This is a genomic window from Pseudomonas sp. PK-RTE-24 (assembly GCF_054052265.1).
Map to the genome: position 1 here is coordinate 113,130 of NZ_CM133224.1, position 56,157 is coordinate 169,286.

At 60.8% G+C, this 56,157-nt stretch carries 53 protein-coding genes and 1 pseudogene (2 of these 54 running past the window's edge); 25 read left to right on the forward strand and 29 right to left on the reverse strand.

Annotated elements, in window-relative coordinates; genetic code table 11:
• On the forward strand, positions 1-342 hold the end of the coding sequence (locus ACV8MC_RS00535) for a methyltransferase domain-containing protein (RefSeq protein ID WP_150636444.1). The gene continues 465 nt to the left of window position 1, outside the view; the window shows 342 of its 807 coding nt (coding positions 466-807); the start codon falls outside the window, past its left edge; its stop codon occupies positions 340-342.
• 103 nt (positions 343-445) lie between these two features.
• Here ACV8MC_RS00535 and pcaC read toward each other — a convergent pair whose 3' ends face one another.
• From pcaC to pcaR, 11 genes are all read right to left on the reverse strand, one after another.
• Positions 446-838 carry a 4-carboxymuconolactone decarboxylase gene (gene pcaC, locus ACV8MC_RS00540; protein WP_457264136.1) on the reverse strand — a complete coding sequence of 131 codons (393 nt, stop codon included), beginning with the start codon at positions 836-838 and terminating at the stop codon, positions 446-448.
• A gap of 10 nt (positions 839-848) precedes the next feature.
• The gene (gene pcaD, locus ACV8MC_RS00545) at positions 849-1,640 is read right to left on the reverse strand and encodes a 3-oxoadipate enol-lactonase (RefSeq protein WP_150636442.1); all 792 of its coding nucleotides are present in this window, start codon (positions 1,638-1,640) and stop codon (positions 849-851) included.
• Between the two features lie 11 nt (positions 1,641-1,651).
• Positions 1,652-3,016, reverse strand: coding sequence for a 3-carboxy-cis,cis-muconate cycloisomerase (locus ACV8MC_RS00550; protein WP_457264138.1), 1,365 nt, complete (start codon positions 3,014-3,016; stop codon positions 1,652-1,654).
• 45 nt (positions 3,017-3,061) lie between these two features.
• Positions 3,062-4,357 (reverse strand): MFS family transporter, encoded by a 1,296-nt coding sequence (locus tag ACV8MC_RS00555; RefSeq protein ID WP_041478914.1) that lies wholly within the window; start codon positions 4,355-4,357, stop codon positions 3,062-3,064.
• A gap of 262 nt (positions 4,358-4,619) precedes the next feature.
• Positions 4,620-5,186, reverse strand: a complete 567-nt coding sequence (gene pcaG, locus ACV8MC_RS00560) for a protocatechuate 3,4-dioxygenase subunit alpha (protein WP_056783404.1) — start codon at positions 5,184-5,186, stop codon at positions 4,620-4,622.
• A gap of 1 nt (position 5,187) precedes the next feature.
• The gene (pcaH, locus tag ACV8MC_RS00565; RefSeq protein ID WP_041478916.1) at positions 5,188-5,892 is read right to left on the reverse strand and encodes a protocatechuate 3,4-dioxygenase subunit beta; all 705 of its coding nucleotides are present in this window, start codon (positions 5,890-5,892) and stop codon (positions 5,188-5,190) included.
• A 36-nt stretch (positions 5,893-5,928) separates the two neighbouring features.
• Positions 5,929-7,134 (reverse strand): 3-oxoadipyl-CoA thiolase, encoded by a 1,206-nt coding sequence (pcaF, locus tag ACV8MC_RS00570; protein WP_191622378.1) that lies wholly within the window; start codon positions 7,132-7,134, stop codon positions 5,929-5,931.
• Entirely contained in the window at positions 7,131-7,910 is a 780-nt protein-coding gene (locus tag ACV8MC_RS00575; RefSeq protein ID WP_041478918.1) for a CoA-transferase subunit beta, read from the reverse strand. The genes pcaF and ACV8MC_RS00575 overlap by 4 nt, the downstream gene beginning before the upstream one ends.
• Entirely contained in the window at positions 7,910-8,767 is an 858-nt protein-coding gene (locus ACV8MC_RS00580) for a CoA transferase subunit A (RefSeq protein ID WP_073475850.1), read from the reverse strand. The genes ACV8MC_RS00575 and ACV8MC_RS00580 overlap by 1 nt, the downstream gene beginning before the upstream one ends.
• 269 nt (positions 8,768-9,036) lie before the next feature.
• Complete coding sequence (locus tag ACV8MC_RS00585; protein ID WP_041478919.1) at positions 9,037-10,383, reverse strand: MFS transporter; 1,347 nt, start codon at positions 10,381-10,383, stop codon at positions 9,037-9,039.
• Between the two features lie 292 nt (positions 10,384-10,675).
• The gene (gene pcaR, locus ACV8MC_RS00590) at positions 10,676-11,518 is read right to left on the reverse strand and encodes a pca regulon transcriptional regulator PcaR (protein WP_016771343.1); all 843 of its coding nucleotides are present in this window, start codon (positions 11,516-11,518) and stop codon (positions 10,676-10,678) included.
• A 631-nt stretch (positions 11,519-12,149) separates the two neighbouring features.
• Between pcaR and ACV8MC_RS00595 the strand changes: the two genes are divergently transcribed.
• Both ACV8MC_RS00595 and ACV8MC_RS00600 read left to right on the forward strand, forming a co-directional pair.
• Positions 12,150-12,350 (forward strand): hypothetical protein, encoded by a 201-nt coding sequence (locus tag ACV8MC_RS00595; RefSeq protein ID WP_008080067.1) that lies wholly within the window; start codon positions 12,150-12,152, stop codon positions 12,348-12,350.
• Positions 12,351-12,720: 370 nt separating this feature from the next.
• Entirely contained in the window at positions 12,721-14,196 is a 1,476-nt protein-coding gene (locus tag ACV8MC_RS00600; protein WP_016771345.1) for an inorganic phosphate transporter, read from the forward strand.
• A 984-nt stretch (positions 14,197-15,180) separates the two neighbouring features.
• Here the strand turns inward: ACV8MC_RS00600 and ccoM are convergent.
• The 3 genes from ccoM to ACV8MC_RS00615 form a co-directional block, all read right to left on the reverse strand.
• Positions 15,181-15,294 carry a cytochrome c oxidase subunit CcoM gene (ccoM, locus tag ACV8MC_RS00605; RefSeq protein WP_016771346.1) on the reverse strand — a complete coding sequence of 38 codons (114 nt, stop codon included), beginning with the start codon at positions 15,292-15,294 and terminating at the stop codon, positions 15,181-15,183.
• Positions 15,295-15,443: 149 nt separating this feature from the next.
• A complete protein-coding gene (locus ACV8MC_RS00610) occupies positions 15,444-15,605 on the reverse strand; it encodes a hypothetical protein (protein ID WP_016771347.1) in 162 nt (53 codons plus the stop codon).
• 94 nt (positions 15,606-15,699) lie between these two features.
• The gene (locus ACV8MC_RS00615) at positions 15,700-16,041 is read right to left on the reverse strand and encodes a hypothetical protein (RefSeq protein ID WP_024011931.1); all 342 of its coding nucleotides are present in this window, start codon (positions 16,039-16,041) and stop codon (positions 15,700-15,702) included.
• Between the two features lie 251 nt (positions 16,042-16,292).
• On the opposite strand from ACV8MC_RS00615, the gene rapA reads away from it, so the two are divergent.
• Positions 16,293-19,139, forward strand: a complete 2,847-nt coding sequence (gene rapA / locus ACV8MC_RS00620) for an RNA polymerase-associated protein RapA (protein WP_252868915.1) — start codon at positions 16,293-16,295, stop codon at positions 19,137-19,139.
• Between the two features lie 110 nt (positions 19,140-19,249).
• On the opposite strand, the gene ACV8MC_RS00625 is transcribed toward rapA, so the two are convergent.
• Positions 19,250-20,599 (reverse strand): spinster family MFS transporter, encoded by a 1,350-nt coding sequence (locus tag ACV8MC_RS00625; protein ID WP_217864180.1) that lies wholly within the window; start codon positions 20,597-20,599, stop codon positions 19,250-19,252.
• A 301-nt stretch (positions 20,600-20,900) separates the two neighbouring features.
• On the opposite strand from ACV8MC_RS00625, the gene ACV8MC_RS00630 reads away from it, so the two are divergent.
• Together ACV8MC_RS00630 and ACV8MC_RS00635 are read left to right on the forward strand one after the other, a co-directional pair.
• Complete coding sequence (locus tag ACV8MC_RS00630; RefSeq protein ID WP_256810546.1) at positions 20,901-21,269, forward strand: YkgJ family cysteine cluster protein; 369 nt, start codon at positions 20,901-20,903, stop codon at positions 21,267-21,269.
• 150 nt (positions 21,270-21,419) lie between these two features.
• Positions 21,420-23,702 (forward strand): putative bifunctional diguanylate cyclase/phosphodiesterase, encoded by a 2,283-nt coding sequence (locus tag ACV8MC_RS00635; protein WP_236168010.1) that lies wholly within the window; start codon positions 21,420-21,422, stop codon positions 23,700-23,702.
• On the opposite strand, the gene ACV8MC_RS00640 is transcribed toward ACV8MC_RS00635, so the two are convergent.
• Positions 23,593-24,489 (reverse strand): NAD(P)-dependent oxidoreductase, encoded by an 897-nt coding sequence (locus ACV8MC_RS00640; protein ID WP_236168011.1) that lies wholly within the window; start codon positions 24,487-24,489, stop codon positions 23,593-23,595. The genes ACV8MC_RS00635 and ACV8MC_RS00640 overlap by 110 nt on opposite strands.
• Positions 24,490-24,685: 196 nt before the next feature.
• On the opposite strand from ACV8MC_RS00640, the gene ACV8MC_RS00645 reads away from it, so the two are divergent.
• On the forward strand, positions 24,686-26,884 hold the full coding sequence (locus ACV8MC_RS00645; protein WP_236168012.1) for a hypothetical protein: 2,199 nt from the start codon (positions 24,686-24,688) through the stop codon (positions 26,882-26,884).
• A gap of 284 nt (positions 26,885-27,168) precedes the next feature.
• Here the strand turns inward: ACV8MC_RS00645 and ACV8MC_RS00650 are convergent, their stop codons facing one another.
• The gene (locus ACV8MC_RS00650) at positions 27,169-27,474 is read right to left on the reverse strand and encodes a DUF2288 domain-containing protein (RefSeq protein ID WP_236168013.1); all 306 of its coding nucleotides are present in this window, start codon (positions 27,472-27,474) and stop codon (positions 27,169-27,171) included.
• A 351-nt stretch (positions 27,475-27,825) separates the two neighbouring features.
• On the opposite strand from ACV8MC_RS00650, the gene ACV8MC_RS00655 reads away from it, so the two are divergent.
• The 9 genes from ACV8MC_RS00655 (at position 27,826) to ACV8MC_RS00695 (ending at position 35,563) form a co-directional block, all read left to right on the forward strand.
• Positions 27,826-28,953, forward strand: coding sequence for a branched-chain amino acid ABC transporter substrate-binding protein (locus ACV8MC_RS00655; RefSeq protein ID WP_016771354.1), 1,128 nt, complete (start codon positions 27,826-27,828; stop codon positions 28,951-28,953).
• Between the two features lie 229 nt (positions 28,954-29,182).
• Positions 29,183-30,106, forward strand: a complete 924-nt coding sequence (gene livH / locus ACV8MC_RS00660; protein WP_016771355.1) for a high-affinity branched-chain amino acid ABC transporter permease LivH — start codon at positions 29,183-29,185, stop codon at positions 30,104-30,106.
• Positions 30,103-31,359: a high-affinity branched-chain amino acid ABC transporter permease LivM gene (locus tag ACV8MC_RS00665; protein ID WP_016771356.1), complete on the forward strand. Its 1,257-nt coding sequence runs from the start codon at positions 30,103-30,105 to the stop codon at positions 31,357-31,359. Before livH ends, ACV8MC_RS00665 begins: the two co-directional genes overlap by 4 nt.
• On the forward strand, positions 31,356-32,123 hold the full coding sequence (livG, locus tag ACV8MC_RS00670) for a high-affinity branched-chain amino acid ABC transporter ATP-binding protein LivG (RefSeq protein ID WP_016771357.1): 768 nt from the start codon (positions 31,356-31,358) through the stop codon (positions 32,121-32,123). Before ACV8MC_RS00665 ends, livG begins: the two co-directional genes overlap by 4 nt.
• Positions 32,124-32,825 carry an ABC transporter ATP-binding protein gene (locus tag ACV8MC_RS00675; RefSeq protein ID WP_003222380.1) on the forward strand — a complete coding sequence of 234 codons (702 nt, stop codon included), beginning with the start codon at positions 32,124-32,126 and terminating at the stop codon, positions 32,823-32,825.
• 291 nt (positions 32,826-33,116) lie between these two features.
• Complete coding sequence (locus ACV8MC_RS00680) at positions 33,117-33,422, forward strand: BufA1 family periplasmic bufferin-type metallophore (protein WP_041478029.1); 306 nt, start codon at positions 33,117-33,119, stop codon at positions 33,420-33,422.
• Positions 33,423-33,447: 25 nt separating this feature from the next.
• Positions 33,448-34,335 carry an MNIO family bufferin maturase gene (gene bufB / locus ACV8MC_RS00685; protein WP_236168014.1) on the forward strand — a complete coding sequence of 296 codons (888 nt, stop codon included), beginning with the start codon at positions 33,448-33,450 and terminating at the stop codon, positions 34,333-34,335.
• Positions 34,332-35,090 (forward strand): HvfC/BufC N-terminal domain-containing protein, encoded by a 759-nt coding sequence (locus ACV8MC_RS00690; protein ID WP_236168015.1) that lies wholly within the window; start codon positions 34,332-34,334, stop codon positions 35,088-35,090. The genes bufB and ACV8MC_RS00690 overlap by 4 nt, the downstream gene beginning before the upstream one ends.
• Entirely contained in the window at positions 35,087-35,563 is a 477-nt protein-coding gene (locus ACV8MC_RS00695) for a DoxX family protein (protein WP_457264149.1), read from the forward strand. The genes ACV8MC_RS00690 and ACV8MC_RS00695 overlap by 4 nt, the downstream gene beginning before the upstream one ends.
• A 110-nt stretch (positions 35,564-35,673) precedes the next feature.
• Here ACV8MC_RS00695 and ACV8MC_RS00700 read toward each other — a convergent pair whose 3' ends face one another.
• Entirely contained in the window at positions 35,674-36,588 is a 915-nt protein-coding gene (locus tag ACV8MC_RS00700) for a LysR family transcriptional regulator (protein ID WP_136492099.1), read from the reverse strand.
• A gap of 104 nt (positions 36,589-36,692) precedes the next feature.
• On the opposite strand from ACV8MC_RS00700, the gene ACV8MC_RS00705 reads away from it, so the two are divergent.
• Complete coding sequence (locus ACV8MC_RS00705) at positions 36,693-37,292, forward strand: short chain dehydrogenase (protein WP_150743365.1); 600 nt, start codon at positions 36,693-36,695, stop codon at positions 37,290-37,292.
• Positions 37,293-37,296: 4 nt separating this feature from the next.
• On the opposite strand, the gene ACV8MC_RS00710 is transcribed toward ACV8MC_RS00705, so the two are convergent.
• A complete protein-coding gene (locus tag ACV8MC_RS00710) occupies positions 37,297-37,644 on the reverse strand; it encodes a hypothetical protein (protein WP_095180553.1) in 348 nt (115 codons plus the stop codon).
• 137 nt (positions 37,645-37,781) lie between these two features.
• Here ACV8MC_RS00710 and ACV8MC_RS00715 point away from each other — a divergent pair, with 137 nt between their 5' ends.
• Together ACV8MC_RS00715 and ACV8MC_RS00720 are read left to right on the forward strand one after the other, a co-directional pair.
• Positions 37,782-38,435, forward strand: a complete 654-nt coding sequence (locus ACV8MC_RS00715) for a COG3650 family protein (RefSeq protein ID WP_095180552.1) — start codon at positions 37,782-37,784, stop codon at positions 38,433-38,435.
• 96 nt (positions 38,436-38,531) lie between these two features.
• A complete protein-coding gene (locus ACV8MC_RS00720) occupies positions 38,532-40,145 on the forward strand; it encodes an NAD(P)/FAD-dependent oxidoreductase (protein WP_095180551.1) in 1,614 nt (537 codons plus the stop codon).
• A 138-nt stretch (positions 40,146-40,283) separates the two neighbouring features.
• Here the strand turns inward: ACV8MC_RS00720 and ACV8MC_RS00725 are convergent, their stop codons facing one another.
• Positions 40,284-41,378 carry a PLP-dependent cysteine synthase family protein gene (locus ACV8MC_RS00725; RefSeq protein WP_095180550.1) on the reverse strand — a complete coding sequence of 365 codons (1,095 nt, stop codon included), beginning with the start codon at positions 41,376-41,378 and terminating at the stop codon, positions 40,284-40,286.
• 251 nt (positions 41,379-41,629) lie between these two features.
• Here ACV8MC_RS00725 and nhaA point away from each other — a divergent pair, with 251 nt between their 5' ends.
• The 5 genes and pseudogenes from nhaA to ACV8MC_RS00750 all read left to right on the forward strand — a co-directional run bounded on the left by nhaA (position 41,630) and on the right by ACV8MC_RS00750 (position 44,981).
• Positions 41,630-42,814 carry a Na+/H+ antiporter NhaA gene (nhaA, locus tag ACV8MC_RS00730; protein ID WP_041478038.1) on the forward strand — a complete coding sequence of 395 codons (1,185 nt, stop codon included), beginning with the start codon at positions 41,630-41,632 and terminating at the stop codon, positions 42,812-42,814.
• Between the two features lie 171 nt (positions 42,815-42,985).
• Positions 42,986-44,202 (forward strand): annotated as a pseudogene (locus ACV8MC_RS00735) (S-type pyocin domain-containing protein).
• Between the two features lie 7 nt (positions 44,203-44,209).
• Positions 44,210-44,461 (forward strand): colicin E3-like toxin immunity protein, encoded by a 252-nt coding sequence (locus tag ACV8MC_RS00740; protein ID WP_252879551.1) that lies wholly within the window; start codon positions 44,210-44,212, stop codon positions 44,459-44,461.
• Entirely contained in the window at positions 44,462-44,707 is a 246-nt protein-coding gene (locus ACV8MC_RS00745) for a colicin E3-like toxin immunity protein (protein ID WP_457264153.1), read from the forward strand.
• Between the two features lie 22 nt (positions 44,708-44,729).
• Positions 44,730-44,981, forward strand: a complete 252-nt coding sequence (locus tag ACV8MC_RS00750) for a pyocin S6 family toxin immunity protein (protein WP_122705009.1) — start codon at positions 44,730-44,732, stop codon at positions 44,979-44,981.
• 73 nt (positions 44,982-45,054) lie between these two features.
• On the opposite strand, the gene ACV8MC_RS00755 is transcribed toward ACV8MC_RS00750, so the two are convergent.
• From ACV8MC_RS00755 to dinG, 6 genes are all read right to left on the reverse strand, one after another.
• On the reverse strand, positions 45,055-45,519 hold the full coding sequence (locus tag ACV8MC_RS00755; protein WP_016771369.1) for an outer membrane lipoprotein: 465 nt from the start codon (positions 45,517-45,519) through the stop codon (positions 45,055-45,057).
• Positions 45,520-45,699: 180 nt separating this feature from the next.
• Positions 45,700-46,347 carry a pyridoxamine 5'-phosphate oxidase gene (gene pdxH, locus ACV8MC_RS00760; protein ID WP_457264156.1) on the reverse strand — a complete coding sequence of 216 codons (648 nt, stop codon included), beginning with the start codon at positions 46,345-46,347 and terminating at the stop codon, positions 45,700-45,702.
• A gap of 24 nt (positions 46,348-46,371) precedes the next feature.
• Positions 46,372-47,475, reverse strand: coding sequence for an OmpA family protein (locus ACV8MC_RS00765; protein WP_041478044.1), 1,104 nt, complete (start codon positions 47,473-47,475; stop codon positions 46,372-46,374).
• A gap of 113 nt (positions 47,476-47,588) precedes the next feature.
• Positions 47,589-48,734, reverse strand: coding sequence for a serine hydrolase domain-containing protein (locus tag ACV8MC_RS00770; RefSeq protein ID WP_252877604.1), 1,146 nt, complete (start codon positions 48,732-48,734; stop codon positions 47,589-47,591).
• Positions 48,735-48,944: 210 nt separating this feature from the next.
• A complete protein-coding gene (locus tag ACV8MC_RS00775) occupies positions 48,945-51,413 on the reverse strand; it encodes a beta-galactosidase (protein ID WP_457264158.1) in 2,469 nt (822 codons plus the stop codon).
• 95 nt (positions 51,414-51,508) lie between these two features.
• Positions 51,509-53,653: an ATP-dependent DNA helicase DinG gene (gene dinG, locus ACV8MC_RS00780; protein ID WP_024011911.1), complete on the reverse strand. Its 2,145-nt coding sequence runs from the start codon at positions 53,651-53,653 to the stop codon at positions 51,509-51,511.
• Between the two features lie 97 nt (positions 53,654-53,750).
• Between dinG and ACV8MC_RS00785 the strand changes: the two genes are divergently transcribed.
• Positions 53,751-54,215 (forward strand): CopD family protein, encoded by a 465-nt coding sequence (locus ACV8MC_RS00785; RefSeq protein WP_016771373.1) that lies wholly within the window; start codon positions 53,751-53,753, stop codon positions 54,213-54,215.
• Positions 54,216-54,415: 200 nt separating this feature from the next.
• Here the strand turns inward: ACV8MC_RS00785 and ACV8MC_RS00790 are convergent, their stop codons facing one another.
• The 3 genes from ACV8MC_RS00790 to ACV8MC_RS00800 all read right to left on the reverse strand — a co-directional run.
• Positions 54,416-55,174 carry a collagen-like triple helix repeat-containing protein gene (locus tag ACV8MC_RS00790; protein WP_150636396.1) on the reverse strand — a complete coding sequence of 253 codons (759 nt, stop codon included), beginning with the start codon at positions 55,172-55,174 and terminating at the stop codon, positions 54,416-54,418.
• Complete coding sequence (locus ACV8MC_RS00795; RefSeq protein WP_016771375.1) at positions 55,167-55,448, reverse strand: DUF1145 domain-containing protein; 282 nt, start codon at positions 55,446-55,448, stop codon at positions 55,167-55,169. The genes ACV8MC_RS00790 and ACV8MC_RS00795 overlap by 8 nt, the downstream gene beginning before the upstream one ends.
• A gap of 160 nt (positions 55,449-55,608) precedes the next feature.
• Positions 55,609-56,157, reverse strand: partial view of an OmpA family protein gene (locus tag ACV8MC_RS00800; protein WP_056783354.1) — the 3' portion only. The gene runs 174 nt beyond the window's last position; only the last 549 of its 723 coding nucleotides appear in the window; the start codon falls outside the window, past its right edge — the gene reads right to left on this strand; it ends in the stop codon at positions 55,609-55,611.

Genomic DNA, 56,157 nt, shown 5'->3' on the forward strand with positions numbered 1-56,157 from the left:
GGCGGCCCCGGTGGCACACCACTGGGCACGCCTGAACTGCGCCAGCGCATGGCGGCGCGGCCGTTATTGGCACTGGAGGATTACTATCGGTTGCTCGCGCCCATGACTACGTCGCTGGATATCTGGGAGACCGAGCAGTTGCAGGTGGTTGACGGCAAGTCGCCGGTGTATGACTGGGTGAAGGTCTCGGCGCTGCGGCCGGTGATGCAGGCGTTGAGTTCAGCGGAACAGGCGCGGTTTATCTATCACTACCTGATGCGGGTGCATGAGCATTATCCGCAAGAGGGGGATGGGCATACGTTGTTTGCATTCAAGCGAATATTTATTGTCGCCAGGGTGTGATTCGTTACGGCCGCTACCGCTTTCGCGAGCAGGCTCGCTCCCACAGGGAAATGCATTCCAATGTGGGAGCGAGCCTGCTCGCGAAGGCGTCAGTGCAACAACCTCACTCGCGGGATTCAACCCCGAGTTCATCCCACACCGATTCGGCCAAATGAAACGTCGCGTTCGCCGCCGGTATGCCGCAGTAGATTGCGCTCTGCATGATCACTTCCTTGATCTCGCCACGGCTCACACCATTATTGGCCGCCGCACGCAGGTGCAGTTTCAGTTCGCCCTCGCGGTTCATGCCGATCAGCATGGCGATGGTGGTCAGGCTGCGGGTATGGCGGGGCAGGCCCGGGCGGGTCCAGATGTCGCCCCATGCGTGGCGGGTGATCATCTCCTGGAATTCCGAGTTGAACTCGGTCAGCGTGGTCAGGCTGCGATCAACGTGGGCATCGCCCAGCACCGCGCGGCGGACTTGCATGCCTTCGTCGTAACGTTGTTTCTCGTCCACAAAATCTTCCTCACTGAGCCTGCAAAAACGCCAGCACACGGTCGCTGAAATCGGCGCCGGCCTGCACGTTGGACAAATGCGCCGCATGGAACTCGGCGTACTCGGCGTCGCGCACATGGTCGCGAATGAAGTGCCCGCCGGACGGCGGCGTCACCGCATCTTCGCTGCCGGCAATCACCAGCAACGGCACGTTGATCGAAACCAGTTGCTCGCGGAAATCCGCATCACGCACCGCTGCGCAGTTAGCCGCATAACCTTGCGGCGAGGTGGCCGCGAGCATGTCGGTAATCTGCTTGGCCGCTGCCGGATGAGCAGCCGAAAAGTCCGGGGTGAACCAGCGGGCAATCGATGCATCACGCAGGGCCACCATCGCTGCCGCACCGTCACGCAGCACGGTTTCGATGCGTGGATTCCACACCGACGGATCACCGATTTTTGCCGCGGTATTGCAGACGATCAGCTTATGCAGCCGATGCCCGGCATTGATCCCCAGCCACTGGCCGATCAGGCCTCCCATCGACAGCCCACAAAAATGCGCACGCTCAATGTGCAGTGCATCCAGCAAACCGAGCACGTCATGACCGAGTTGCTCGATGCTGTAAGGACCCGGCGTCACCAGCGATTCGCCGTGGCCACGGGTATCGAAACGCAGCACGCGGAAATGCTCGGTGAACGCCGGCATCTGCGCGTCCCACATGTGCAGGTCGGTGCCCAGCGAGTTGGACAGCACCAGCACCGGCGCAGCGGCCGGGCCTTCTATTTGATAGTGCAGTTCGCCATCGGCGAGTTGAACGAAAGCCACAGCCCTCTCCTTCAGACATTCAAAGCGTTGTGTTCAGCCACCGCGCGCTCGACCCAGGCTTGCGCCTGGCCAAGGTAATGCGCGGGGTTCAGAAGATCATCGAGTTCAGCGCCACTGAGTTCGGCGGTGACTTGCGGCTCGTCAGCGAGCACCGCACGCAGATGGCGCTGCTCGGCCACCGCGCGTTTGCAGCACTGTTCGAGCAGATGATGCGCGGTGTCGCGGCCGACGCGTTGGGCGAGGACGATGCTCACCGCTTCGGCCAGCACCAGGCCTTGGGTCAGTTCGAGGTTGCGGGCCATGCGCGCCGCGTCGACTTCCAGACCGTCGGCCAGCAAACGCGCCTGTTGCAGCGAACCGGACACCAGGCAGCAGATCTCCGGCAAGGTTTCCCATTCGGCGTGCCACAAACCGAGGCTGCGTTCGTGTTCCTGCGGCATCGCGCTGAACAGCGTCGACACCAGCCCCGGCACCCGCGTGGCCGCGCCGATCAGCACCGCCGCGCCGACTGGATTGCGTTTGTGCGGCATGGTCGACGAACCACCCTTGCCCGGTGCGGCGGGCTCGAACACTTCCGCCGCTTCGGTCTGCATCAACAGGCTGATGTCGCGGCCGAATTTGCCGAGGCTGCCGGCGATCAGGCCAAGCACGGCGCCGAACTCGACGATGCGATCACGCTGGGTATGCCACGGTTGCTCGGGCAGGGTCAGTTGCAGCTCTTCGGCCAAGGCCTCAGCGATTGGCAACGCCTGTGCCCCCAGCGCCGCGAGCGTGCCGGAGGCGCCACCGAATTGCAGCACCAGCAGCCGTGGCTTCAGTTGTTGCAGACGCTGACGGCTGCGCGTCAAAGCGCCCAACCAACCGGCGATTTTCATGCCGAGGGTCACTGGCGTCGCGTGTTGCAGCCAGGTGCGCCCGGCCAGTGGCGTGGTGGCGAAACGTTGTGCCTGAGTGGCGAGCGAGTCGGCCAGTTGTGCCAGTTGGTTTTCGATCAGCGCCAGCGCCTGGCGTAATTGCAGGACCAGCCCGGAATCCATCACGTCCTGACTTGTCGCGCCCAGATGCACATAGCGCTCGGCTTCGGCATCGCTCGAGGCGATCTGCTTGCCCAAGGCCTTGACCAGCGGAATCGCTGAATTGCCGGCCGTGGCAATCGCCTCGCCCAGCGCCGCAAAGTCATACAGGCCCGCCTCGCACGCTGCGGCAATCGGTGCCACGGCCGATGAAGGAATCAGCCCGACCCGCGCTTCGGCCCGGGCCAGCGCCGCTTCGAAATCGAGCATCGCCTGCACCCGGCCCTGATCGCAGAACACTTCGCGCATATCGCGGGCGGTGAAGTAGGCATCGAACAATTGATTGCCCGGTCGCTGAGTCATAAACAGTCCTTGCCGGCGCGGGCCTCGCAGCCCGCGCACATGGGTTTACAGATCGTGGTGCAAATACTTCGCCTGCTTGGGCAAACGCAGGCTGAACAGGAAAGCCACCGCCATCATCGCCGTGACGTACCAGTAGAAGGCGTTTTCCATGCCGCCAGCCTTGAGGCTCAAGGCAACGAATTCCGCCGAACCGCCGAAGATTGCATTGGCCACCGCGTAAGCCAGGCCGACACCAAGCGCGCGCACTTCCGGCGGGAACATCTCGGCCTTCACCAGACCGCTGATCGAGGTGTAGAAACTGACGATTGCCAGCGCCAGGGTGATCAGCACGAAGGCGAGGAACGGGCTGCTGATACTTTTCAGGCTGAGCAGAATCGGCACGGTGAACAGCGTGCCAAGCGCGCCGAACCAGAGCATCGAATTACGCCGGCCGATCTTGTCGGCGAGCATGCCGAACAACGGCTGCATGCACATATACAGGAACAGCGCGCCGGTCATGATGTAGCTGGCGGTCTTGGCGTGCATCCCGGCGGTGTTCACCAGGTATTTCTGCATGTAGGTGGTGAAGGTGTAGAAAATCAGCGAGCCGCCAGCGGTGTAGCCGAGCACGGTGATGAACGCCGCTTTGTGATCGCGGAACAGTGCAGTGATGCTGCCGGCGTCTTTGTGCGCGCGGGTTTCTTTGTTGGTGGTTTCCTTCAGCGAACGACGCAGGAACAGCGAAATCAGCGCCGCCACCGCACCGACCACGAATGGAATCCGCCAGCCGTAGGCACGCAGGTCTTCTTCAGTGAGGAACTGTTGCAGCACCACCACCAGCGACACCGCCAGCAATTGCCCGCCAATCAGCGTCACGTACTGGAACGAGGCGAAGAATCCGCGCTGGCCCTTGAGCGCGACTTCGCTCATGTAAGTCGCGGTGGTGCCGTACTCGCCGCCGACCGACAGACCTTGCAGCAAACGCGCAAACAGCAACAGCACCGGTGCCCAGACGCCGATGTCCTTGTAGGTCGGCAAACAGGCGATCAGCAACGAGCCGAAGCACATCATCAGAATCGAGATGAGCATCGAGTTCTTGCGCCCGTGCTTGTCAGCGACCCGGCCGAAAATCCAGCCACCAATCGGACGCATCAGGAACCCGGCAGCGAACACGCCAGCGGTGTTGACCAGTTGCACGGTGGGGTTATCGGAGGGGAAAAACGCCGGGGCAAAATAGATCGCGCAGAAGGCGTAGACGTAGAAGTCGAACCATTCGACGAGGTTGCCGGACGAAGCGCCGACGATAGCGAAGATGCGCTTGCTGCGCTCTTCGCCGGTGTAGTGGGAGGTGGTGGTTGTCATTGTTTTTTCACTCGATAGGGACAGTCACAGTCTAGACATACTTTGCAACAGTCCCGTTCCACATCGGATCATCACCCACGTCTGGATCAGCCTTTGTGGCGAGGGGATTTATCCCCGCTCGAGTGCGAAGCACTCGCAAATCAGATACACGCGGTTCATCTGAATACCGCGCCGACTGGTTTTTGGGGCTGCTTCGCAGCCCAGCGGGGATAAATCCCCTCACCACAGGGACTCTGTCCTACAGGGGATTTGGGGTGTTCTCTCAATAATCGAAGAACACCGTCTCGGCATCAGTGCCCTGCAGAACTACATTCCACTGGTAAACACCCGAAGCATCCTGCTTGGCCAGCAACGTCTGGCGACGCTCCGCCGGCACGCACTCGAGCAACGGGTCAGCAACGTTTGCCGGTTCGCCTTCAAAATAAATCCGCGTCAGCAAATGCTTGACCAGACCACGGGCAAACACCAGCACCACCAGATGCGGCGCTTGGGTCGAGCCTTTCAACCCCGGCACGGTGCCCGGTTTGATCGTGGTGAAACGGAAGCGCCCTTCAGCGTCCACCGGTACCCGGCCAAAGCCTTCGAAATTCGGGTCGAGCGGTTTGTCCTGCTGATCTTCCGGGTGGTCGTACTTGCCGGCGGCGTTGGCCTGCCAGACTTCGAGCATGGCATCGTTGACGACATCGCCGTTGCCGTCGACCACCTGGCCGGTGATCGCCACGCGCTCGCCGAGGGTCAGCTCGTTGGCCAGGGTTTCGCGGTTCAGCCAGGTCAGGCCGATGTGGTAATACGGCCCGACGGTGTGGGACGTGGTCGCATAGAGCGTCATCTTATTTCTCCATCGGCGTGGCTTCACGGCCGCGCAGCACGATGTCCCAGCGGTAACCGAGGGCGTAGGACGGAATGGTTTTTTCCAGATCGAAACTGGCGATCAGGCGTTCCTTGGCCGAAGTGTCCGGCACGCAGTTGTAGATCGGGTCATACGCCAGCAGCGGATCACCGGGGAAGTACATCTGCGTGACCAGACGCGTAAGAATGCTCGGCCCAAACAGGGAAAAGTGGATGTGCGCCGGGCGCCAGGCGTTGTGGTGGTTGCCCCACGGATAGGCGCCGGGCTTGATGGTCTGGAACTGGTACCAGCCATCGGCATCGGTGACGGTGCGGCCGGTGCCGGTGAAGTTCGGGTCCAGCGGCGCGTCGTGCAGGTCGCGGGCATGGTTGTAGCGGCCGGCGGCATTGGCCTGCCAGATCTCCACCAGAATCCCCGGCACCGGCAGGCCGTCTTCGTCGAGCACGCGGCCGTGAATGATGATGCGCTCGCCCAATGGCTCGCCGTCGTGCTGGGCGGTCAGGTCATTGTCCTTCTCGGCAACGTGTTCGGCACCGATGGTCGGCCCGGTGATTTCCGACAGCGAGTGCGGCAGGTGCACCAACGGCTTGGACGGCGAGCGCAGGTTGGTGGATTGATACGTCGGGTGCAGGTAGTCAGGCTGAGTGCCTGCCTGTGGGCGACGGTAACCAGGCTTGTCAGTCATTTCGCTTTCCTCAGTTCTTGTAAGTGCCGCAGCGCGTCAGACACGTTCGATGGCCAGGGCCAGACCCTGGCCAACACCGACGCACATGGTCGCCAGACCTTTCTTGCCGCCAGTCTTTTCCAGATGATGCAGGGCGGTCAGCACCAGCCGCGCACCGCTCATGCCCAACGGGTGACCGAGGGCAATCGCGCCGCCATTCGGGTTGACCTGCGGCGCATCGTCGGCCAGACCCAACTCGCGCAATACCGCGAGGCCCTGGCTGGCGAACGCTTCGTTGAGCTCGATCACGTCGAAATCGCTGACCGCGACGCCAAGGCGCTCGGCGAGTTTGCGCACCGCCGGCACCGGGCCGATGCCCATCACCCGTGGTGCGACGCCGGCGCTGGCCATGCCGAGCACTTTTGCGCGAGCAGTCAGGCCGTGTTTTTTCACCGCTTCGGCTGACGCCAGAATCAGCGCAGCAGCACCATCATTGACCCCGGAGGCATTGCCGGCGGTGACGGTTTTGTCCGCGCCGTTGACCGGTTTCAACTTGGTCAACGCTTCAATCGTGGTATCGGCGCGCGGATGTTCGTCCTGGCTGACCACGGTTTCGCCCTTCTTGTGGGCAATCCGTACTTCAACAATTTCTTCGGCGAAGTAACCGGCGGCCTGCGCGGCGGCGGTACGTTGCTGACTGCGCAAGGCAAAGGCGTCCTGATCTGCGCGCGAAACCTTGTAGTCGTCGGCGACGTTGTCAGCGGTCTGCGGCATGGCATCTACGCCGTACTGCGCCTTCATCAGCGGGTTGATGAAACGCCAGCCGATGGTGGTGTCTTCCAGTTTCATGTTGCGCGAGAACGCCGCGTCGGCCTTGCCCATCACGAATGGCGCGCGGGACATCGACTCAACGCCACCGGCAATTGCCAACTCCATCTCGCCACTGGCGATGGCGCGGAATGCCGTACCGATCGCGTCCATGCCCGAAGCGCAGAGGCGATTGAGCGTAACGCCGGGCACGCTGTCCGGCAGACCCGCCAGCAGCAGCGCCATGCGCGCAACGTTGCGGTTGTCTTCGCCGGCCTGGTTGGCGCAGCCGAGGAACACCTCATCGACGGCATTCCAGTCCACCGATGGATTGCGCTCCATCAGGGCCTTGATCGGCACGGCGGCCAGGTCGTCGGCGCGCACGGCGGACAATGCGCCACCGAAGCGGCCAATGGGGGTGCGAATCGCGTCGCAGATATACACGTCACGCATCATGCTTCTCCCGGTGCCTGACCGTGGGCGGCAGCGGTGCGCGCTTCAAGATCACGCAGCGCCGTCAGCTCGACTTCGGTCGGCTCAGCGGTGGTTTCAACAGAGGCGGCAAAACGGATCGCCCAACCGGTGGCGGCGACCACTTGCTCGCGGGTCACGCCCGGATGCAACGCGGTGACCACAAATTCGTGGGTGCCCTCCTCCGGTTCCATGATGCACAGGTCGGTGATGATGCCCACCGGCCCGGCGCCCGGCAGGCCCAGCCGTTTACGCGAATCGCCACCTTCGCCGTGACCGACCGAGGTGATGAAATCGAGCTTGTCGACAAACGAACGCGCCGACTGTTTAAGGATGATCAGCACGCTTTTCGCCGAACCGGCAATCTCCGGCGCGCCACCGGCACCCGGCAGGCGCACTTTCGGCGCGTGGTAGTCGCCGACCACGGTGGTGTTGATGTTGCCGAAACGGTCGACCTGCGCGGCGCCGAGGAAGCCAACGTCGATGCGCCCGCCCTGCAACCAATAGCGAAAAATCTCACCGGTCGGCACCACGGTGTCGGCGGTCTCGGCCAGCTCACCGTCACCGATGGACAGCGGCAGTACGCTCGGCTTAGCGCCAATCGGGCCGGATTCGTAAATCAGCACCACGTCCGGCGATGAAGTCAGGCGCGCGAGGTTGGCGGCTTTCGATGGCAGGCCGATGCCGACGAAGCATACCGAGCCGTTCTTCAGGCGCCGGGCCGCCGCGACGGTCATCATTTCATTGGTGGTGTAAGTCATTACTTGGCCTCCGAAGCAGCGGCCAATTTGGCCTGGAATTCGCTGAAGTCAGCGCAGCCATGGATGTATTCGTTGATCCACGCGGTAAACGTCTCACGGTCGCGAGCGATCGGGTCCCACGCCTGATAGAAACGATTGTCACGCTCGGTGTAACCGTGGGCGTAGGACGGATGCGCGCCGCCCGGCACGTGACAGACCGCACTCAAGGCCCAGGTCGGCAGTACGCAAGCGTTCATCGGTGCGTTGAGGTCGTCGACGATTTCTTCCACGGTGACGATGCAGCGTTTGGCGGCCAGCGCGGCTTCTTTCTGCACACCGAGAATGCCCCAGAGCAACACGTTGCCCTTGCGGTCGGCTTTCTGCGCGTGAATCACGGTGACGTCCGGGCGCACCGATGGCACTGCCGCCAGCACTTCGCCGGTGAACGGACAGGTCACGGTTTTGATCAGCGGATTGACCTTCGGCAGGTCGGAGCCGGCGTAGGCACGCAGCACCGCGAAGGGCAGGCCGGACGCGCCGGCGACGTAGGCGTTGGCGAGGTCGGCGTGGCTGTGCTCTTCGATTTCCAGCGGATGCGGCCATTGTTTCTCGACCGCGTCACGCAGACGGTGCAGCGAGCCCACGCCCGGGTTGCCGCCCCAGGAGAAAATCAGTTTGCGCGCGCAACCGGCGCCGATCAGTTGGTCGTAGATCAGATCAGGCGTCATCCGCACCAGCGTCAGATCTTTCTTGCCTTGACGAATGATTTCATGACCCGCTGCCGTAGGGATCAGGTGAGTGAAGCCTTCGAGGGCGACGGTATCGCCGTCGTTGACGAATTGCTTCACCGCGTCGTGCAGCGAAAGGATCTCAGCCATGGAGCGGGCTCCTGTTCTTGTAAGGAATCGCCAGTGATAAAAAGGCGCGAGGTTCAGCGCCGGAGTCACTGAAGATTAAGCTCGGGAAATTCGCCAAACAATCCGATAATCGACTGAGTGTTCGTTTATCGAACGGATTGTTGTTCAGCTAACAATCAGATCAAAAGCTTCGCGAGCAGGCTCGCTCCCACCTTGGAATGCATTCCAGAATGTGGGAGCGAGCCTGCTCGCGAAGGGGCCAGCCTGTTCAATAACGATCTGCGCCCGATTCAGGTCGCATCCGCATGACTGACCATGCCCTTGATCAACACCGCCGCCGTCGCCAACCCCGCCGGGATCACCAGCGCGGTCAGCACTTGCTCGAAATTCCAGCCCAGGCCGAGCAAGGTTGCGCCCATCCACGCGCCAAGAATCGCGCCGAAGCGGCCGATGCCGAGCATCCACGACACCCCGGTCGCGCGGCCTTGCGTCGGGTAGAAGCGTGCTGCCAATGACGGCATCGCCGATTGCGCGCCGTTGACGCACATGCCTGCCACCAGCACCAGCGTCGCCAGCAAGGTGATGTTGCCCAGGCTTTGCCCTACCGCGTAGGCAAACACCCCGGCCAGCAGGTAGAAAATGCCGATGACCTTGTGCGGATTGAAGCGGTCCATCGCCCAGCCCACCCCGACCGCGCTCAACACGCCGCCAAACTGGAACAACGCACCGATGAACGCGGCCTGTTCCATGCTCGCGCCGCTGTCGCGCATCAGCGTCGGCAGCCAACTGGTCAGCAGGTAGACGATCACCAGGCCCATGAAATAGGTCAGCCACAACAGCAGCGTGCCGGTGCTGTAAGTGCCGGAGAAAATCACTGCGAAAACGTTACGCGCCTTGACGGTTTTCTGTTCCGGCACGCTGAAGCTCGCAGCCTGGGCGACGGTAATTGGATCGATCGGTGCCAAGGTCTTGCGAACTTTGTCGGTGCCGCGGTTGCGTACCACCAGGTAGCGCGCCGACTCCGGCAGCCAGAACACCAATACCACGGCGAGGATCAGCGGCAGGATCCCGCCGATCATCAACAGCGCGTGCCAGCCGAACGCCGGGATCAGTTTTGCCGAGATGAAACCGCCGCCGGCCATGCCGAGGTTGAAGCCGCAGAACATGCTGGTCACCAGCAGCGACTTCTTGCGCTCCGGGGTGTATTCCGAGAGCAGCGTCGTGGCGTTGGGCATGCCCGCGCCGAGACCGAGGCCGGTGAGGAAGCGCAACACCAGCAGTTGTTCAACGTTGGTGCTGTAAGCCGAGGCCAGGCTGAAGCCGCCGAACAGAATCACCGCGCCGACGAGTACGACTTTGCGCCCGAAGCGGTCAGCCAGAGGGCCGGAGCCGAGTGCACCGAAGACCATGCCGATCAGCGCGGCACTCATCACCGGGCCGAGGCTGGCGCGGTCGATGCCCCAGTCTTGCGACAGCGCCGGGGCGATGAAGCCCATGGCGGCGGTGTCGAGGCCGTCGAGAAATACGATCAGGAAACACAGGATCACCACTCGCCACTGGTAGCGCGAGATCGGTTGGGCGTTGATAAAGGTCTGCACATCGAGGCAGTTACCCACAGCGGACTGAGGCTGGTTCATTATTTTTATTCCACGCAAAAAACGCAGTCGAACGGCGGCCGGCCAAAGGAAGGCACGGTCACAAGAATAGAAGGTTGTTATCAGGCGTTGCGGTGAACCCGGCAACAACGGGTGGGATACGGACAGTCGGGGAGCGAGCGCATGGTGAGTTGCCTCTTGTCATTATTATGGGGTCGACAGTCCGGCGAGCTCATTCACATCAGGCCGGATGACGCTGCCGCGACATTAATGATCCGAGGGTTTTAGCGTCAATTCGATAAACGCAACACTGTGCGTTTATCGAACAGCTTCCTCAGGCGAACAACTGCGCACTGAGGTCGCGACTGGCGCTGAGCAGGCCGGGCAGGAAGCGCTGCTCCAGCTCGGCGCGACTGACCCGCCCGGCGTGGGTGCTGACATTCAGCGCGGCGACCACTTGCCCGGAGGCGTCGTACACCGGCACGGCGATCGAACGCAGACCCTGTTCCAGTTCCTGATCGACAATGCACCAGCCCTGCTGCCGCACCTGTTGCAAACATTCAAGCAACGCGTCGGGCGTATGAATGGTGCGGCTGGTCTTGGCCACCAGTTCGGCATGGTCGAGGTATTCGCCCAGGGAGGTGTCGTCCAGCGCCGCCAACAGAATGCGTCCCATCGACGTGCAATAGGCAGGGAGACGCCCGCCGACGGAAAGGTCGACCGAGATCAATCGCTGAGTGGTCGCCGAACGCGCGATATAGAGAATGTCATCGCCCTCCAGCGTCGCCATGTTGCAGGCTTCGTGCAGCTGCTCGCTCATACGGTCCAGATACGGTTGGGCGGATACTGCCAGCGGTGTCGAGGACAAATAGGCATGGCCGAGGGTCAGCACTTTCGGCAGCAGCGAATAGGTGCGCCCGTCGGTGGTGGCGTAGCCGAGTTTGATCAGCGTGTGCAGGCAACGGCGCACGGCGGCGCGGGGAATTTCCGTGCGATGACTGATCTGCGCGATGGTCAGGTGGCGTTTACGTTCCTGAAACGCCTGCACCACCGCCAGACCACGGGCCAGGGAGGTCATGAAATCCGGATCACCGGTCAGCGCCTGAATGCGCTTGGCCGGCGAAGCGACGATGGGCGGCGCCACCGACGTGAAGGAGTTGCGCATTTGATCGTTCATTTCTTGTCCTTGTCCGGCACGCATCGATGCCTAGTCAAACGGCTCGCCGCGCGATGCACAAGCATCGCGGCGCCAACATTGGGCGATTATCGAACCGCCGACCGATAATCGCAATCCAGCCGCCCGCCCTCCTCTTCATCCTTGAGGCAGCTTTAGCGATTCTGCTCGCAACTTAGTTGTTCCAGTTAATGGCGCCAAAAACAGAACGCCTGTTCTATAACGCGGTCTTTACACTTAACTAGCGGTAAAAGTTGCCGGTAACAAAACCCTCACACATTCAGAACCGTTTTTAACTTGGCAAAGATAGTCATTCCCGAATCGGCCGCTATAATGCACCCTAGTCGCGGCGCTTTAATCAAAAGCCCGCGACTTGCTGAAACGAGGTCCTTCGTCTCAGCTCCGGCCAGCGCCCGGCGCCCATCACACATGCAACGCCAGCGCTCGCTGAAACAGGAAACTGATGCTGCGTCAGTTTTTATCTGGTGCCGTAGCCGCCTGTAACACGGAAGTCTTGATCGCCTCTGCAATGTCTCCGCGCCTGATCGGGCTGTGGATGACTGGCGGGTTCGCTCAATTGACTCGTTGCAGTGTGTTTCACCGGATATTCAATTCAACTCATACAGGTAGCACCGTGACAAAAGACGAACTGCGCGCGGAACTAGAGCGCCAGGAACAACGTTACAAGGAAGTTTACGGCGGGGAAGTCACCACCTACGCCGCTCAGCCGGAACCGGAACGCAAGGCATGGCGCAAGCGCCCTACTGTTCAGGATCAGGTGTTCAAGCAGGAAATCGAAAAGATCGAAAAGGAACTCAAAGCCGAAGAGCCATGAGCCACGGCGGTTGAGCATTCGAAAGTCGGCGTCCGCCTGAGCCACAGCGCGGTGGAAGACGACACCTCGCGCGCCCGCTATCTGCGGGCAGCGGCTGCATCGCTGTTCTGGGGCTTATGAACGAGCGTCCCACAGGTTTCAGAGATATTTCAGACAAGCGTTTGAGCCTTTGCGATGTCTGAAAAAACGCCTCGAAAATATAGTTTATTCAATAAAATCAAGTAGTTGAAAAACCCTGCGTGCTGCTTGGTTTTCACGCCCTGCAACAAATTAAATCGAAGAAGGGTGTGACCAGTGAGCAGACGGGGCATCGATTTCCTGTCTTTTCTGGCATAATCGCGCCCCCTTACGACCGGGTCAGAAAACCTTCATGATCGATTTATTCAGCGGACTGGATGCTTGGGTGCTTGTGAGCCTCTTGCTCGCCCTGACGTTTGTCCTCGCCTTCGAGTTCATCAATGGATTTCATGACACCGCTAACGCGGTAGCCACTGTTATCTACACCAAAGCCATGCCGCCACACCTGGCGGTGTTCTTTTCCGGTGTGTTCAATTTCCTCGGCGTGCTGCTGGGCGGCGTTGGCGTGGCGTATGCCATCGTCCACCTGCTGCCGGTTGAGCTGCTGATCAATGTGAACACCGGCCATGGCCTGGCGATGGTGTTCTCGTTGCTCGCCGCGGCAATCGCCTGGAATTTGGGCACCTGGTACTTCGGTATCCCGGCTTCCAGCTCGCACACCCTGATCGGCTCGATCCTCGGTGTCGGTCTGGCCAACGCGCTGATCAACGACATCCCGCTGAGAGATGGCGTGAACTGGCAGAAAGCGATCGACATCGGCGCCTCGCTGGTGTTCTCGCCGATGGCCGGCTTCCTCATCGCCGCGCTGGTGCTGATCGGCCTGAAATGGTGGCGCCCGCTGTCGAAGATGCACAAGACGCCGGAACAGCGCCGCAAGATCGACGACAAAAAGCACCCGCCGTTCTGGAACCGTCTGGTCCTGGTGATCTCGGCCATGGCCGTGAGCTTCGTGCACGGTTCCAACGACGGCCAGAAAGGCATCGGCCTGATCATGCTGGTGCTGATCGGTATCGTCCCGGCGCAGTTCGTACTCGATCTGAACAGCACCACCTACCAGATCGAACGCACCCGCGACGCGACCCTGCACCTGAGCCAGTTCTACCAGCGCAACGCCGATTCGCTGGGTGAGTTCCTGGCCCTGGGCAAGAGCGTGGAAGGCGACCTGCCGGAGAAGTTCCGCTGCAACCCGCAGCAGACCGAACCGACCATCACCGCCCTGCTGCATACCCTCAAAGGTGTAGCGGACTACCATTCGCTGTCGTCGGACAGCCGCATCGAAGTGCGTCGCTACCTGCTCTGCCTGGACGACACGGCGAAGAAAGTCGGCAAATTGCCTGGCCTGGAAGCCCGTGAAAAGGCTGACCTCGACAAGCTGCGCAAAGACCTGACCACCACCACTGAATACGCCCCGTTCTGGGTGATTCTGGCGGTCGCCCTGGCACTGGGCCTGGGCACCATGGTCGGCTGGAAGCGTGTGGTGCTGACCATTGGCGAGAAGATCGGCAAGCAGGGCATGACCTATTCCCAGGGCATGTCGGCGCAGATCACCACCGCCAGTTTGATCGGCATGGCCAACATTTTCAGCCTGCCGGTGTCGACCACTCATGTGTTGTCTTCGGGTGTGGCCGGGACCATGGTTGCCAACAAGAGCGGCCTGCAGGGTGGCACGGTCAAGACTATTCTGCTGGCCTGGGTGTTGACCTTGCCTGCGACCGTGGCGCTGTCGGCCGGGTTGTTCTGGTTGGCTTCGAAGGCTTTGGGTAGTTGATCGATTGTTGCTTGTGAAGGAGGCGCGATTCTTTGGAATCGCGCCTTTTTTGTTTTTTGGATTGGGGGCATATCCGTTGCTGCGGGTGCTGCCGCTGGCGGTTTCGCTCTTACAGCGAGTCACCTTTTCCAAACGCCGAAAAGGTAACCCAAAAGGCTTTGCCCCGGCGTACGGCCCGCTCGCTGGGGCTCGGGGTACCTTCGTTACGGGACCGATCCGGGCGCAGCGGCTCCGGTTGGCTTCGCTGCACCTACACTCGCTGTGTACGACTGCGTCGTACGGTCGCTACGCTCCCACCCCCGGATCGATCCCGTAACGAAGCCTGCCGAAGGGGCAAAAGATCAAAAGCAAAAGCCAAAGCCAGATCAAGAGCCCCTCACCCTAGCCCTCTCCCAGAGGGAGAGGGGACTGACCGAGGTGTTTGGGCGAAACACGCCGACTTGCGATACCGAGTCGAATGCAGGTTTTGAACACCGCAAAAATCGGCTCCCTCTCCCTCGGGAGAGGGCTGGGGTGAGGGGCGAATCCACCGAAAATCTCAAGCCATGCGACGCTTCTAACCACTCAACAATGAGCGCAAGCTCGAGTGCTTTTGATCTACGGGCGACGTCGGAAGGCTGAGCGGAGGGATTGATCCGGGCGTGGGAGCGCAGCGACCGTCTGGCGCAGCCAGACACAGCGGAAGGAGGTGCAGCGAAGCAAACCGTAGCCGCTGCGCCCGGATCAGTCCCGGAGCGAAGGAACCCGAGCCTGCGAGGGCCGAACGCAGGAGCTAGCGTTTTTTGCTTACTTTTTTAGGCGCTTGTAAAAAAGTAAGTCGCCGTCAGGCGAAACCGCCAGCAGCCGCTACCGAAGCAACGGATATTCACCCAACCCCCCAACAGCCTGGTCGGCCCAAAGGCCGCCAAGGCCGCCAAGGCACAAAAAAAAGGGGCAACCGAAGTCGCCCCAAAATGCCTTGCGTGCCCATCAATCCAGAAGAACTCACTTGCGCCGCTTATGCGCATCCTTCCAGATAAAAAATCCAAACCCTGCAAAAAACAGCACCATGAGCCCCACCGTGAGAACCCCGGCAAACACCACGTTATCGAAAAACATGACTGACCTCCCGGCCCTGCTTTGCTTTGCTGCGATGGATTCAAATTAACAAACACACAGGCGCACATATTGATCAGGATCAATATCCGCAACGAAGGGAAATAAAGGAGGGGAAATAACTGATCTGCATCAACCAATGCAGCGGGAGATCAACGCTTTTTCGGTTTGTTCTTCGACTTTTTCTTGGCTTTTCCCAACGGCATCGCCTGCTCGAAAGCCTGGCGCACTTCGTTCAGGCGCTTTTCGTTGAGGTCATGCACTCGCTTGGCGCGTTCAGTGCTGAGGTCGATCAGTTTGTCGTCTTGGCTCATGGCGTCCGGCACATCGCAGAAGAGATCACAGCTGCCGTCACCGACAGGATTGCGCCAATCATGCCGCCTGGCGCAGGCGCTGACCAGTCGCTGCTCAAATCTCGATATCAACCCACAAGCCCTGACGCGGCTGATCGTCTATCAACGGCACCACCGGCACGGTGTTGTCGGCATTGAGCTCAGTGCCCGGCACGGCCAGATGCTCTTCGGGATCTTCATCGGCCTCGCGACGTCGGCGGTCACGTTCTTGTTGACGACGCTGTTCTTCGCGCGCGAGCAGACGATCCTCTTCCGGATCACGCTTCTGCAGATCGATCGTGCTTTCGTTGGAGCTTTCCTGCACCGGCACCACTGGCGGGATGTCCGGCCGCTGGCGGATCGGATCCTGCTGGGAAGTGATCGGCACGGCGCTCAAGGGGAGCATCGGTGGCAACATATAAAGGTCTCCTGTCTGCAGGCTATCGGCTGGGGTGCAGGCGCCTTGAGCCGCCTGTCGCAATTGTGTGATGCACCTCGCACCTGTAGGAGCTGCCGCAGGCTGCGATCCTTATCAGACAGCTCAAACCTGAAGGGTTCTCAAAGATCAAAAGATCGCAGCCTTCGGCAGCTCCTACGCCAGTAATCTTTGGCCCTGAAGCCCTCATTCCGTTAAGATAGCCCGCTTTTTCAAGGTGGGAGTCAGGCAGCATGGCGCAGCAGTATCAACCGGGGCAACGCTGGATCAGTGACAGCGAAGCAGAGCTTGGTTTAGGCACCGTTCTGGCACAGGACGGCCGCTTGCTGACCGTGCTTTACCCGGCCACTGGCGAAACCCGCCAGTACGCGCTACGGAATGCGCCCCTGACCCGCGTGCGGTTCTCGCCGGGCGACTCCATCACCCATTTCGAAGGCTGGAAGATGACCGTGCAGCAGGTCGACGACGTCGACGGGCTGATGGTCTATCACGGCCTCAACGGGCAGAACGAAGTCGTCACCCTGCCGGAAACCCAGCTGTCGAACTTCATTCAGTTCCGTCTGGCCAGCGACCGCCTGTTCGCCGGACAGATCGACCCGCTGCCGTGGTTCTCCCTGCGCTACAACACTCTTGAACACACCAGCCGCCAGTTGCAGTCCTCGCTGTGGGGCCTGGGTGGCGTGCGTGCGCAACCGATCGCGCACCAGTTGCACATCGCCCGCGAAGTCGCCGACCGTATCGCCCCGCGCGTATTGCTGGCGGACGAAGTGGGTCTGGGTAAAACCATCGAAGCCGGTCTGGTCATCCATCGCCAACTGCTTTCGGGCCGCGCCAACCGCGTGCTGATCCTTGTCCCGGAAAACCTCCAGCATCAGTGGCTGGTTGAGATGCGCCGCCGCTTCAATCTGCAGGTCGCGCTGTTCGACGAAGAACGCTTCATCGAAAGCGATGCCACCAACCCGTTCGAAGACACGCAACTGGCGCTGGTCGCGCTGGAGTGGCTGGTCGACGACGAGAAGGCGCAAGACGCCTTGTTCGCTGCCGGTTGGGACCTGATGGTGGTGGACGAAGCGCATCACCTGGTCTGGCATGAAGACAAGGCCAGCGCGGAATATTCGCTGGTCGAGCAACTGGCCGAAGTGATTCCCGGCGTGCTGCTGCTCACCGCCACCCCGGAACAACTCGGTCAGGACAGCCACTTCGCCCGTCTGCGCCTGCTTGACCCGAATCGTTTCCACGACCTGGCCGCGTTCCGCGCCGAGAGCGACAACTATCGCCCGGTCGCCGAAGCGGTGCAGGAACTGCTCGACAAGGGCCGCCTCTCGGCCGAAGCGCACAAGACCATTCACGGCTTCCTCGGCAACGAAGGTGAAGCCCTGCTCACCGCCGTCAACGATGGCGATACTGAAGCCAGCGCCCGCCTCGTCCGTGAGCTGCTTGATCGCCACGGCACCGGTCGCGTGCTGTTCCGTAATACCCGCGCGGCCGTGCAGGGTTTCCCGGAGCGCAAACTGCACCCGTACCCGCTGCCGTGCCCGGACGAATACCTCGAACTGCCGCTGGGCGAACACGCCGAGCTGTACCCGGAAGTCAGCTTCCAGGCGCAGCCGGACGCCAGCGAAGAAGAGCGCTGGTGGAAATTCGATCCGCGCGTCGAGTGGCTGATCGATCAGCTGAAAATGCTCAAGCGCACCAAGGTGCTGGTGATCTGCGCCCACGCCGAAACCGCGATGGACCTGGAAGACGCGTTGCGCGTGCGTTCCGGCATCCCGGCCACGGTGTTCCACGAAGGCATGAACATCCTCGAGCGTGACCGCGCCGCCGCCTACTTCGCTGATGAAGAGTTCGGCGCGCAAGTGCTGATCTGCTCGGAAATCGGCAGTGAGGGTCGCAACTTCCAGTTCGCTCATCATCTGGTGCTGTTCGATCTGCCGTCGCACCCGGACCTGCTCGAGCAGCGTATCGGTCGTCTTGACCGGATCGGCCAGAAACACATCATCGAACTGCACGTGCCGTACCTGGAAACCAGCCCGCAAGAGCGCCTGTTCCAGTGGTACCACGAAGCGCTCAACGCCTTCCTCAACACATGCCCGACCGGCAACGCCTTGCAGCATCAGTTCGGCCCACGCCTGCTGCCGCTGCTCGAAGAAGCCGATGACGGCGAGTGGCAAGCGCTGATCGACGAAGCACGCGCCGAGCGTGAGCGTCTCGAAGCCGAGCTGCACACCGGTCGCGACCGTCTGCTGGAATTGAATTCCGGCGGCGCTGGCGAAGGTGAAGCGCTGGTCGAGGCGATTCTCGAGCAGGACGATCAGTTCGCCCTGCCGATCTACATGGAAACCCTGTTCGACGCGTTCGGCATCGACAGCGAAGACCATTCGGAAAACGCCCTGATCCTCAAGCCGAGCGAGAAGATGCTCGACGCCAGTTTCCCGCTGGGCGACGACGAAGGCGTGACCATCACTTACGACCGCAACCAGGCGCTGTCACGCGAAGACATGCAGTTCATCACCTGGGAACACCCGATGGTGCAGGGCGGCATGGATCTGGTGCTGTCCGGTTCGATGGGCAACACCGCCGTCGCGCTGATCAAGAACAAGGCGCTGAAGCCGGGCACCGTGTTGCTGGAATTGCTCTACGTCAGCGAAGTGGTCGCACCGCGCTCGCTGCAACTGGGTCGCTACCTGCCACCGGCGGCGCTGCGTTGCCTGCTCGATGCCAATGGCAACGACTTGTCGCCACGGGTGTCGTTCGAAACCCTCAACGATCAGCTGGAAAGCGTTCCCCGCGCCAGCGCCAACAAGTTCATCCAGGCCCAGCGCGATCAGCTGACGCCACGGATCAATGCCGGCGAAGAAAAGATCGCCCCGCGTCACGCCGAACGTGTGGCCGAAGCGCGCCGTCGTCTGGCCGCCGACACCGACGAAGAACTGGCGCGCCTGACCGCCTTGCAAGCGGTCAACCCGACCGTGCGCGACAGCGAACTGGAGGCGTTGCGCACTCAGCGTGAGCAGGGTCTGGCGATGCTCGACAAAGCGGCGCTGCGCCTGGAAGCGATTCGGGTGTTGGTAGCGGGCTAACCGCCCCGCTTCATCGCTGAAAACCAAGAGGCCCGCAGTGATGCGGGCCGATCGTTCCCACGCTCTGCGTGGGAACGATCATGTGGGAGCGAGCCTGCTCGCGAAAACGGTCAGGCAGTCGCCGCAGAAATTTCAGGTTCAACCACCGCCACCAACCCCTCCTTCATCCGCTGTGCATCGCGAACAAAACACCGCGATGCCAGAAACAGAAAGACCATGGTCAGGAACAGCGCCACTGGGATCAGGTACATCGCGTCATGCAGGCCGACAGCCTTGAACGCTTCGGTCATCTGCTCAGCCCCTGCCGCCAGCATCGCCGTGTGCGCGAAGTGATCCGACAGACCACCCACGACCACCGGCCCCAACCCGCCGCCGAGCAGATACAGACCGGCGAAGAACAACGCCATCGCCGTGGCCCGCAGGCGCGGTTCGACGACGTCCTGAATTGCCGTGTACACGCAGGTATAGAAGTTGTACGCGAACAGCCAGCCAACGCTGAACACCGCGACGAACACGCCGATCTCAATGCGCCCGGCATGCAGCGCCCAGGCTGTGCACAACGTCGAAATGATCAGACTGAACGCGGCGAACAACAGCCGCCCACTGGCGAAACGCTGATGGATCTTGTCGGCGATCCAGCCGCCAAGGGTCAGCCCGACCAATCCCGTCACGCCAACGATGAGACCAGTTGCCACCGCCGCCTCCTGCAACGGCATGAGGAAATAGCGTTGCAGCATCGGCACCAGAAACGAGTTGCAGGCATAGGTCGCGAAGTTGAAGCACAGCCCGGCCATCACTAGCCACAGGAAGGTCGGCACGGCGAGGACGCGGCGGATCGGTTTGTCGACTTTCTCTTGCGAGACCTGCACGGTTTCAGCCGCGCCGCGTTTCGGCTCTTTGATGAAGAACATGAACACCGCGAGGATCAGCCCCGGCACGGCGGCGATGAAGAACGGCGCGCGCCAGCTGTCGAAGGCCTTGACCATCGCGCCGATGGTGAAGAACGCCAGCAGCAGCCCCAGCGGCAGGCCAAGCATGAAAATACCCATCGCCCGCGCCCGACGGTGCGCCGGAAACAGATCGCCGATCAGCGAGTTGGCCGCTGGTGCATAACTGGCTTCGCCGATGCCGATGCCCATGCGCACGATCAAAAAGCTCCAGAAACTGCCGACCATACCGTTGACCGCAGTCAGCGCACTCCAGGTGGCCAGGCCCCAGCCCATCAGCTTGCTGCGTGAACCGGTGTCGGCCATGCGCCCGAGTGGCAGGCCGGCAATGGCGTAAACGATGGTGAACGCGGTGCCGATGATGCCCAGCTGAAAGTCGCTGAGGTGCCATTCCATGCGGATCGGTTCGATGATGATCGCCGGGATGGTGCGATCGAAGAAATTGAACAGGTTGGCGAGGAACAGCAGGAACAGAATGCGCCAGGCATTCGCCGCTTGGGTCGAGTTCTGCATGGGTCCGTCTCTTTATTGTTATGAGGGCTTCACTGCCAGCGCGTCGAGCCCGGAACCTGCAATCTAGTCAGCCGCGCGGGGGCTGTCTGTCATCATTCGTCAGCCTGATATCGACCCATCGCACTGTAACGAAACGTAAGCCCTTGATAACTCTGGAATCCCCCGCCATACGGGGCTTTCGCGGCAAAATCCGGCGACAAAAAAATAGTTTCGCGCCCCCCTTCCCAACGCCATGGCAAAGTCTAGAATGGCCGCCGGATCCGTCCGGATCTTCCGATCAATCCCTTTGATACCCCCGCTCATGTCCGAAGCCAGTCCGTGTCTGAATTGCGGTGCCTGCTGTTCCCATTTTCGCGTGTCTTTTTTCTGGGGTGAGTGCTCATCCTCTGGCGGGACGGTGCCCGATGAACTGGTCGCGCAGATCACCCCGAGCCGGGTGGCAATGATCGGCACCGATCGCAAACCGGCGCGTTGCATGTCCCTGGCGGGTGAGGTCGGCAGTGCCGTGGCCTGCACGATCTATGACAAGCGCTCGAGTACGTGTCGTGAGTTCGAGGCGTCGTGGGAGAACGGCGAACACAACCCGGACTGCGACAAGGCCCGCGCTGCCCACGGCCTGCCCCCCTTGCCGCCACACTGGAATGATCTGCCACTGGAGCGCACTGCCTGAGCCTTAGCGCAAATCGCTATGAGGCTAATGGCAAAATCATTACCACCAATGTGCCACTACGCCTTGCAGCGTGAAAACCGCCTCTATACTCCATCCATTCGCCTGCGTTGATTGACGCACGGGCCAGATGAATCCGAGACGGGGCATGCTATGGAGTGGCTTGGTTTGCAGTTTGTTGCCGAGCTGCCGGCGAGCGGGCAGATTCTCCTCGATTGCAGCCACAACCCTTTGTTGGTGATGGTGGCCTACCTGGTCGCCTGCGCGGCGAGTTTCGCCACCCTGGACATGGCAGAGCGCCTGGTACATGCCGAAGATCCGGGGTCGCGGCGCATCTGGCGCTGGATCGGCGCGACCTGCCTGGCCGGCGGCATCTGGGCCATGCACTTCATCGGCATGCTGGCCTTCCAGACCCCCATCGATATTCAGTACGACCTCGGCATCACCCTCTTGTCGTTACTGATCGCTCTGCTCGCATCGTGGCTGGCCATGCACACTCTCAGTGAGGTGCAGCCGAGCGCGCTGCATTGCCTGAAGACCGCGTGTGTCATCGGTTTGGGCATCGCTGGCATGCATTACGTCGGCATGGCAGCGATGAAGTCGAGCGCCACCGCCTACTATCAGCCAGGGCTGTTCGCGCTGTCGGTGCTGATTGCCATCGGCGCCAGCTTCACCGCGCTCTGGGTGGCGCGCTATCTCAGCGAAGGCAGCGGCGTCGCGCATCAATTGCTCAAGTACAGCGCGGCGCTGATTCTTGGCGCCGGCATCATCAGCATGCACTTCACCGGCATGGCTGCGCTGGATCTGGTGCTTCCCGAAGGTGCCCTGGCAGCGAGCGGCAGTGAAACCGGGCATTTGCAACTGGGCCTGACCGTGGCGCTGATCATCCTGTTGATTCTCGGCAGTGCGATCAGCGCTGCCCTCGCCGACAAAAAGCTGCAGAACAAGGAAAACGACCTGCGCCGGGTCAACGCCCTGCTCAGCCAACTCGATCAGGCGCGCATGTCCCTGCAGCAAGCGGCCAATTACGACGCGCTGACCAATCTGATCAACCGCCGTGGTTTCAACCAGATGTTCGCCGAAAAACTCAGCCAGAAAACCAGCGAGGGCGGCATGCTCGCGGTGATGTTTCTCGACATCGACCACTTCAAGCGCATCAACGACAGCCTCGGCCATGATGCCGGTGACGCGCTGCTCAAAGTCATCGCCCAACACATCAAGAGCTCAGTGCGCAGCCATGAAGACGTGGTCGCGCGTTTTGGCGGCGACGAGTTCTGCATCCTCATCAGCCTGCGTGACCGCGAAGAGGCGCGCGGTATGGCGCAGCGCATCATGCACAAGATGAAAGAGCCGATCGAACTGGCCGGCCGGCGCATGGTGATGACCACCAGCATCGGCATCAGCCTGTTTCCCGAAGACGGCACTACCTGCGAAGAGCTGCTCAAACACGCCGACCTGGCCCTGTACCAATCCAAAGGCGCCGGGCGCAACGGTCTGCACTTCTTCAATTCCAGCCTGAAGACCCGCGCGAGTTTCGAGCTGCAACTGGAAGAGGAACTGCGCAGTGCGCTACGGCAAGACAACGCGCTGATGCTCTACTACCAGCCGATCTTCGAGGTGAAAACCGGACGCGTGACCAAGCTCGAGGCGCTGATTCGTTGGCAGCATCCGGTTCACGGTTTGCTCACACCGGATCGCTTCATCGGTATCGCCGAGAACAATGGTTTGATCGCCGAACTGGACAACTGGGTGTTGCGCCGCGCCTGCAAGGATCTTGGCGAGCTGTCGCGGCATGGTTGTGCCGAATTGAAAATCGCCTGGAACTGCTCGCCGCTGAATCTGGCGCGCGAAGAGCTGGCCGAGGAGATCGAGCACGCCTTACACACTGCGGGCGTTGCCCCGGAACGCCTGGAACTGGAGGTCACCGAAAACGCCTTGATGGGCAATATCGCCGACACTCTGGTGCTGCTGCGGCAGATCCGCGCCCTCGGTGTGTCGCTGTCGATCGATGATTTCGGCACCGGCTATTCCTCGCTGGCCTACCTCAAGCGTCTGCCGCTGAACACCCTGAAAATCGACCGCTCGTTCATCCTCGACATTCCCACCGCCACGGCGGACATGGAGATCGTGCAGGCGATCATCGTCATGGCCCACACCCTGCATCTGCAGGTGGTCACCGAGGGCGTCGAGAGCCTGGAGCAATACGAGTTTCTCGAGCGTTCGGGCTGCGACTTCATTCAGGGTTATCTGCTCAGCCGCCCGGTGCCGCTGGACGAATTGCGCGCGGTGCTCGATGAAATCAACCAGCGCAAACCCGTCCTCGGGGTCAATCCATTGAGTCTGGCGCGCGATACATTTGCACCAGCGTCGCTGGATCCTGCGCTAAAAAGCCTTGCGCCCCATGCAGGCGCATCAATTGTGCGGCCAATCCGCTGATTGGCGTCGCCGAGCCCTGCTCGCGGGAAAATTTCACTGCTGTGTCGAGATCCTTGAGCAGCGTGCGCACGTGCCACTTGATCGGCTCGAAACGGCTTTCGGCCATTTGCGGGGCAAGGATCTGCAACGGCTTCGAATCAGCAAAGCCACCGGCCAGCGCCTCGGCGATCAGGCTGGCATCGACCCCGGCCTGTTCGGCCAACGCCACCACTTCGGCAATCACCAGCGCATTGCACGCGACGATCATCTGGTTGCAGGCCTTGGTCACCTGGCCGGCGCCAACGCCGCCCATGTGCGTGACGCGCTGACCGAGGCTGAGCAGCACCGGGCGTACGCGCTCAAGATCTGCCGCTGCACCACCGACCATGATTGCCAGACTGCCGGCCTCGGCGCCCACCACGCCGCCGGACACTGGTGAATCGAGCCAGCCCATGGCGGTTTTCTCGGCCAGCGCTGCGGCCATCTCGCGAGTCGCGGTCGGTTCAAGACTGGAGAAATCCACCAATAGCTGGCCGTTTTTTGCCCCTTCGGCGATACCGCCAGTGCCAAACACCACTTCACGCACCACGGCGGTATCGGCCAGACACAGCATGACGATGTCGGCGTGTGCGCACAGTTCGGCGGGGCTGGATACCTGGCGGGCGCCGGCCGCAACCAGCGGTGCGCACTTGTCCGGGTTGCGGTTCCACACCGTCAACGGGTAACCCGCCGCCAGCAGACGCCGGCACATCGGCAGGCCCATCAGGCCGATTCCGGCAAACCCCAACGAAGGTAGCGTTGACATCATTTCGCCTCTTTTCGATTAAAGATCACCGAATCATGGCCGATTCATCAACGATCAGGAAAGGATTCCGCCCGGCGATCAGACCAGCCAGCACTACGACGCCCGGGCCGTATTCGCGCACACAAGACGCGAGATCTTATTCCGTGAGGTTCGCCGGCACTGTTCGGCGGGCCAACCCAGTCCAGGTAAATGGCGCACCATGACCTCTAAAAACAACCCCGCCAGTGCAACAGCCGATCTGACCCTGAGCCCCGCCGCGAACAGCGCGTCATTATCCAGACCGACGCCGCCTTCGCGTCCGCTGTCGACCCAGCAATACCTGTACTTCACCGAAACCAACACTGACCGCATCCTCGATAACCTCGACGGCCTGCGCGATTCGGTGTTCCCGCGCCCGGCGCATCAGGAAGGCGACAACGAGCAGCACAACGACCAGGAATTTCCCTCGGTGTGCCTGATCGGCCTCGGTCGCTGCGGCTCCAACATCGCCCTCGACGTGGCGGAGCTGGTGTACAACGCGCGCAAGTTCTACCTCAACGAATTCAACAACGAAGACCGCCCGACCGACCGGCGTCTGGCCGACAAGGGCTACAGCCCAGCGCAGTGGATCAAGAACAATCTGCGCATCGGCACCAGCAAATCGACCAAACCGGTGTTTCTGGTCGAACCGCTGGTGATGCTTGGCGACCTCGACAAGGACATCGCCGGGCGCATCCGTTTCTCGCGCAAGGGCGAGAAAAGCGGCTTCCTGCGCGACTACAGCAAAATGAAGATCATGGACTTGTCCGAAGTCCACGCCGGTGGCGCCGGTAACGCGCCGATCCTCGGCCAGTACCTGGCGAAGATCATCCTCAACAAGGACACCCAGCGCTTCTCCAGCCCCGACTGGAAAATGATCCACTCGTACCTGATCGACAGCTGCGGGATCAAGGCCAACCAGTCGCGCCTGTATTTCTCGATCTTCAGTGCCGGCGGCGGTACCGGTTCGGGCATGGCCTCGGAGTTCGGTCTGGCGCAGCAGCACTCGTACATGAACAAGACCTTCGATACCAAGCCGATGGACGAGCATGACGGCAAGAGCGGCCATTCGTTTGTCTTTGAGCCGATCTTCACCAGCGGCATCTGCGTGCTGCCGAACATTTCCGACCACCGCAGCGAAATGTCCGAGGCGCTGCACATCAACGCCGGGCGCCTGCTGTGCAAATACCTGTCGGAGGAATGGGATTTCTCCTACAACTTCGCCAACGAAGACAGCAGCGAAGCCAGCGTGATGGGGCGTATCCGCCCGTGGAACGCGATGATGCTGATCTCCAACGACATCATGCGCTACGCCGAAGAAAGCGATGACGGGAATATCCAGAACATTGATGTCAATGCCATGGAGAAGCACGCCAACCAGTACATCTCGCAGCAGATCTTCAATATTCTGACGGCGCAGGCAGTCACCACTGACTACGACCAGAACTACTTCCGCCGCGCCGGCATCGACATCGGCGAAACCATCCGCCTGGACGCCAACGACCTGTTCATGAGTCTGGCCGGGCCGGTGGCGATTGCCTACGCCGAATCGGTAGTCCCGGAAACCCCGCCGCCAAGCAGCGACAAATTCAAGGTCTTCGATAAAGAGCCGCAGCGCCTGAACATCGATGACCTGTTCTTCCGTTCGATCGACCTGCCGCACTTCAACAAGGTCACTCAGGCCATCGAAGGCATCAGCCTGCTGCCGATCGAATCCAAGCGTTATCGCGCTTCGCTTGAGCAGTACAAGAATTCCGGCTACGACGCCGCCGCGCTGCACGACCTGCACTTCTTCAAGAATTGCTCGTCGGTGGTGTCGATCGTCTCGCTGCCGAAAGACTACAAGCTGTCGTATATGGACCTGAACCGGTTGAAGACCCACCTCAACAGCCTGTTCCCCAACACCACACTCAAGCGCTACGCGCTGGTGATCGGCGCTTCGGCCAACCTGTCGCTGACCACCCTGATCGCCAAGAGCCCGTGCCTGTCGGACGACTTCCTCACGCTGATCGTGGCGTTCATCAAGCGCTGCTTCGCGAAGAATCCGTACCGTTTCGACGAGACGCTGGATAACTCGATTCTCGACTTCATCATTCAGGAAGACTTCGACGAGGAGCGGATCGACGACCTGCTCAACGAATTCGAGAACCCGGCGAAAATCCTCGATACCAACTGGTACGCGATCAAACCGATGTACGAAAAGAAATACCGTGAGTTGATCAACGACAAGGACAAGTTCGTCTCGATCAATGACATTCGCCTGTCACGCGATTGCGTGAAGAAGTCGATCAAGTACCTGCGCGAGATCTACCGCCACCGGATTGGCAAGACCAAGGTGATTTCGCTGAATAACCATACTGGGAAGACGTTCTCGGTCTGATCCGGCACCGAGTTGCCCCATTCGCGAGCAGGCTCGCTCCCACAGGGAAATGCATTCCAGTGTGGGAGCGAGCCTGCTCGCGAAGGCGCCCTCGACTTCACCGACAAATTCCCGCTTTGCGAACATCCAGAAACAATTAAGCGACCCTCAGGCCGCTCAATAAACTGTTCCCGTTACGTTTACGTCACCGTGAGGCGTGGCATTTCTCCACGGCAAGGTGCCATCACGCTACTCCGCTACACACTTGCGGCGCGGCAATCGAGGCACCAAAAGGGTGCAGGCAATTAAACGGTCGCCCTTTCCTGGATCAGAATCCACGGCGAAACCACCACGGCCCACAGCTGCGGATCACGTTCGAAAATATCCAGCGCCCGCGTTTCAGACAGCTTGGCGACCTTGTCGTCGGCCAGCCAGGCCGCGACTTTCTCGCCTTCATCCGAGACCACGGCCTCGGCGGCGGCGATCAAATCCAGGTCAGGGTCGACCCACAATAGGGCACCCTTGGCGAAGAACGGCTCCAGCTCTTTCCAGGTAATAGATGCCGTTTCACCAAGCAGCTTGGCATAGAGGGTGCTAGGTTCTTGATTCATGGGAGCTGTCCGGAAAAGAAATCGACGCGAATGATAACGTCGGTGGTCCGTCAGAAAAACCCGGTTGCAAATCGCTGCACCGAACGAAAAGAGCAGGAACGCCAGGGAATGCTGCCTTTTGGGATATATGCCCCCGATTGCTCCGCCGCAATTCTGTCTCTTTCATTCAAAAATGCGACACCCCCAAGTTTTGCCCCGTGGCGCCCGCTTCCCAGTTGATCAAGCGGCGCTCTACACTGTACCGGTACAGTTGCCGGGGCATTTTCCGGAGGGTATCGCAAAGATATCTGACCCGGTTCTGCTGCTACGGCGCCAGAACTCTAAAAAATACAACAGTAAGAGTGGAGCACTATGACTAAGGCTACTAAGCAGATTTCCAAACTGTTTGCCGCTATGGTTCTGGCCGGGGTTGCCAGCCATTCGTTCGCAGCTGACACCATCAAAATCGGTATCGCCGGTCCTAAAACCGGTCCAGTAGCCCAGTACGGCGACATGCAGTTCAGTGGCGCGAAGATGGCCATCGAGCAGATCAACGCCAAGGGCGGCGTCGACGGCAAGAAACTCGAAGCCGTTGAATACGACGACGCCTGCGATCCGAAACAAGCGGTAGCGGTAGCGAACAAGGTCGTCAACGACGGCGTCAAGTTCGTGGTCGGTCACCTGTGCTCCAGCTCCACCCAGCCAGCTTCGGACATCTACGAAGACGAAGGCGTGATCATGATCACCCCGGCTGCCACCAGCCCGGACATCACCGCCCGTGGCTACAAAATGATCTTCCGCACCATCGGTCTCGACAGCGCCCAAGGCCCTGCCGCCGGCAACTACATCGCCGATCACGTGAAACCGAAAGTGGTTGGCGTGCTGCACGACAAACAGCAGTACGGTGAAGGCATTGCCACCGCGGTGAAATCGACCCTCGAGAAGAAAGGCACCAAGGTTGCCGTCTTCGAAGGCGTCAACGCCGGCGACAAAGACTTCTCCGCCATCATCGCCAAGCTCAAGCAAGCCGGCGTCGACTTCGTCTACTACGGCGGCTACCACCCGGAGCTGGGTCTGATCCTGCGTCAGGCTCAGGAAAAAGGCCTGAAAGCCCGCTTCATGGGTCCGGAAGGCGTGGGTAACGACTCGATCACCCAGATCGCCAAGGACGCGTCCGAAGGCCTGCTGGTGACCCTGCCGAAATCCTTCGACCAGGATCCGGCCAACGTTGCCCTCGCTGACGCGTTCAAGGCCAAGAAGGAAGATCCGAGCGGTCCGTTCGTGTTCCCGTCCTACTCGGCAGTGACCGTGATTGCCGAAGGCATCAAGGCGGCCAAGTCCGAAGACGCTACCAAAGTGGCTGAAGCCATCCACGCCGGTTCGTTCAAGACCCCGACCGGCGACCTGAGCTTCGACGACAAGGGCGACCTGAAGGACTTCAAATTTGTCGTGTACGAGTGGCACAACGGCAAACCTAAAACCGAAGTTTCGCCTCAGTAAGGCCTTGCCCGACTGACTGCCAATAAAGCCCACGGCGTGCCGTGGGCTTTGTTTTGCGAATGTATGGGCCGCGCTGGCGTGATCCGCCAGTCGACCCACCTGAAAATCTCAAAACCGTCATCAGCGGTTCGCTGGCAAAACCCGGATTCGAAGTGGATAGAGATCCACGGGGCCGGGCGGGAAAATGACTCCACCAGTGAAATGCGTACAGGTTTTTAGGAGCGCTGTAATGCCTGACCTCTATCACTTCTTCCAACAGCTGGTTAACGGCCTCAACGTTGGCAGCATGTATGCCCTGATCGCCATCGGCTACACGATGGTCTACGGCATCATTGGAATGATCAACTTCGCCCACGGCGAGGTGTACATGATCGGTTCCTACGTGGCCTTCATCGCCATCGCCGGGCTGACCATGATGGGACTCGACAGTGTCCCGCTGTTGATGACCGCGGCGTTCATCGCCAGCATCGTCGTGACCAGTTCCTACGGTTACAGCATCGAACGGATCGCCTACCGCCCCCTGCGCGGCAGTAACCGTCTGATCCCGCTGATTTCTGCCATCGGTATGTCGATCTTCCTGCAGAACACTGTTCTGCTGGCGCAAGACTCCAAGGACAAAGCTATCCCCAACCTGATCCCGGGCAACTTCGCCTTCGGTCCGGGTGGCGCACAAGAAGTGCTGATTTCCTACATGCAGATCGTGGTGTTCGTGGTGACCCTGATCGCCATGCTCGGCCTGACCCTGTTCATCTCCCGTTCCCGTCTGGGCCGCGCCTGCCGCGCCTGTGCCGAGGACATCAAGATGGCCAACCTGCTCGGCATCAACACCAACAACATCATCGCCCTGACCTTCGTCATCGGTGCTGCGCTGGCGGCGGTCGCTGCCGTGCTGTTGAGCATGCAATACGGCGTGATCAACCCCAACGCCGGTTTCCTCGTCGGCCTCAAGGCCTTCACCGCTGCGGTACTGGGCGGCATCGGCAGCATCCCCGGGGCAATGCTCGGCGGCCTGGTGCTCGGTGTAGCGGAAGCGTTCGGTGCCGATATCTTCGGCGACCAGTACAAGGACGTCGTTGCGTTCGGCCTGCTGGTTCTGGTGCTGTTGTTCCGTCCGACCGGCATTCTGGGCCGTCCGGAGGTTGAGAAAGTATGACTAGGAATCTTAAACAGGCACTGTTCAGTGCCTTGCTGGTGTGGGCGGTGGCCTACCCGGTACTGGGTCTGAAACTGACCATCGTCGGCATCAATCTGGAAGTGCACAACACCAGCCCTGCGGTACTCGCGACCATCGCGATCTGCTCGGTGCTGATGTTCCTGCGCGTGCTGTTCAACCAGCAGATCAGCAAGGCCTGGCGCTCCTCGCCGGGCATGCCGCTGATCCCGGCCAAGGCCAGCAACTTCCTGACCCTGCCAACCACCCAGCGCTATTTCATCATTGCGCTGATTCTGATCGCCCTGGTCTGGCCGTTCTTCGGCTCCCGTGGCGCGGTGGATATCGCAACGCTGATCCTGATCTACGTGATGCTCGGCCTGGGCCTGAACATCGTCGTCGGTTTGGCCGGTCTGCTTGACCTCGGTTACGTCGGTTTCTACGCCGTCGGCGCCTACAGCTACGCGCTGCTGTCGCATTACTACGGTTTGAGCTTCTGGATCTGCCTGCCGATTGCCGGCCTGATGGCGGCGACGTTCGGCTTCCTGCTGGGCTTCCCGGTGTTGCGTCTGCGTGGCGACTATCTGGCGATCGTGACCTTGGGTTTCGGCGAAATCATCCGTCTGTTCCTGCGTAACCTGACCGACATCACCGGTGGCCCGAACGGCATCAGCAACATCGAAAAACCGACGTTCTTCGGCCTGACCTTCGAGCGCAAAGCCGCCGAAGGCCTGCAGACGTTCCACGAGTATTTCGGCCTGCAATACAACTCGATCAACAAGGTGATCTTCCTTTACCTGGTTGCGCTGTTGCTCGCACTGGCCGCGCTGTTCGTGATCAACCGTCTGCTGCGCATGCCGATCGGCCGTGCGTGGGAAGCGCTGCGTGAAGACGAAATCGCCTGCCGCGCGTTGGGCCTGAACCCGACCGTGATCAAGCTCTCCGCCTTCACCCTGGGTGCTGCGTTCGCCGGTTTCGCCGGCAGCTTCTTCGCTGCACGTCAGGGGCTGGTGACGCCCGAGTCGTTCACCTTCATCGAGTCGGCGATCATCCTCGCCATCGTCGTGTTGGGTGGCATGGGCTCGCAACTGGGCGTGATTCTGGCGGCGATCGTGATGATCCTGTTGCCGGAAATGATGCGTGAGTTCAGCGAGTACCGCATGTTGATGTTCGGTGCGCTGATGGTGCTGATGATGATCTGGCGTCCACAAGGTCTGCTGCCGATGCAACGCCCACACATGGAGTTGCGCAAATGAGCCGCGAGATCCTTAAAGTCGAAAATCTGAGCATGCGCTTCGGCGGTTTGCTGGCGGTCAACGGCGTGGCGCTGACCGTCAAGGAAAAACAGGTGGTTGCCCTGATCGGCCCGAACGGCGCCGGCAAGACCACCGTGTTCAACTGCCTGACCGGCTTCTATCAGCCTACCGGCGGCAGCATCCTGCTCGACGGCGAGCCGATCCAGGGCCTGCCGGGCCACAAGATCGCCCTCAAAGGCGTGGTCCGCACCTTCCAGAACGTGCGTTTGTTCAAGGACATGACTGCGGTCGAAAACCTGTTGATCGCCCAGCACCGTCATCTGAACACCAACTTCCTGTCCGGCCTGTTCAAGACCCCGGCGTTCCGCAAAAGCGAGCGCGAGGCGATGGAATTTGCCGAATACTGGCTGGAAAAGGTCAACCTCAAAGAGTTCGCCAACCGCACCGCCGGCACCCTCGCCTACGGCCAGCAACGGCGTCTGGAAATCGCCCGCTGCATGATGACCCGCCCACGGATCCTCATGCTCGACGAACCGGCCGCCGGCCTGAACCCGAAGGAAACCGAAGACCTCAAGGCGCTGATCGGTGTGTTGCGCGAAGAGCACAACGTCACCGTGCTGCTGATTGAACACGACATGAAACTGGTCATGAGCATTTCCGACCACATCGTCGTGATCAACCAGGGCACGCCGCTGGCCGACGGCACGCCGGAACAGATCCGCGACAATCCTGAAGTGATCAAAGCCTACCTGGGGGAAGCGTAAATGCTGCAGTTCGAAAACGTTTCCACCTTCTACGGCAAGATCCAGGCCCTGCACAGCGTCAACGTCGAAGTCCGTCAGGGCGAGATCGTGACGCTGATCGGCGCCAACGGTGCCGGCAAATCCACGCTGCTGATGACACTCTGCGGTTCGCCGCAGGCGCACAGCGGCAGCATCCGCTACATGGGTGAGGAACTGGTCGGCCAGGACTCGTCGCAGATCATGCGCAAGAGCATCGCCGTGGTCCCGGAAGGTCGTCGAGTGTTTGCCCGTCTGACCGTGGAAGAAAACCTGTCGATGGGCGGATTTTTCACCGACAAGGGCGACTATCAGGAACAGATGGACAAGGTCCTCGGACTTTTCCCACGCCTGAAAGAGCGTTTCAACCAGCGCGGCGGCACCATGTCCGGCGGTGAACAGCAGATGCTCGCCATCGGCCGTGCACTGATGAGCAAGCCCAAGCTGCTGCTGCTCGACGAGCCGTCGCTGGGTCTGGCGCCGATCATCATCCAGCAGATCTTCGACATCATCGAACAGCTGCGCAAGGACGGTGTGACGGTGTTCCTGGTCGAGCAGAACGCCAACCAGGCGCTGAAAATCGCTGACCGCGCCTACGTTCTGGAGAACGGCCGCGTGGTCATGCAAGGCACCGGTGAAGCGCTGCTGACCGATCCGAAAGTACGCGAGGCGTACCTCGGCGGTTGAGTGTTATCGCTGCACAAAAAAACGGCCTTCGGGCCGTTTTTTATGCCCAAACGAAAAACACCGATCCTCTGTGGGAGCGAGCCTGCTCGCGAAAGCGATGTATCACGCACCAATAATGTTGAATGTCACACCGCCTTCGCGAGCAGGCTCGCTCCCACAGGGATACTGCTGAATCCGAAATTTTTTATAAATTTCTCGCCCCACCTGTAACGCATCCCGCCACCCGTTCTCTAGAGGGACAAGCAAGCGCAACAGCACTTGCAGAAACCCTGATAAACCTGGAGAAACATCATGACTGCGACTACCCGTACCCTGTCCGCCACCGCTCTGGTTCTGGCTCTCGGTTCCGCTCTGAGCATCGCCACTGTCTCCACCGCCCAGGCAGCCGATGCCAACATGGAAAAATGCTTCGGCGTAGCCCTGAAAGGCAAGAACGATTGCGCCGCAGGTGCCGGCACCACCTGCGCCGGTACGGCGAAAATGGACTATCAGGCCAACGCCTGGAAGCTCGTTCCGAAGGGCACCTGCGCCACCACCGAGAGCAAAACCTCGCCGACCGGTTTCGGTCAGCTCGAAGCCTTCAAAGCCAAGTCCTGATCCACGGCCTGCCTGAGTGACGCCCATGTTCAGTCATCACGAACCGTCCCTGCCGCGCACTCAGGCAGCTCGCACCGAGCTCCCTGCCCGCGCCGGGCTGGGGCTCAAGACCGGGCACTTCCTTGATGTGCTCGGCTCCGTACCGGACCTCGGTTTCTTCGAGGTCCACGCCGAAAACTACATGGTGGCCGGCGGCCCGTTTCATCATTTTCTCGGTCTGATTCGCGAACAGTACCCGCTGTCACTGCATGGCGTTGGACTGTCGATCGGTGGCGAAGGCCCGCTGGACAGCCAGCACCTCAAACGCCTCGCCGAGCTGATCGAGCGCTATCAACCGCAAGCCTTTTCCGAACACCTGGCATGGTCGAGCCACGGCCCGGTGTTCCTCAATGACCTGCTGCCACTGGCTTACGACACGCCGACGCTGAACCGCGTCTGTGCGCACATCGACCAGGTGCAGAACACTCTGAAACGACCGATGCTGCTGGAAAACCCGGCGACGTATCTGGCGTTTGAGCATTCGACGATCGACGAGGCCGAGTTCATCGCCGAAGTAATCCGCCGCAGCGGCTGCGGCTTGTTGCTCGACGTCAATAATGTCTACGTGTCGTGCATCAATCATCAGCGCGATCCGTCGGCCTACCTTGATGCGTTACCGCTGCACGCAGTCGGCGAGATTCATCTGGCCGGCTTCGCTGAAGATTGCGACAACCTCGGCGACCGCTTGCTGATTGACGATCACGGCGCGCCGGTTGATCAGGCCGTTTGGGATCTGTACCGGCAAGTGCTGCGCCGTATCGGCCCGGTGGCGACGTTGATCGAACGGGATAATCAGGTGCCGGCCTTCGCCGTTTTGCTCGCCGAAGCGCAGCAAGCCGAGACGCTGTTGCGCCAAGCGGAGCGTGCGGCATGAGCACGCAAGCGGATTTCGCCGCCGCCCTGCTCAATGCGCAACTGCCGCATCCCAAGGGCCTGTGCAGCCGTAATGGCGCCGATCCGTCGCGACGTTTTGCGGTGTATCGCAACAACGTGCAGAGCTCGCTGATCAATGCCCTGGCCGACAGCTATCCGGTGGTACTGCAATTGGTCGGCGAGGAATTCTTCCGCGCCATGGCGGCGATTTTCGTCCAGAGTCAGCCGCCACACAGTCCGTTGATGAGCCGCTATGGCGAGAATTTCGCCGACTTCATCGCAGAGTTTGAACCCATCGCCGGCGTGCCTTATGTCGCTGATGTCGCGCGACTCGAGCATTTGCGCACTGTTGCTTACCACGCCGCCGATGCGCAGCCGATCCGGCCTGAACAAGTCAGTGCCGCGCTGGCCGATCCGCAGTCGCTGAGTGAACTGTGTTTCGAACTGCATCCCTCGCTGCACCTGCTCGACTCTGCTTTCGCGGTGGTGGCGATCTGGGCCGCGCATCAGCAGGAGCCAAGTCTGGCGGGCATTGGCCTCCATCAAGGCCAGCATGCCCTGGTGCTGCGCAACGGTCTCGACGTTGAGGTGTTCGCTCTTGAGGCGGGTGCGAGCGTGTTCATTGGTCATCTGCTTCAGGGCTCGCCGTTGCTCGCGGCGGCAGAAAACAGCCCGCCGTTCGATCTCGCGCAAACCCTCGCCTTACTGATTGCGCATAACGCGATCACCCAGCTGAATTACAAGGAGTTGCCATGAACGCCTTTATCCTGCGCGTCATCGCGCTGTTGGAAAAAATCCCGCACAGCCTGATTGCCCTCATCGCGCGTTTTTCCATCGCTGCGGTGTTCTGGAAATCCGGGCAAACCAAGGTCGAAGGACTGGCCGTCGATTTGATTGACGGCACTTTTGAACTGGGCTGGCCACGTTTGGCCGATTCGACGATTCCGCTGTTTCAGAGCGAGTACAACCTGCCGCTGCTGTCGCCGGAAATTGCCGCGCATCTGGCGGCGTTTGCCGAGCATGTGTTTCCGCTACTGATCCTGCTCGGCTTCGCCACACGATTTTCGGCGCTGGCATTGCTCGGCATGACGTTGACTATCCAACTGTTCGTCTACCCGGATGCCTACCCGACCCACGGCACCTGGGCGGCGGTGTTGCTGTACCTGATGGCGACCGGGCCCGGCAAATTGTCGATCGATCAGCTGATTGCCCGCCGTTTGGCAAAATAAGATCCCCCCTGTGGGAGCGAGCCTGCTCGCGAAAGCGGTGTGTCATTCAACATCGGTATCGACTGAACTGACGCATTCGCGAGCAGGCTCGCTCCCACAGGGAAATCACATCAGCGCTGGAGTCGATCCAGCGCCTCGCCACTGCGCTTGAACCAGCCCATCAAATAATCCGCCAACACCTGCGTGCGCTTGGGCAATCCACCCTGATACGGGTGCACCAGATACATCGGCATGCGTCGGGTCTGGTAATCGCGCAGCAACCAGCGCAAGCGGCCGTCAGCCAGTTCCGCTTGCAGCAGATACGACGGCAGACGGGCGATGCCGGCGCCGGACAGCGCTGCTTTCTTCAACAGGCTGTAGTGATTGCTGGCAAACGGACCCGAAACCCGCACCCGCAACAACTCGTGCTGCTGGTGATACAGCCATTCTTCGCGACCGCTGTAATGGCTGTTGAGCAGACAACGATGCTCGGCCAAGGCATGGGGCGTCGCCGGCTCGCCGAAGCGCTCGAGGTAGGCCGGACTGGCGCAGGTCATTTCGTGCCACGCCAACAACGGCTTGGCCACCAGCCGATCGTCATTGGCCACTTCGGCGCGAATCGCCAGATCAAAGCCATCGCGCGACAGATCGCGATAACTGTTGTTCAGCTCCAGCTCGATCTGCACCTCCGGGTATTGCCCGGAAAACTCCAGCAGCAAGCCGTCGAAGAAGGTCTCGCCGAGCGACACCGGAACCGTCATGCGCACGGGGCCGGCCATGTCGTCCTTCAACCGCGCCAAAGCCTGCCGTGCGCGTTCGACCTGGACCACCAGCGCCTGGGCCTGCGGCAGCAGCGCCGCCCCCGCCGCCGTCAGACTCAAGCGCCGGGTGGTGCGTTGCAGCAATACCACACTGAACTGCGCTTCGAGCTGGCTGATGCGCTTGGACAACTGGCCTTTGCTGCAGCCCAACTGCTGCGCCGCAAGGGTGAAACTGCCGGCCTCGATCAGCACAGCGAACGCGGCGAGATCATCCATTTCGCTCATGGATTGTTTCCAATTGAAAACCAAAGGTTGCCTATTAGTGCGCTTATCCGCTGAAAAAACCACCCTAGACTGAAACCTCATTCACACACATGGGGTACAGCTCGATGAAAATTCTGTTGATAGGCGCAGGCGGCACCATCGGCTCAGCGGTGGACAAAGAATTGTCGCAACGCCACGAGGTCATTCGTATCGGTCGTAACAGCGGTGACTTGCAAGTGGATATCAGCGACAGCGCCTCGATCCGCAAGCTGTTCGAACAGACCGGCAAGTTCGATGCGCTGATCTGCGCGGCGGGCAACGTGACGTTCGCACCGCTGGACGACATGACCGAAGACAGCTTCGCCCTCGGCCTGAAAGACAAACTGATGGGTCAGGTCAATCTGCTGCTGATCGGCCGCGAGTACGCCAACGATGGCGCTTCGTTCACGTTTACCACCGGCGTGCTCAGCCACGACCCGATTCGTAGCGGCGCCTCGGCAGCGCTGGTCAACGGCGCCATCGACAGCTTCGTCCGCGCCGCCGCCATCGAACTGCCGCGTGGCCTGCGAGTGAACTCGGTGAGCCCGACCGTACTGACCGAAGCCCTGGGCAAATACGCGCCCTACTTCCGTGGCTTCAAGCCGGTTCCTGCCGCGGAAGTGGCATTGGCCTACGCGAAAAGTGTCGAAGGATTGCAAACAGGGCAGACGTTTCACGTGGCCTGAATGATTAATCGATCAAGGTAGGTAAAAGCCGTTTGGCGACAGACCGCGACATAGAGATCCTGAACTCCCCGCCCAGCTCGGATCGCACTGTCGCCGTGGAAATGTGCTGGCCGTTGATCGAAAGACTCAATGGCTGGCCCATCGCCTCATGACTGATTGCCTTAGCCCTCGCAGTGGCTACGGGTGTCAACACCAGGGATAGTTCGACAAGATCCGGATTAGGCCCCTGATCATCCTTGAGCAGCATTACCATCTTTGTGAAATCAACCCCTGAAGAGAAAGCCAAATCGGCTGCCTGGACGCTGACAGCGCTTGCAGATGCCAACAGCAACAGCGCAATTTTCCATTTCATTTAACACTCCCTGATCCATCAAAAAACGTGCATGAGACTATGCGGGGCTCCCACGCCCGACTCAATAGTGGCAGACCAGACCTTGTGATAGGCACTCAGCCTCAGTAACGTGGCAGCACTTGTCTGGAGAGCCAAAGATGCGTGTTGCCCGTTCGATCGTCCTCGTTACCCTGCTGCCGATGTTTGCCGCCTGCCAGTTGTTCGACGGCCAGCGTGAAAGTGTGTCCCATGCCGGGCAAACGCGAATGCAGGGGCAACTGACCGCCGCCGACGGCAAACTGGTGTTCCAGCCGTGCCAGGAGCAGCGGCAACTGGTGGTCAACGACATCGGCGGCACCAGCGTCCTGCAAGAGGCCGCCACCTTGGCCGACGAGCAAGGCAAGTTGTTTGCCGATGTGCGCGGCAAGGTTTCCGGCGACCGCCTCGACCTCGGCCAGTTGTATCGCGTCGAGCGCTCGGGCACGGCCTGCGACGACCCAAATTTCAAACTGCTGATCCTGCGCGCTGCCGGCCATGGCCCGGAGTGGAACGTCAAGGTCAGCGGCAAAGGCATGGTCATCGAGCGTGAGGGCCAGGCTCCACTGGCGGTGCCGTATGTGGAAGAGCAACTGGGCGACGGCCGCTTCAATCTCAGCAGCGAAGCCAACAACCAGCGCATCGAATTGTGGGTGGCGCCACAGCGCTGCGTCGACAGCAGCACCGGCAGCGTGCAGCACATGAGCGCCGAGTTGCGCATCGACGGTCAGGTCCAGCGCGGCTGCGGCTATTTCGGCGGCGCGCGTAACGACTGATCGTTTTTCCCCCACGGATCCGCTCGCGGCGGCTTATAATCGCCGCCTTCAAACGCCCTGGCGCAGTTGTGCGCCCCGCGAATCCGGATCCCCGCCATGTTACGAATCACTGAACTCAAGCTGCCAATCGACCATCCCGAAGAAGACCTGCGCGCCGCAATCGTGCAGCGTCTGGGCATCGCCAGCGATGATCTGCTCGATTTCACCTTGTTCAAGCGCAGCTATGACGCGCGCAAAAAGTCCTCCGAACTGTGCTTCATCTACACCATCGACCTCAACGTACGCGACGAGGCCAGAGTGTTGGGCAAGTTCGCCGACGACCGTAACGTCAACGTGGCGCCGGATGTCAGCTACAAATTCGTCGGCCAGGCACCGAACGATCCCGGCCAGCGGCCGATCGTCGTCGGTTTCGGCCCGTGCGGCATCTTCGCCGGTCTGCTGCTGGCACAGATGGGCTTCAAACCGATCATTCTCGAACGCGGCACCGAAGTCCGTCAGCGCACCAAGGACACTTGGGGTCTGTGGCGTAAAAGCGTGCTCAATCCCGAGTCCAACGTACAGTTTGGCGAAGGCGGCGCGGGCACGTTCTCCGACGGCAAGCTGTACAGCCAGATCAAGGACCCGAAATTCCTCGGCCGCAAAGTCCTGCACGAGTTCGTCAAGGCCGGCGCGCCGGAAGAAATCCTCTACGTCAGCAAGCCGCACATCGGTACGTTCCGCCTGACCGGTATGGTCGAAAACATGCGCGAGCAGATCCGCGAACTGGGCGGTGAGGTGCGCTTCCAGGAGCGCGTCAGCGACGTGCTGATCGAAGACGGCCAACTTGTCGGCGTGCAACTGGCCAGCGGCGAAACCCTGCATTCCAAACACGTGGTTCTGGCCCTCGGCCACAGCGCCCGCGACACCTTCCGCATGCTCCACAGCCGTGGCGTGTTCATGGAAGCCAAGCCGTTCTCGGTGGGTTTCCGCATCGAGCACCCGCAATCGCTGATCGACCGCGCGCGCTTGGGCAAGTACGCCGGCCACCCGAAACTTGGTGCTGCCGATTACAAGCTGGTGCACCACGCCAAGAACGGGCGTTCGGTCTACAGCTTCTGCATGTGCCCGGGCGGCACCGTGGTCGCGGCGACGTCCGAGCCCAATCGCGTGGTCACCAACGGCATGAGCCAGTACTCCCGTAACGAGCGCAATGCCAACTCCGGCATCGTCGTCGGCATTACCCCGGAAGTCGATTATCCGGGCGGCCCGCTCGCCGGTATCGAGTTGCAGGAGCGCCTGGAATCCCACGCGTTCATTCTGGGCGGCAGCGACTACAAGGCTCCGGCGCAACTGGTTGGCGACTTTATCAACGACATTCCATCGACCGAGCTGGGCGAAGTCGAGCCGTCGTACAAGCCGGGCGTGGCGCTGGGCGATCTGGCCTTGGCGCTGCCCGACTTTGCCATTGAGGCGATCCGTGAAGCCTTGCCGGCGTTCGAGAAGCAGATTCGCGGTTATTCGCTGCACGACGCCGTGCTGACCGGAATCGAGACGCGCACTTCATCGCCGCTGCGCATCACCCGCAACGAGTCGCTGCAGAGCATGAACGTCAAGGGCCTGTTCCCGGCCGGTGAAGGCGCGGGCTATGCCGGCGGAATTCTCTCGGCGGGTGTCGACGGGATTCGCATTGCCGAGGCAGTGGCTCGCGATATCCTCGGCCTGGAAGCCTGATCAGCATCAGCTGACCCAACACAAAACCCTGTGGGAGCGAGCCTGCTCGCGAAAGCGGTCTGTCACTCAACGAAGTTGTTGAATGTGATTCCGCCTTCGCGAGCAGGCTCGCTCCCACAGTGGTTTCTGCGTTGAGCTTTAGATATTCGCGCGCAGTACCGAGGTCGGCAGCGCCTCCCCGCGCTCGGCACTCGCCGCCACCGCTGCAATCAAATTACCCAGTTCATAGCCCTGCGCCTTCAGCCATTGCTGATCGTAATACGTGTCGGCATAACGCTCGCCGCCATCGCACAGGATCGCCACGATCGACCCCGACTGCCCCGCCGCTTTCATCTGTTGCGCCGCCATCAGCGCACCGATCAGATTGGTCCCGCTCGACCCGCCGACATACCGCCCCAAACGCTGCGCCAGATAATGCATGGCCGCCAGCGACAGGGCGTCCGGCACCTTGACCATCGCATCGATGACCTTGGGCAGGAACGACGCTTCCACCCGAGGCCGACCAATGCCTTCGATGCGTGAACCGCAATCCAGACGCAGGCTGGCATCTCCCGTCTGGTAAAAATCGAAGAACACCGAACGCTCGGCATCGGCACACAACACGCGGGTGCAGTGCTGGCGATAACGCACGTATCGACCAAGGGTCGCTGTAGTCCCGCCAGTGCCGGGGCTGGAAATCAGCCACGTCGGCTCAGGGTGTTTTTCGTAGCGCATCTGCTGGAAGATCGACTCGGCGATGTTGTTGTTCGCTCGCCAGTCGGTGGCACGTTCGGCGTAGGTGAACTGATCGATGAAGTGACCGCCATGCTCGCGGGCCAGGCGCTCGGATTCGGCGTAGATCTGCGTCGGGTCCTGCACCAGATGGCTCTGGCCACCGTAGAAGGCAATCTGGGCAATCTTCTCTTTCGAAGTCGTCGCCGGCATTACCGCGATAAACGGCAATCCGAGCATGCGCGCGAAATACGCTTCGGAAATCGCCGTCGAGCCGCTGGATGCCTCGATCACCGGCGCGCCGGGTTTCAGCCAGCCGTTACACAGCGCGTAAAGGAACAGCGAACGGGCCAGGCGATGCTTGAGGCTGCCGGTCGGGTGGCTGGATTCGTCCTTGAAATACAACTCGATGCCGGCAAAACCGGGCAGCGGCAAAGGGATCAGGTGGGTGTCGGCGCTGCGCTGGAAGTCCGCCTCGATGATGCGGATGGCTTCGCGTGCCCACTGTCGGTTGTCGCTCATGGTTTCGGTTCTCGTTGAATCAGCCAGAAGATCGGTCTTCTGAAAAAGGTCTGCCGCAAGCTTAGGAAAAATCCCGCAGGCGGCAAAGATACAGCTGAGTCTCAATGTGTCGGGCAACTGCTAGGCTCAGTGCTGCCCGAGCCAGACAGCCTGTAACGACATATAACAAAAAAGAATATAACTTTTGTTTTAACAACTAACGGTACGGGTTAGGGTGTTTCACCTTTTTCTTGATTCGATGGAGAGCGACCTTGCCTCTGCGTAGCACTTTCACGCGTTTCTTTCAGTTGGAAGCCGCCAGCGGTCTGCTATTGATCGCCGCAGCCGTTCTCGCGCTGATCATCAACAACTCACCGCTGTCGTGGCTGTACACCGGCCTGCTCGACACCCCGGTGGTGGCGCAGATCGGCGCGTTGAAAATCGCCAAACCCCTGCTGCTGTGGATCAATGACGGCCTGATGGCGATGTTCTTCCTGCTGATCGGTCTGGAAGTCAAACGCGAAGTGCTCGACGGCCAATTGTCCAAGCCTTCGCAGATCGTCCTGCCCGGCGCAGCGGCGATCGGCGGCATGCTGGTGCCGGCGCTGATCTACTGGTTCCTCAACCGCGACAACCCCGCCGCCCTGAGCGGCTGGGCCATTCCGACCGCCACCGACATCGCCTTCGCCCTCGGCGTATTGGCCCTGCTCGGCAAACGCGTGCCGGTGTCGCTGAAACTGTTCCTGATGACCCTGGCGATCATCGATGACCTGGGCGCCATCGTCATCATCGCAATCTTCTATTCCGGCGAACTCTCGACCCTGTCCCTTGGCCTGGCGGCTGCGTGCATTGCCGCGCTGGTGGCGATGAACCGGCTCGGCGTGGTCAAGCTCGGGCCGTACATGATCATCGGCCTGATCCTCTGGGTCTGCGTGCTCAAGAGCGGTGTCCACGCGACACTGGCCGGCGTGACCCTGGCTTTCTGCATTCCCCTGCGCACGAAAAACGCCGAGTCGTCGCCGCTGCTGACCCTCGAACACGCGCTGCACCCCTGGGTCGCCTACGGCATCCTGCCGCTGTTCGCCTTCGCCAACGCTGGCCTGTCACTGAGCGGCGTCACCGTCGAAAGCTTCACCCACGACGTACCGATGGGCATCGCCATCGGCCTGCTGCTGGGCAAGACCATCGGCGTGTTCGGCCTGACCTGGCTGGCGGTCAAGATTGGCATCGCCGCCCTGCCCCAAGGCGCCAACTGGGGCCAGGTCCTCGGCGTGGCAATCCTCTGCGGCATCGGCTTCACCATGAGCCTGTTCGTCGGCTCGCTGGCCTTCGAACCGGGCGTGAGTGATTACGCCGGCATGGATCGCATGGGCATCCTCACCGGCTCGATTCTCGCGGCGGTGATTGGTTATGCGGTGACGGCGGCGGCGAGTCGCAAGAATTCACAACTGCAATGACCCCTGTGGCGAGGGAGCTTGGCCCTCGCCACAGATTCTCCGCCTGACAGTTACGCAGCGAACAATCCCCACGTCATTAGCGACCCGTCCTACAGCCACACTTTCCCCGCTTCGATAACGTCGTGCAGCCCCTTTCCGAGGGGCTGTCGATGATGAACGAAGGGACGATCAGTGGCGCGGAACAAGGACATTCCCCGGGTGCAAAACCCACCTCGCAGGGCGACGGGCATCACGTTACATGGCGGTATATGACGGCGGCAGAACTGGCCGAGCGCGAAGCCGGGCAAAACGCTTACGACGCGATGCTGGCGCGGCAGGAGGCGTTCGAGCACAGCCGTGAAGTGGCTGCGAAAAAACCTGAAGCCGTGCGTGCCGGCTGTGTATTCGCCAAGTCCTGCAAGTTGCCGGATGCGATTATCGATTACAGCAATCCTTCCGGCATGGTACCGACCGACAGCCTGAAGGATTACGGCGAGCTGATCCTGCTCGGCGCTCGCGAAGCCGACGCAAGCGGCGGCATTCCTCTCAAGAAAATCAGCGCCAACACCATCCCGGTCGGGTTCGGCAGTCTGGCCTTGGCAGGCTCGGCTTTTGAAGTGCTACCGGCGCTCGCCTCCCCTGCGGCGGCTGCGACTTTGGTGGGGCTGATTGCGCTTTTGATGCCATCCAGCCTGGGCGACAGCGCGCTCTACACCGATGAGCAACTGAGCACACTCAAACAAGCCCGAACCCGCGTGCGCCTGCGCGTCGAGCAACAGGCCGATGGCAGCCTCAAGGGTTACGGTTTCTACACCGGTAAGAACCGCGATTGGGAAATGGTCGATGTCGTGCAGTTCATTGCGCGTGGCGACCGGTTCGTTGCCGATCTGGGTGAAGGCGTCGAACTGCTCTGGACCCCGGCGGTGGATGGCTCGGACATTCTCGGCATTCCAGCACTGGAGGCCGCACCGCAGGCACCGCATATCTGGGTGTATCCACCGACGAAGGCGGCGGACGGGATACTGGTGAATCCGCTTTATACGCCGGAGTACAAAGATTTCATTCTGGTGTTTCCCACAGACTCGGGTGTAAAACCGATTTACATCGTTGTCAGCTCTGCGAAAGGCACCGCTGAAGCGGGACATACCTATCACCCCGCTCCCGAAACGTCGGATATCACAGCCTTTCCCGATTTAAGAAGAGCAAAAAAGAAAACGCCGTTCAACGGTGGGCTCCGGGATCGCTGGATCAATGCAAAAGGCCGAATAATTTATGAATGGGACTATTTACATGGCGAGCTTGAAGCCTATCGCGCAAGTGATGGCAGCCATTTAGGCTCTTACGACCACAGAACTGGTGAACAGATAGATCCACCCAAAAAAAACCGTAGTATTAAAAAATATTTATGAGGATTACATGGGACTCAAAGCCAGACTCGAATGGTACGACCGACAAACCGAACTGGGTGAGGGGGAGGAACTGTCGAAAGATTTTGGCGAGGACGGCTCATTAATGGAAGCATTAGGCCTACCGTCGAAAAGCTTCAATAACGGCGGATTTGATGTAAAAGCCGATTGGATCAAGACTCTCCAGCCCCACTTCCAGCATTCCATTCAATTTTCTTCTTACGACTATCAGGTATCGTTCGTTTACCGGGATCAATGGTAGATGGGACTGGAACTGAGATTGGAATGGTACGACACAGCAACCTTGGAGTTTCAGGGGGAAGAGTCGTCAAAAGACCTGGGTGGTGACAAGTCAGTGTTAAACGCCTTGGGGATTCCCGCCGCGGACAACATCAACAATGGCAGTTTCAACGTCGCTCAAAATTGGCTCGCCACCATTCAGCCGTATTTTCAACATCAAATCGATTTGAGAGTTCACGACTATCAAATTTCGTTTGACTACGGCTAACAGCCCCGGAAGTATTAGCTCCATGCACTTTCTTTTAATTACCGGTTTTTTCCCTGACGAAGCCCAAGACGACTCCTTGCAATTCGAGCTGGATATCACAGGCAGCGAGATGAATGAAAAAGTGGCTCAGCTCATTGAATCAAAGCCCTTGGATGAGGTGGAACCCGGCGAGCTGTTGTTGACTCAGGATCAGGTAACCGCATTGGAAAACCTGCTCAACGTCAGTTTTCCAAAGGGCCTCGAATACTTCATGGGCACCTGCGCCACATACTGAATGAGCAATTCACAAACAAAGAAAAACCCCGATCAGTCACCTGATCGGGGTTTTCTTTTACCCGGCTTCCCGCTTAGTGCGAAACGCGGCTGGTTCCGCCAACGGTGGAAATCCGCACCCGCTCGCCAACGCGGAATACTTCATTCTCCTGAACCTGCTGCACATAGGCGCGCATGCTGCCGTCGTCTTCGCGGACGGTGATTTCCACGCCCTGGGTGCGGGTCAGGCCTTCTTCGGTGGCCGAGCCAAGCAGGCCGCCGGCCACTGCGCCGATGACCGCAGCCACAATGCTGCCCTTGCCGCCGCCGATAGCGCTGCCGCCGACGCCGCCGACCACTGCGCCTGCTGCGCCGCCGATCGGGGTCTTGGTGCCTTCGATTTTTACCGGTCGCAGGGATTCGATGGTGCCCATGCGAATCGTCTGCACACGACGCGCTTCGTCACGGGAGTAGGAGTCGCCGGTGAGGCTCGATTGGCAGCCGGTCAGCAACATCGCCATCGTCGAAAAGGAAGCAACCAGCAGAACAGACTTACGCATAGCATCAACTCCAAAAGAACATGTGTTCATTAAACCCCGTGGCCTGGCGCCTGTCACGACACCATCCGGATAAAATTGGCTTCCATTCAGGCCTGGTACAGATGCCCGCGAGCGTCCACTCAAGGTAGCGTCAAATCAGCGATCCTGCGCCATCCGCGTTTATCTCGCTCGGTAGACTGCTCAGGGTGCCAGACGTTCCAGAATCCATTCGGCGCCCTGGAGGCGGTAGTTGAGGCGATCGTGCAGGCGGCTCGGACGGCCTTGCCAGAACTCGATGCGCTCAGGCAACAAGCGGTAACCGCCCCAATGTTCCGGGCAGTGCGGCTGGCTGTCGCTGAAGCGTTGCTCGGTGGCCTTGAGCAAATCTTCCAGTTCGCCACGACCGTTGATGACCCGGCTCTGCGGCGAGGCCCAGGCGCCGAGGCGGCTACCCAGCGGACGCAGCTGATAATACGCGTCGGACTCTTGCGCCGTGACCTTGACCACCCGCCCTTCGATGCGCACCTGGCGCTCCAGGGTGGGCCAGAAGAAGGTCATGGCGGCAAACGGGTTGGCCGCCAGATGCTGGCCCTTAGCGCTGTCGTAGTTGGTGAAGAAGGTGAAGCCCTGCTCGTCCAGGCCCTTGAGCAACAAAATGCGGCAATGCGGACGACCGTCGGCATCGACCGTGGCCAGGGTCATGGCATTGGCTTCCACCGGCGCCTGCTCGGTTTTCACCGCATCGGCGAACCACTGGTGAAACAGCGCAAACGGCTCGGCCGGGGCTTGCGCCTCGGTCAAACCGTCACGGGTGTAGTCGCGACGCATATCGGCCAGAGCCTGGGTCATGGCGGATTCCTTTTCGTTAGCGGATCACTTCTTGGCGGCGTCGGCTGCGGCGACTTTCTTGTCGGTCGCGGCGGCTTTGGCTGGTGCAGTTTTTTTCGCTGGAGCCTTGGCCGGGGCCTTCTTCGCAGGAGCCTTGGCGGCGGTTTTCTTGGCTGGCGCCTTTTTCGCCGCCGGCACAGCGGCTTTTTTCGCCGCAGGCGCCGGGGTAACCGGTTTGGCAACTGGCTTGACGTCTTGCGCAGCAACCATCGTCACCGGCTTCGGTGCTGGCATGTTGTATTTGCTCAGCAGCGCAACCATGGTGTTTTGCGGAGTCACCAGCAGCTCGACACGACGGTTCAAGGCGCGGCCTTCAACGCTGTCGTTGGCCGCACGCGGCGCTTCGGAACCCATGCCGCGCAGCATCAGGCGATCACGCTGCAAGCCGCTGAGGCGGAAGATCGCTGCCACCGATTGCGCACGTTCCTGGCTCAGCTTGACGTTGGCCGGTGCGGCACCGCTGGTATCACTGTGACCGAGCACCAGCACTGCGGTTTTCGGATCGGCTTCAAGTATTTTCGCCACGCGAGTGAACGGGCCAAGGGTGACCGGCAGCAGCATCGCCGGACGGTCCGGATTGAACGAGCCTTCGACCGGCGCCGTCACTACCAGCACATTGTCGCGACGTTCGAGTTGCAGATTGCTGTCCTTCACCGCTTCACGCAGACGCGGTTCGTAGTCATCCAGCCAGGCCTGAGTCACCTTCGGATCGGGCATCGGCACGGCTTTGGCGGTTGGCTGATCCTTGCCGCCGAACGGCCACCACCATTTGCCATTGGACTGCGCCTCGGCTTTGGCCACCTCGACCGGTTTGGCTTCAGGTTTAACCTCGGCTTTCAGATCAGCCTTGACCGCTTCATCGCTGGAACCGAACGGCCAGTACCACGGGTTGCTGCTCTCGGCCTTGGCCACTGGCGCAGTCGCCGCAGGTTTCAAAGGAGCCGGAGCCGGGGCCGAATCTTTGGCCGCGACTTTGTCGGAAGAACCGAACGGCCACCAACTGCCGCCATCTGCATCGTTTTTCGGAGTCTGTGCGCAACCGGTGATCGCTACACACAGGGCCAGGGCGAGGGTCTTTTTAGATGACATTGAAAATCCACAAAATGAAGTAATGAAAAATCAGAGCACTTTCGCCCGGATAAACAGCCGTTTTGAAACGAAAATCCCTTCGAGGTTCCGACCCTGGAACCTCAGTTGAAGCTTTACAGACAAGTGGCAAGCACCCGCGCCAGCTTCTGTGCGCGCGGATCCATCAAAACGTAAGGCCCCAAGGTATTTGTCACGAAACCGAAAGCCACATCGTGCTCAGGATCAGCAAAACCGATCGAGCCGCCCGCTCCCGGATGGCCGAACGCGCGTGGGCCGAGGCCGTAGGTGGCGTTGGGCACGTCCGGTTGATCGAGCATGCAGCCGAGGCCGAAACGGGTACGGGTGAGCAAGGTCTTGTCATCGCCAAGGCTGTGCTCGCGGGTCAGCTCTTCGAGCATCTCGCTCTCGAGCAGGCTGCCATCGAGCAGGCCGGCATAGAACCCGGCGAGACTGCGCGCGTTGCCGTGGCCGTTGGCCGCCGGTTGCTGCATGCGGCGCCATTCCGGCTTGTTGGTGCTGGTCAGCACTGACGGCGGATTGGTGAACGCGCGGGTAGTCATGGCCGTCGGTTCGCGCATGGTCACTTGCAGCAGGCGCTGCGCCGCAGCGTCGCCGGCGTTGCCCTTGCCACGGGCGATGTGCGCTACCCGATGAAATTCTTCGTCGGCCAGGCCCACATGGAAATCCAGGCCCAACGGTTTGGCGATCCGAGCGACGATCGATTCGCCCGGCCCACGCCCGTCAGCGCGGCGCAGCAATTCGCCGACCAGCCAACCGTAGGTGATCGCGGCATAACCGTGACCGATGCCCGGCGCCCACCATGGCGCTTCGGCCGCGAGGGCGTCGACCATGGTTTGCCAATCGTAAAGGGCTTCAGGGGCGAGCAGTTCGCGCAGCGCCGGCAAGCCGGCCTGATGGCAAAGCAATTGGCGCAGAGTGACGGATTCTTTGCCGGCAGCGGCGAATTCCGGCCAGTAGCGGGCAACCGGGGCATCGAGTTGCAACTTGCCTTCAGCCACCAGTTGCAGCGCGGTAACGGCGGTGAAGGTCTTGGTGCAGGAAAACAGGTTGGCGATGGTATCGCTGTGCCAGGCTTCGGCGCCGTCCTTGTCGGCAGTACCGGACCAGAGGTCGAGGACGGTTTCTCCACCGACCTGGATGCACAGGGCTGCGCCGCGTTCCTGGGGATCGTCGAACAGTGCGGCGAAAGCCTCGCGCACCGCTTCGAATTGAAGCTCGTAATGTCCCTGAATCTGCACCCGCAACTCCCCCGCGAAAACGCTCTACAAAGTGGTCCGCATTGTTCCAGCCCTTGAGGGATTTGGGAACAGGCGCGGGCCAGACGGTTGATCGGCAATTTGTGGCGATCCCTTCGCGAGCAGGCTCGCTCCCACAGGGGATCTCCGCTGCTGTTGATATCCAGTGTGGGAGCGAGCCTGCTCGCGAAGAACGATAACGCGGTCTGAAACCTAGTGACCATTCCCCGAATGCCCACCCGCCTGTGCAGCCTCCGCAGCTTTGCCAGCCTCGGCCTTGCGCCCGCCTTCAACTTCCGCAGCCGGGGTTTTCTGCGCCTCCTTGCCCAGTTGCTCAAGCGCCTGCAGATTGCTTTTGCGCACTGCCTCGACAAATCCCTGATACGGCAGATCGGTCACACCTACCAGACCGAAATGGCCGTTCTCGCCGTCGAGCAAACGCCCGGTCACCGGTTGGTCCAGATACTGGAACCAGTGCATGCCGACAATCGACGGTTCGCTCAGCGCCTGTTTGAGGAAGTTGGCATAGGCCGGGCCGCGATCTTCCTCCTTGGCCAGCTGCGTCACGCCGCCCCAGAAAGGACCTCGGTCGGCCGAGCCGAAGTTGAATTCGGTGATCAGCACCGGTTTGTCCAGGGCTGCCAGCGCGGCGAAGTCGTAGCCGTCCTGCGGCTTGAGCGTGTACATGTTGAAGCTCAACACATCGCAATACTGTGCGCAGGACGCCACGGCTTCAGGGGTACTGATGGCGAAACGACCGCCAAGGAGCATCTGGTTCGGCGCGTGCCATTTCAGCGAATCGGAAATGGTCTTGAAATAGGTATCGGCGAAGACCTTCTGGAAGTATTTGAAATCCGCTTCGATCTCCGGATGCTCCGGGTTCGGCAGTGGCGGCACGAAGCCAGGGTCTTCCATCAATTCCCACGCCGGCAACTCGATGCCCCAGGCCTTGGACAGTCCGGCCTGATTGCGGTACTTGTCGCGCAATTGCTTGAGAAAGGCGCGTTTGGCCGGCACGTCGGTGGTCATTTTCAACGTGCCGTAGGCCAGTGCGTAGCGAGCCTTTGGATCGTCGCCAGGGCCAGCCCAGGCCAGTTCGTTGTCGGCGTAATAACCGATCAGCCACGGATCGTCACGGTGATCGCGGGCGGCGATGGCCACGGCGCGCTCGGTGGCCATGGCGAAACGCGGATCGAACGGATCCGGCATGCCACCCCACCAATCGCTGCCGGTGCTGATGCTGGTGTAATCGCCGACGATCGACAGCGGCAAGGTGTACGGCACGCGTTCAGCATCCGCCAGCGACGGCGCGCTCCAGTTGCCCACTGTGTTGAAGCCCCAGGCTTGCAGCCGATCGAGGGTATGCCGGGTCCAGCGTTCTTCATCAATTGCGGCTGTGCACGGAGTGGTTTGCGCGCTGGACGCTTGCACCGCATCGGTCTGCGCCGCTTCGGCAATACCGGATTTTGGCTCGGCAGGCACCGCTGCGGTTTCAGCGGCCTGCACCGAACCGGCCTCAGCCGCCCCAGCCTTCGCCGCTTCGGCAATCCCGGCCTTGTTGTCGCTGTCTGCCTTGCACGGTTCGCCGTACAGGCGTTGCAGGTTGGCGCCATAGAAGTCGTACCAGCGGCCGTTGCCGTAGCCACGCCCCTGGTCGGCGCCATTGCCGCCACGGTTGTCACCCTCGCCAAAATGCGCGGCCAGCGGGTCGTCGTTCTTAGGCAACGATTCAAACATGGATTCACGGCCGGCGACGTAGGTCTGGTTGACCTGCGCGCTGACGGTGTTGACGCCCAACGAATAGAACGGGTGGCCTTCAGGAGTCACCAGATACCAGCGGCCATCGCGTTTTTCCGTGCGAAAGAAACCGCTGGCCTTGAACGCCGGGCCTTTGTTCCAGCCCCCGAATGTGTCCAGCGAAGCCTTTTCACGCTCGGCCAGCCACGTATTCAGCTGTTGCTGCTCTTTGCTGGCGGCGCTTTTCAGTTGTTCGTCGCTGCTGACTTTTTCCGGCCATTTACTACGGGTTGACTGACCGTAGGCGTCGACCAGATTGCCGTACACCGCCCGCGTCACCGATTCGCCGTCCTGCACGCCGAACCGCTCGAGCAACAGGCTCTGCGCAACTTTCGGCTGATCCATCGACAGACTCACCGAAACCACCTGGCTGCGGTCGATCTCGCCCGTGCTGCTGGCCAGCAGGATGCGTTGGCCATCGACGGTCATCGGCATCGGTGGCCCGGCTTTCATGCCCTGGCTCAGTGGCGTCGACGCCACCAGCGGCACCAGCAAGGTCTGCGCGGGGCCTGCGGGCAGATCGACGCGGCTGACCAGAGTGCGGCCATCGTTGCTCTGGATCTGCACATAGACTGTGACCGCCCAATTCATCGCACTTTGCAGACGCAGGGTCATCATGTCGGACTGCGACCAGTCCCAAGCACCAGTCTGTGGGGTCAGGCGCAAGGTCGGGCGGGCGACCGGGTTGAACGTCACCCGGCGCAGCACTTCACCTTCGGCGGTCTGTTCGGCATTGGCCTGTGGCAGGTCGGCGTTTTCCGTGGCGACCTTGACCACGTCGGCCGGGCGTACGAAGTTGAACAGCGTCTGCTGACCGGCAGGGGCCGCCAGCAACGGCGCGGCAAAGATCAAGGCGAAAACAGCGGGCAACGAACGGCGGATCATAAGAACGGAGTTCTCCCTAACGACCAGTCAAGGCCAGTGGAAAAGCGGTGGCAGAGAGATAGACAACGCGGCGGGCCAATCGGCCCACCCGTGTCTCAGGATATTTCACGACGGAAAGGAGGCAACGCATTGAGGATCGCCTTGCCGTAGCGCTGAGTGACCAGACGCCGGTCGAGCAAGGTGATGGTGCCGCGGTCTTCTTCGGTGCGCAGCAGACGGCCGCAGGCCTGAACCAGTTTCAGCGAGGCATCGGGCACGGAGATTTCCATGAACGGATTGCCACCGCGCGCCTCGATCCACTCCGATAACGCGGCCTCAACCGGATCATCGGGCACCGAGAACGGAATCTTGGCGATCACCACGTGCTCGCAGTAGGCCCCCGGCAAATCGACACCTTCGGCAAAACTGGCCAGCCCGAACAGCACGCTGGAATCACCGCCATCGACCCGCGCCTTGTGCTTGTTCAGGGTTTCCTGTTTCGACAGGTTGCCCTGAATGAACACTTGCTTGCGCCAGTCGCGGTCGAGACCGTCGAATACGTCCTGCATTTGCTTGCGCGAGGAGAACAGCACCAGTGTGCCTCGTGAACCTTCCACCAGATCGGGCAGCTCGCGAATGATCGCCGCCGTGTGGGCGGCGGCATCGCGCGGGTCGGCCTTGAGATCCGGCACGCGCAGCACGCCGGCATCGGCATGATGGAACGGGCTCGGCACTACGGCGGTGACGGCTTTTTTCGGCAGACCGGCGCGCATGCGGAAACGGTCGAAGGTGCCCAGCGCCGTCAGCGTCGCCGACGTCACCAAGCAGCCGTAAGCGACGTTCCACAAACTGCGACGCAAGGTTTCCGCCGCCAGAATCGGGCTGGCGTTGACCTCGATGTCGAACAGCGAGCCGCTTTCGGCCAGGGTCAGCCAGCGTGCCATGGGCGGGCTGTCTTCCGGGTCTTCGGCGGTGAACGCGGTCCACAATTCCCAGTTGCCGGAAGCGCGGGACAGCAGGCTGCCGAACAGCGGATACCACTCTTCGGCCTGATTGCTGGCGATACCGATGTTGACCTCGCCGTCCATGCCTTCCTTGAGCAGGTCGGTCAGGCGTTGAAACAGGTCGTTTAGGCGCGAATAGCCTTTTTTCAGCTCGATGCCCATCTCGCGCATGTCCTCGGGAATCACCCCGCCGACAAAGCGATGACGCGGGCGCTCGCGGCCTTCGACGTCTTCGCCCGGTTTGAAATCGGCGATCTGCTCGCAGGCGGTGAACATGAACTGCTGCTGCGTCTTGATCTCCCGCGCCAGCTCGGGCACCTGCTCAATCAGCTTGCCGAGATCGCCCGGCAACGGATGCTGGGCCAGCAGCTTGGTCAGGTTCTTGGCGGTGGTTTCCAGCCAGTCGGCGGTGGAACGCAGGCGCGTGTAGTGAGCGAAGTGGCCGATGGCCTTGTCCGGCAAATGGTGACCTTCGTCGAACACGTAAATGGTGTCGCGCGGGTCAGGCAACACGGCGCCGCCGCCCAGTGCCAGGTCAGCCAGGACCATGTCGTGGTTGGTAACGATCACGTCAACCTTGCCCATGCCTTCGCGAGCCTTGTAGAAAGCGCACTGGCCGAAGTTCGGGCAATGACGGTTGGTGCACTGGCTGTGATCGGTGGTCAGGCGCGCCCAGTCGGCGTCTTCCAGCGCGTTAGGCCAACTGTCGCGGTCGCCGTCCCATTTATTGCCGGCGAGCTTTTCGATCATGCTGGTGAACAGCTTCTGACTGGCCTCGTCGACTTCGATCTTGAAGCCTTCTTCTTCGAACAGCTGCGCGGTGGCGGTTTGTGCGTGGCCTTCCTGCAACAGCATGTCGAGCTTGGACAGGCACATGTAGCGACCACGGCCCTTGGCCAGGGCAAAACTGAAATTCAGCCCGCTGTTGCGCATCAGGTCGGGCAAATCCTTGTAGACAATCTGCTCTTGCAGGGCGACGGTCGCGGTGGCAATGACCAGACGCTTGCCGGCCAGTTTCGCCGTGGGGATCGCCGCCAGGCTGTAGGCCACGGTCTTGCCGGTACCGGTGCCGGCTTCCACCGCGACAATCGCGGGGTCGCCACTGCGCCGGCCCTCGTCGTCGGTGTCGATATCTCCGAGGACTTTGGCGATTTCAGCGATCATCAGGCGCTGGCCGTAACGCGGCTTGAGGCTCTTGGCCTCTAGAAAACGCGAATAGGCGCCCTGGATCGTGGTTTTGAGTTCAGTGCTGATCATTGAGTGTCGGGCGCAAAACGCTGGATAAATTTTCAGTGGTTTGATTCGGCGGCTATCATACCCCGCTAATCGATCCCGCGCAGAACGGAGTGACCCAATGACACCTTTTAGCCTCGTTTACCCCCTGCATGTCCTCGCCGCTCTGGTGTGGGTCGGCGGTATGTTTTTCGCCTGGATGGTCTTGCGCCCTGCGGCCGTGAAGGCTCTGGACGGCCCCGCTCGCCTGACCCTGTGGGTGGAAGTGTTTCAAGGTTTTTTCCGTTGGGTTTGGGTCGCGGTGATCCTGTTGCCGATCAGCGGCGTGGGCATGTTGCATCTGCAGCAGGTCGGATTTGAAACCGCGCCGAAGTACGTGCAGGTGATGATCGGTTTGTATGTGGTGATGACGGCACTGTTCATCCGCATTCAAGGGCTGATGCTGCCGGAGTTGCGCAAGGCGGTTGAGGCGAAGGATTGGCCGGCGGGTGCGGCAGTGCTGGGGCGGATTCGGCGGGTGGTGGGGCTTAATCTGCTTGTCGGGTTGGTGCTGGTGGCTGTGGCGGCGGCGAGACCGATGCTCTGAATCGCACTCTTGTTCTGCTGTGAACACAGTTGTGGCGAGGGGATTTATCCCCGCTGGGTCGCGAAGCGGCCCCGCTCTAAAAATCAAAAGCGGGACTGCTACGCAGCCCAGCGGGGATAAATCCCCTCGCCACATAATTTCACTCACCAAAGATCTTCACTCACCAAAGCATTTTATTGATCAGAGAGCGGGTCGCAGTTTTAGAGCCGTTGCACGGTAACCGAACCCGCCGCCCCCACCGGCCCAGGCTGGCCATCCGCGCCGGCCTTGCCGTTCTTGCCGCCATCAGCGCGATAGACCAGGCAGCCCTTGGACTTGCCACCCTTGCCCGCCTTGCCGCCGACACCCGCCGGTCCGCCGGCACCGCCAGCCACGTTGACCTTGATCAGCTCGACTGGGAAATCCCGTGGTACGGCGAGGCGCACCAGCGCACCCGGCGCGCCTGGCTGACCATCGCTGCCGTCACTGCCATCGGCACCGTGGCCGGCCGAGCCATAGGTGCAGCCCGGATCTTCACCGTTGCCGCCGTCGAGGCCGACGAAACCCGGCGCGCCCCTGCCGCCACGGGCATCGACCGTCAGTTGCGGCGCGCTCAGGGCCTGAAATTGCAGGTTCAGATTGCGCCCGGCCCGGGCCGCTTTTTCATAAGTGCCGGGGGCGCCGCGCGCGGTGATCTGGCTGCCCTCGCTCAATTCAGCGCGCTTGACCTTCACTTCCAGCGCCTGTTCAGCCGGAACGATAGCAATACGTGCTTCGTGGCCCAGACGCAGTTCATCAATGTTCAATTCAGTCACGTTGGACGGGATCAGCAAGGTGCCGTAATCGGCGACTTCCAGTTTCTCCAGTTGCAGCGTGCTGGTGGTGTTGGGCAAGCGCATCAAAGAATTGCTTTGCACGTTGACCACCTGGGCGCAGGCCAGTGGACTGATGAATGCAGCGAGCAGGCAGAGTTTACGCATGGGAAGAAGCCTCCGGAGCGGCCGGGGCCGGGATGGTTTGCAGGTGGAAAACGCCGAACAACAGGATGCGGCCACGATCACGCCAAGGGTGCGGACGGCCCTTGAGGCTGCGGTTGCACAGCAGCACTTCGAGTAGATGAATCAGCAACAACAGAGCGCCGGCCAGATTCACCAGCAGATGCAGCGGATGAACAAACGGCACCAGCTGATTGGCCAGCACCACGCAGCAGAACAGCAGGGTCAGCAAACGCCCCAGCCCCCAGAACACCTTCATACGCTCCCCCGTGTTGCGAATTATTCTTTGCACGCACAGTACCGGCTTCTGCGGGGGATAAGCCAGAGGGAAAAATGAAATTTGTGCAAACGCGGATGAAATGGCTGCCGGGGCGACGATCTCGACCCGGCAGCTCTAGCCTGCGTACTACAGACGGTTGCTAACGATTGATGTGCAGCTCGACCCGGCGATTGTCCGCGCGGCCTTCATCGCTGGCGTTATCGGCGACCGGCTCACTCTCGCCTCGGCCCTCGCTGGTGAGCTTGTTCGGCGCCAGCCCCTGACTCAACAGATACGCTGCGACACTGCTCGCGCGCCGCTCGGACAAAGCCTGGTTATAGGCGTCGGAGCCTTTACTGTCGGTGTGCCCGATGACCTTGATGCTGACCACATCGGCATTGCGCAGCTTGTCCATCAAGGTGTCGAGCTGGGCTTTGGCCGCCGGGGTAAGATCGGACTTGTCGAAATCGAACAGCACGTTGCCGGCATCGCTCAAGGTGATCACTTCAGATTGCGGCGCCGGTTCGACCGGTTTGACTGCCACCGGATATTGCGGCAGCGGGCAGCCACGGTGATCGACTTCGGTGTTTTCCGGAGTGTCCGGGCAGCGGTCGCGGCGGTCGAAGACGCCGTCGCTGTCTTCGTCGCCATCCTGGGCGTAACAGATCAGCCCGCCGGTGACGATACCCAATGCCGCGCCGCCGCCGGC

What these genes read in the sequence shown, in the direction of transcription:
- ACV8MC_RS00550 (WP_457264138.1), bottom strand. Translation starts at nt 3,016, where the DNA reads ATGACTCAGCGACCGGGCAATCAATTGTTCGATGCCTACTTCACCGCC.
- ACV8MC_RS00555 (WP_041478914.1), bottom strand. Translation starts at nt 4,357, where the DNA reads ATGACAACCACCACCTCCCACTACACCGGCGAAGAGCGCAGCAAGCGC.
- pcaG (WP_056783404.1), bottom strand. Translation starts at nt 5,186, where the DNA reads ATGACGCTCTATGCGACCACGTCCCACACCGTCGGGCCGTATTACCAC.
- pcaH (WP_041478916.1), bottom strand. Translation starts at nt 5,892, where the DNA reads ATGACTGACAAGCCTGGTTACCGTCGCCCACAGGCAGGCACTCAGCCT.
- pcaF (WP_191622378.1), bottom strand. Translation starts at nt 7,134, where the DNA reads ATGATGCGTGACGTGTATATCTGCGACGCGATTCGCACCCCCATTGGC.
- ACV8MC_RS00575 (WP_041478918.1), bottom strand. Translation starts at nt 7,910, where the DNA reads ATGACTTACACCACCAATGAAATGATGACCGTCGCGGCGGCCCGGCGC.
- ACV8MC_RS00580 (WP_073475850.1), bottom strand. Translation starts at nt 8,767, where the DNA reads ATGGCTGAGATCCTTTCGCTGCACGACGCGGTGAAGCAATTCGTCAAC.
- ACV8MC_RS00585 (WP_041478919.1), bottom strand. Translation starts at nt 10,383, where the DNA reads ATGAACCAGCCTCAGTCCGCTGTGGGTAACTGCCTCGATGTGCAGACC.
- pcaR (WP_016771343.1), bottom strand. Translation starts at nt 11,518, where the DNA reads ATGAACGATCAAATGCGCAACTCCTTCACGTCGGTGGCGCCGCCCATC.
- ACV8MC_RS00600 (WP_016771345.1), top strand. Translation starts at nt 12,721, where the DNA reads ATGATCGATTTATTCAGCGGACTGGATGCTTGGGTGCTTGTGAGCCTC.
- ccoM (WP_016771346.1), bottom strand. Translation starts at nt 15,294, where the DNA reads ATGTTTTTCGATAACGTGGTGTTTGCCGGGGTTCTCACGGTGGGGCTC.
- ACV8MC_RS00610 (WP_016771347.1), bottom strand. Translation starts at nt 15,605, where the DNA reads ATGAGCCAAGACGACAAACTGATCGACCTCAGCACTGAACGCGCCAAG.
- ACV8MC_RS00615 (WP_024011931.1), bottom strand. Translation starts at nt 16,041, where the DNA reads ATGTTGCCACCGATGCTCCCCTTGAGCGCCGTGCCGATCACTTCCCAG.
- rapA (WP_252868915.1), top strand. Translation starts at nt 16,293, where the DNA reads ATGGCGCAGCAGTATCAACCGGGGCAACGCTGGATCAGTGACAGCGAA.
- ACV8MC_RS00625 (WP_217864180.1), bottom strand. Translation starts at nt 20,599, where the DNA reads ATGCAGAACTCGACCCAAGCGGCGAATGCCTGGCGCATTCTGTTCCTG.
- ACV8MC_RS00630 (WP_256810546.1), top strand. Translation starts at nt 20,901, where the DNA reads ATGTCCGAAGCCAGTCCGTGTCTGAATTGCGGTGCCTGCTGTTCCCAT.
- ACV8MC_RS00635 (WP_236168010.1), top strand. Translation starts at nt 21,420, where the DNA reads ATGGAGTGGCTTGGTTTGCAGTTTGTTGCCGAGCTGCCGGCGAGCGGG.
- ACV8MC_RS00640 (WP_236168011.1), bottom strand. Translation starts at nt 24,489, where the DNA reads ATGATGTCAACGCTACCTTCGTTGGGGTTTGCCGGAATCGGCCTGATG.
- ACV8MC_RS00645 (WP_236168012.1), top strand. Translation starts at nt 24,686, where the DNA reads ATGACCTCTAAAAACAACCCCGCCAGTGCAACAGCCGATCTGACCCTG.
- ACV8MC_RS00650 (WP_236168013.1), bottom strand. Translation starts at nt 27,474, where the DNA reads ATGAATCAAGAACCTAGCACCCTCTATGCCAAGCTGCTTGGTGAAACG.
- ACV8MC_RS00655 (WP_016771354.1), top strand. Translation starts at nt 27,826, where the DNA reads ATGACTAAGGCTACTAAGCAGATTTCCAAACTGTTTGCCGCTATGGTT.
- livH (WP_016771355.1), top strand. Translation starts at nt 29,183, where the DNA reads ATGCCTGACCTCTATCACTTCTTCCAACAGCTGGTTAACGGCCTCAAC.
- ACV8MC_RS00665 (WP_016771356.1), top strand. Translation starts at nt 30,103, where the DNA reads ATGACTAGGAATCTTAAACAGGCACTGTTCAGTGCCTTGCTGGTGTGG.
- livG (WP_016771357.1), top strand. Translation starts at nt 31,356, where the DNA reads ATGAGCCGCGAGATCCTTAAAGTCGAAAATCTGAGCATGCGCTTCGGC.
- ACV8MC_RS00675 (WP_003222380.1), top strand. Translation starts at nt 32,124, where the DNA reads ATGCTGCAGTTCGAAAACGTTTCCACCTTCTACGGCAAGATCCAGGCC.
- ACV8MC_RS00680 (WP_041478029.1), top strand. Translation starts at nt 33,117, where the DNA reads ATGACTGCGACTACCCGTACCCTGTCCGCCACCGCTCTGGTTCTGGCT.
- bufB (WP_236168014.1), top strand. Translation starts at nt 33,448, where the DNA reads ATGTTCAGTCATCACGAACCGTCCCTGCCGCGCACTCAGGCAGCTCGC.
- ACV8MC_RS00690 (WP_236168015.1), top strand. Translation starts at nt 34,332, where the DNA reads ATGAGCACGCAAGCGGATTTCGCCGCCGCCCTGCTCAATGCGCAACTG.
- ACV8MC_RS00695 (WP_457264149.1), top strand. Translation starts at nt 35,087, where the DNA reads ATGAACGCCTTTATCCTGCGCGTCATCGCGCTGTTGGAAAAAATCCCG.
- ACV8MC_RS00700 (WP_136492099.1), bottom strand. Translation starts at nt 36,588, where the DNA reads ATGAGCGAAATGGATGATCTCGCCGCGTTCGCTGTGCTGATCGAGGCC.
- ACV8MC_RS00705 (WP_150743365.1), top strand. Translation starts at nt 36,693, where the DNA reads ATGAAAATTCTGTTGATAGGCGCAGGCGGCACCATCGGCTCAGCGGTG.
- ACV8MC_RS00710 (WP_095180553.1), bottom strand. Translation starts at nt 37,644, where the DNA reads ATGAAATGGAAAATTGCGCTGTTGCTGTTGGCATCTGCAAGCGCTGTC.
- ACV8MC_RS00715 (WP_095180552.1), top strand. Translation starts at nt 37,782, where the DNA reads ATGCGTGTTGCCCGTTCGATCGTCCTCGTTACCCTGCTGCCGATGTTT.
- ACV8MC_RS00720 (WP_095180551.1), top strand. Translation starts at nt 38,532, where the DNA reads ATGTTACGAATCACTGAACTCAAGCTGCCAATCGACCATCCCGAAGAA.
- ACV8MC_RS00725 (WP_095180550.1), bottom strand. Translation starts at nt 41,378, where the DNA reads ATGAGCGACAACCGACAGTGGGCACGCGAAGCCATCCGCATCATCGAG.
- ACV8MC_RS00740 (WP_252879551.1), top strand. Translation starts at nt 44,210, where the DNA reads ATGGGACTCAAAGCCAGACTCGAATGGTACGACCGACAAACCGAACTG.
- ACV8MC_RS00745 (WP_457264153.1), top strand. Translation starts at nt 44,462, where the DNA reads ATGGGACTGGAACTGAGATTGGAATGGTACGACACAGCAACCTTGGAG.
- ACV8MC_RS00750 (WP_122705009.1), top strand. Translation starts at nt 44,730, where the DNA reads ATGCACTTTCTTTTAATTACCGGTTTTTTCCCTGACGAAGCCCAAGAC.
- ACV8MC_RS00755 (WP_016771369.1), bottom strand. Translation starts at nt 45,519, where the DNA reads ATGCGTAAGTCTGTTCTGCTGGTTGCTTCCTTTTCGACGATGGCGATG.
- pdxH (WP_457264156.1), bottom strand. Translation starts at nt 46,347, where the DNA reads ATGACCCAGGCTCTGGCCGATATGCGTCGCGACTACACCCGTGACGGT.
- ACV8MC_RS00765 (WP_041478044.1), bottom strand. Translation starts at nt 47,475, where the DNA reads ATGTCATCTAAAAAGACCCTCGCCCTGGCCCTGTGTGTAGCGATCACC.
- ACV8MC_RS00775 (WP_457264158.1), bottom strand. Translation starts at nt 51,413, where the DNA reads ATGATCCGCCGTTCGTTGCCCGCTGTTTTCGCCTTGATCTTTGCCGCG.
- dinG (WP_024011911.1), bottom strand. Translation starts at nt 53,653, where the DNA reads ATGATCAGCACTGAACTCAAAACCACGATCCAGGGCGCCTATTCGCGT.
- ACV8MC_RS00785 (WP_016771373.1), top strand. Translation starts at nt 53,751, where the DNA reads ATGACACCTTTTAGCCTCGTTTACCCCCTGCATGTCCTCGCCGCTCTG.
- ACV8MC_RS00790 (WP_150636396.1), bottom strand. Translation starts at nt 55,174, where the DNA reads ATGCGTAAACTCTGCCTGCTCGCTGCATTCATCAGTCCACTGGCCTGC.
- ACV8MC_RS00795 (WP_016771375.1), bottom strand. Translation starts at nt 55,448, where the DNA reads ATGAAGGTGTTCTGGGGGCTGGGGCGTTTGCTGACCCTGCTGTTCTGC.